General features: G+C 38.1%; 58 protein-coding genes (2 of these 58 only partly in view). 38 read left to right on the forward strand and 20 right to left on the reverse strand.

Annotation, left to right across the window (positions count from 1 at the left end; genetic code table 11):
* Together P1K33_RS13905 and P1K33_RS13910 are read right to left on the reverse strand one after the other, a co-directional pair.
* Nucleotides 1-237, reverse strand: partial view of an ArnT family glycosyltransferase gene (locus P1K33_RS13905; RefSeq protein WP_284653597.1) — the start only. The gene continues 1,023 nt to the left of window position 1, outside the view; only the first 237 of its 1,260 coding nucleotides appear in the window; the start codon lies at nt 235-237; the stop codon falls past the left edge of the window.
* 1 nt (nt 238) lies between these two features.
* Nucleotides 239-1,057: a 2OG-Fe(II) oxygenase gene (locus P1K33_RS13910; RefSeq protein ID WP_284653598.1), complete on the reverse strand. Its 819-nt coding sequence runs from the start codon at nt 1,055-1,057 to the stop codon at nt 239-241.
* 63 nt (nt 1,058-1,120) lie between these two features.
* Between P1K33_RS13910 and P1K33_RS13915 the strand changes: the two genes are divergently transcribed.
* Both P1K33_RS13915 and P1K33_RS13920 read left to right on the forward strand, forming a co-directional pair.
* The gene (locus P1K33_RS13915) at nt 1,121-2,017 is read left to right on the forward strand and encodes a glycosyltransferase family 2 protein (protein WP_284653599.1); all 897 of its coding nucleotides are present in this window, start codon (nt 1,121-1,123) and stop codon (nt 2,015-2,017) included.
* The gene (locus P1K33_RS13920; protein ID WP_284653600.1) at nt 2,017-2,943 is read left to right on the forward strand and encodes a glycosyltransferase family 2 protein; all 927 of its coding nucleotides are present in this window, start codon (nt 2,017-2,019) and stop codon (nt 2,941-2,943) included. The genes P1K33_RS13915 and P1K33_RS13920 overlap by 1 nt, the downstream gene beginning before the upstream one ends.
* Here the strand turns inward: P1K33_RS13920 and P1K33_RS13925 are convergent.
* Both P1K33_RS13925 and P1K33_RS13930 read right to left on the reverse strand, forming a co-directional pair.
* Nucleotides 2,929-3,357 (reverse strand): sugar 3,4-ketoisomerase, encoded by a 429-nt coding sequence (locus tag P1K33_RS13925; RefSeq protein ID WP_284653601.1) that lies wholly within the window; start codon nt 3,355-3,357, stop codon nt 2,929-2,931. The two genes, P1K33_RS13920 and P1K33_RS13925, sit on opposite strands and share 15 nt — an antisense overlap.
* Nucleotides 3,330-4,415 carry a glycosyltransferase gene (locus P1K33_RS13930; protein WP_284653602.1) on the reverse strand — a complete coding sequence of 362 codons (1,086 nt, stop codon included), beginning with the start codon at nt 4,413-4,415 and terminating at the stop codon, nt 3,330-3,332. Before P1K33_RS13930 ends, P1K33_RS13925 begins: the two co-directional genes overlap by 28 nt.
* A gap of 34 nt (nt 4,416-4,449) precedes the next feature.
* Between P1K33_RS13930 and P1K33_RS13935 the strand changes: the two genes are divergently transcribed.
* Nucleotides 4,450-5,616 carry a glycosyltransferase gene (locus tag P1K33_RS13935; RefSeq protein ID WP_284653603.1) on the forward strand — a complete coding sequence of 389 codons (1,167 nt, stop codon included), beginning with the start codon at nt 4,450-4,452 and terminating at the stop codon, nt 5,614-5,616.
* On the opposite strand, the gene P1K33_RS13940 is transcribed toward P1K33_RS13935, so the two are convergent.
* Genes P1K33_RS13940 through P1K33_RS13955 form a run of 4 tightly spaced genes read right to left on the reverse strand, consistent with a single transcriptional unit; the run spans nt 5,613 to nt 9,511 of the window.
* On the reverse strand, nt 5,613-6,881 hold the full coding sequence (locus P1K33_RS13940) for an O-antigen translocase (RefSeq protein WP_284653604.1): 1,269 nt from the start codon (nt 6,879-6,881) through the stop codon (nt 5,613-5,615). The two genes, P1K33_RS13935 and P1K33_RS13940, sit on opposite strands and share 4 nt — an antisense overlap.
* Nucleotide 6,882: 1 nt before the next feature.
* Entirely contained in the window at nt 6,883-7,440 is a 558-nt protein-coding gene (locus tag P1K33_RS13945; protein WP_284653605.1) for an acyltransferase, read from the reverse strand.
* On the reverse strand, nt 7,440-8,537 hold the full coding sequence (locus tag P1K33_RS13950; RefSeq protein WP_284653606.1) for a DegT/DnrJ/EryC1/StrS family aminotransferase: 1,098 nt from the start codon (nt 8,535-8,537) through the stop codon (nt 7,440-7,442). Before P1K33_RS13950 ends, P1K33_RS13945 begins: the two co-directional genes overlap by 1 nt.
* Nucleotides 8,534-9,511, reverse strand: a complete 978-nt coding sequence (locus P1K33_RS13955) for a GNAT family N-acetyltransferase (protein WP_284653607.1) — start codon at nt 9,509-9,511, stop codon at nt 8,534-8,536. The genes P1K33_RS13950 and P1K33_RS13955 overlap by 4 nt, the downstream gene beginning before the upstream one ends.
* A gap of 173 nt (nt 9,512-9,684) precedes the next feature.
* Here P1K33_RS13955 and P1K33_RS13960 point away from each other — a divergent pair, with 173 nt between their 5' ends.
* From P1K33_RS13960 to P1K33_RS14000, 9 genes are all read left to right on the forward strand, one after another.
* Nucleotides 9,685-11,418, forward strand: coding sequence for a T9SS type B sorting domain-containing protein (locus P1K33_RS13960; protein WP_284653608.1), 1,734 nt, complete (start codon nt 9,685-9,687; stop codon nt 11,416-11,418).
* A 51-nt stretch (nt 11,419-11,469) separates the two neighbouring features.
* Nucleotides 11,470-12,252: a TrmH family RNA methyltransferase gene (locus P1K33_RS13965; RefSeq protein ID WP_284653609.1), complete on the forward strand. Its 783-nt coding sequence runs from the start codon at nt 11,470-11,472 to the stop codon at nt 12,250-12,252.
* A 60-nt stretch (nt 12,253-12,312) separates the two neighbouring features.
* Nucleotides 12,313-13,881, forward strand: coding sequence for a serine hydrolase (locus P1K33_RS13970; RefSeq protein WP_284653610.1), 1,569 nt, complete (start codon nt 12,313-12,315; stop codon nt 13,879-13,881).
* 75 nt (nt 13,882-13,956) lie between these two features.
* Nucleotides 13,957-16,176, forward strand: a complete 2,220-nt coding sequence (locus P1K33_RS13975) for a RelA/SpoT family protein (protein ID WP_284653653.1) — start codon at nt 13,957-13,959, stop codon at nt 16,174-16,176.
* 9 nt (nt 16,177-16,185) lie between these two features.
* Complete coding sequence (locus P1K33_RS13980; RefSeq protein WP_284653611.1) at nt 16,186-16,644, forward strand: YdeI/OmpD-associated family protein; 459 nt, start codon at nt 16,186-16,188, stop codon at nt 16,642-16,644.
* A gap of 82 nt (nt 16,645-16,726) precedes the next feature.
* Nucleotides 16,727-17,179, forward strand: a complete 453-nt coding sequence (locus tag P1K33_RS13985; RefSeq protein ID WP_284653612.1) for a Fur family transcriptional regulator — start codon at nt 16,727-16,729, stop codon at nt 17,177-17,179.
* Between the two features lie 12 nt (nt 17,180-17,191).
* Nucleotides 17,192-17,797, forward strand: coding sequence for a hypothetical protein (locus P1K33_RS13990; protein ID WP_284653613.1), 606 nt, complete (start codon nt 17,192-17,194; stop codon nt 17,795-17,797).
* A gap of 36 nt (nt 17,798-17,833) precedes the next feature.
* Nucleotides 17,834-19,105, forward strand: a complete 1,272-nt coding sequence (locus P1K33_RS13995) for an adenylosuccinate synthase (protein ID WP_284653614.1) — start codon at nt 17,834-17,836, stop codon at nt 19,103-19,105.
* Nucleotides 19,106-19,226: 121 nt separating this feature from the next.
* On the forward strand, nt 19,227-19,826 hold the full coding sequence (locus tag P1K33_RS14000; protein WP_284653615.1) for a YIP1 family protein: 600 nt from the start codon (nt 19,227-19,229) through the stop codon (nt 19,824-19,826).
* 190 nt (nt 19,827-20,016) lie between these two features.
* Here the strand turns inward: P1K33_RS14000 and P1K33_RS14005 are convergent, their stop codons facing one another.
* Complete coding sequence (locus P1K33_RS14005; protein WP_284653616.1) at nt 20,017-21,204, reverse strand: PAS domain-containing sensor histidine kinase; 1,188 nt, start codon at nt 21,202-21,204, stop codon at nt 20,017-20,019.
* A 392-nt stretch (nt 21,205-21,596) separates the two neighbouring features.
* Between P1K33_RS14005 and P1K33_RS14010 the strand changes: the two genes are divergently transcribed.
* The 4 genes from P1K33_RS14010 (at nt 21,597) to P1K33_RS14025 (ending at nt 24,353) form a co-directional block, all read left to right on the forward strand.
* Nucleotides 21,597-22,580 carry a manganese catalase family protein gene (locus P1K33_RS14010; RefSeq protein ID WP_284653617.1) on the forward strand — a complete coding sequence of 328 codons (984 nt, stop codon included), beginning with the start codon at nt 21,597-21,599 and terminating at the stop codon, nt 22,578-22,580.
* Nucleotides 22,581-22,843: 263 nt separating this feature from the next.
* Complete coding sequence (locus P1K33_RS14015) at nt 22,844-23,209, forward strand: nuclear transport factor 2 family protein (protein ID WP_284653618.1); 366 nt, start codon at nt 22,844-22,846, stop codon at nt 23,207-23,209.
* Between the two features lie 19 nt (nt 23,210-23,228).
* Entirely contained in the window at nt 23,229-23,753 is a 525-nt protein-coding gene (locus P1K33_RS14020) for a DinB family protein (RefSeq protein ID WP_284653619.1), read from the forward strand.
* 72 nt (nt 23,754-23,825) lie between these two features.
* Nucleotides 23,826-24,353: a hypothetical protein gene (locus P1K33_RS14025; protein WP_284653620.1), complete on the forward strand. Its 528-nt coding sequence runs from the start codon at nt 23,826-23,828 to the stop codon at nt 24,351-24,353.
* Nucleotides 24,354-24,407: 54 nt separating this feature from the next.
* Here the strand turns inward: P1K33_RS14025 and P1K33_RS14030 are convergent, their stop codons facing one another.
* Nucleotides 24,408-26,288 (reverse strand): alpha-amylase family protein, encoded by a 1,881-nt coding sequence (locus P1K33_RS14030; protein ID WP_372508259.1) that lies wholly within the window; start codon nt 26,286-26,288, stop codon nt 24,408-24,410.
* A 235-nt stretch (nt 26,289-26,523) separates the two neighbouring features.
* On the opposite strand from P1K33_RS14030, the gene P1K33_RS14035 reads away from it, so the two are divergent.
* From P1K33_RS14035 to rlmH, 8 genes are all read left to right on the forward strand, one after another.
* Complete coding sequence (locus P1K33_RS14035) at nt 26,524-28,458, forward strand: tetratricopeptide repeat-containing sensor histidine kinase (RefSeq protein ID WP_284653621.1); 1,935 nt, start codon at nt 26,524-26,526, stop codon at nt 28,456-28,458.
* Complete coding sequence (locus P1K33_RS14040) at nt 28,459-29,220, forward strand: LytR/AlgR family response regulator transcription factor (protein WP_284653622.1); 762 nt, start codon at nt 28,459-28,461, stop codon at nt 29,218-29,220.
* 11 nt (nt 29,221-29,231) lie between these two features.
* The gene (locus P1K33_RS14045) at nt 29,232-31,727 is read left to right on the forward strand and encodes a T9SS type A sorting domain-containing protein (protein ID WP_284653623.1); all 2,496 of its coding nucleotides are present in this window, start codon (nt 29,232-29,234) and stop codon (nt 31,725-31,727) included.
* A gap of 151 nt (nt 31,728-31,878) precedes the next feature.
* Entirely contained in the window at nt 31,879-33,528 is a 1,650-nt protein-coding gene (locus P1K33_RS14050) for an OstA-like protein (RefSeq protein ID WP_284653624.1), read from the forward strand.
* 42 nt (nt 33,529-33,570) lie between these two features.
* Nucleotides 33,571-34,764: an aspartate aminotransferase family protein gene (locus P1K33_RS14055; RefSeq protein WP_284653655.1), complete on the forward strand. Its 1,194-nt coding sequence runs from the start codon at nt 33,571-33,573 to the stop codon at nt 34,762-34,764.
* A 138-nt stretch (nt 34,765-34,902) separates the two neighbouring features.
* Entirely contained in the window at nt 34,903-36,300 is a 1,398-nt protein-coding gene (locus P1K33_RS14060; RefSeq protein ID WP_284653625.1) for a tetratricopeptide repeat protein, read from the forward strand.
* Nucleotides 36,301-36,303: 3 nt separating this feature from the next.
* Nucleotides 36,304-37,044 carry a shikimate dehydrogenase family protein gene (locus P1K33_RS14065; protein ID WP_284653626.1) on the forward strand — a complete coding sequence of 247 codons (741 nt, stop codon included), beginning with the start codon at nt 36,304-36,306 and terminating at the stop codon, nt 37,042-37,044.
* A gap of 7 nt (nt 37,045-37,051) precedes the next feature.
* Nucleotides 37,052-37,525 carry a 23S rRNA (pseudouridine(1915)-N(3))-methyltransferase RlmH gene (gene rlmH, locus P1K33_RS14070; RefSeq protein ID WP_284653627.1) on the forward strand — a complete coding sequence of 158 codons (474 nt, stop codon included), beginning with the start codon at nt 37,052-37,054 and terminating at the stop codon, nt 37,523-37,525.
* Here rlmH and P1K33_RS14075 read toward each other — a convergent pair.
* Nucleotides 37,519-38,160 carry a hypothetical protein gene (locus P1K33_RS14075; protein WP_284653628.1) on the reverse strand — a complete coding sequence of 214 codons (642 nt, stop codon included), beginning with the start codon at nt 38,158-38,160 and terminating at the stop codon, nt 37,519-37,521. The two genes, rlmH and P1K33_RS14075, sit on opposite strands and share 7 nt — an antisense overlap.
* Nucleotides 38,161-38,169: 9 nt before the next feature.
* Complete coding sequence (gene folP, locus P1K33_RS14080; RefSeq protein WP_284653629.1) at nt 38,170-39,000, reverse strand: dihydropteroate synthase; 831 nt, start codon at nt 38,998-39,000, stop codon at nt 38,170-38,172.
* Between the two features lie 91 nt (nt 39,001-39,091).
* On the opposite strand from folP, the gene P1K33_RS14085 reads away from it, so the two are divergent.
* The 8 genes from P1K33_RS14085 (at nt 39,092) to P1K33_RS14120 (ending at nt 44,266) form a co-directional block, all read left to right on the forward strand.
* Nucleotides 39,092-39,637: a DUF1599 domain-containing protein gene (locus P1K33_RS14085; protein WP_284653630.1), complete on the forward strand. Its 546-nt coding sequence runs from the start codon at nt 39,092-39,094 to the stop codon at nt 39,635-39,637.
* A gap of 8 nt (nt 39,638-39,645) precedes the next feature.
* Nucleotides 39,646-40,734 (forward strand): MauE/DoxX family redox-associated membrane protein, encoded by a 1,089-nt coding sequence (locus P1K33_RS14090; RefSeq protein WP_284653631.1) that lies wholly within the window; start codon nt 39,646-39,648, stop codon nt 40,732-40,734.
* A 51-nt stretch (nt 40,735-40,785) separates the two neighbouring features.
* Nucleotides 40,786-41,112 (forward strand): hypothetical protein, encoded by a 327-nt coding sequence (locus P1K33_RS14095; RefSeq protein ID WP_284653632.1) that lies wholly within the window; start codon nt 40,786-40,788, stop codon nt 41,110-41,112.
* Nucleotides 41,113-41,166: 54 nt separating this feature from the next.
* Nucleotides 41,167-41,679, forward strand: a complete 513-nt coding sequence (locus P1K33_RS14100; RefSeq protein ID WP_284653633.1) for a TlpA family protein disulfide reductase — start codon at nt 41,167-41,169, stop codon at nt 41,677-41,679.
* On the forward strand, nt 41,679-42,431 hold the full coding sequence (tpiA, locus tag P1K33_RS14105) for a triose-phosphate isomerase (RefSeq protein WP_284653634.1): 753 nt from the start codon (nt 41,679-41,681) through the stop codon (nt 42,429-42,431). Before P1K33_RS14100 ends, tpiA begins: the two co-directional genes overlap by 1 nt.
* Nucleotides 42,432-42,585: 154 nt before the next feature.
* A complete protein-coding gene (locus tag P1K33_RS14110; RefSeq protein ID WP_284653635.1) occupies nt 42,586-43,056 on the forward strand; it encodes a hypothetical protein in 471 nt (156 codons plus the stop codon).
* A 64-nt stretch (nt 43,057-43,120) separates the two neighbouring features.
* Nucleotides 43,121-43,954, forward strand: coding sequence for a 50S ribosomal protein L11 methyltransferase (prmA, locus tag P1K33_RS14115; RefSeq protein WP_284653636.1), 834 nt, complete (start codon nt 43,121-43,123; stop codon nt 43,952-43,954).
* A 36-nt stretch (nt 43,955-43,990) separates the two neighbouring features.
* Entirely contained in the window at nt 43,991-44,266 is a 276-nt protein-coding gene (locus tag P1K33_RS14120) for an ATP-dependent Clp protease adaptor ClpS (RefSeq protein WP_284653637.1), read from the forward strand.
* An 8-nt stretch (nt 44,267-44,274) separates the two neighbouring features.
* On the opposite strand, the gene P1K33_RS14125 is transcribed toward P1K33_RS14120, so the two are convergent.
* Nucleotides 44,275-44,703 carry a hypothetical protein gene (locus P1K33_RS14125; protein WP_284653638.1) on the reverse strand — a complete coding sequence of 143 codons (429 nt, stop codon included), beginning with the start codon at nt 44,701-44,703 and terminating at the stop codon, nt 44,275-44,277.
* Nucleotides 44,704-44,805: 102 nt separating this feature from the next.
* Here P1K33_RS14125 and P1K33_RS14130 point away from each other — a divergent pair, with 102 nt between their 5' ends.
* Complete coding sequence (locus P1K33_RS14130; protein ID WP_284653639.1) at nt 44,806-45,204, forward strand: GNAT family N-acetyltransferase; 399 nt, start codon at nt 44,806-44,808, stop codon at nt 45,202-45,204.
* A gap of 6 nt (nt 45,205-45,210) precedes the next feature.
* Here P1K33_RS14130 and P1K33_RS14135 read toward each other — a convergent pair whose 3' ends face one another.
* The 5 genes from P1K33_RS14135 to P1K33_RS14155 all read right to left on the reverse strand — a co-directional run bounded on the left by P1K33_RS14135 (nt 45,211) and on the right by P1K33_RS14155 (nt 49,937).
* Entirely contained in the window at nt 45,211-45,864 is a 654-nt protein-coding gene (locus tag P1K33_RS14135; protein WP_284653640.1) for a hypothetical protein, read from the reverse strand.
* 206 nt (nt 45,865-46,070) lie between these two features.
* On the reverse strand, nt 46,071-47,249 hold the full coding sequence (locus tag P1K33_RS14140; protein WP_284653641.1) for an AIR synthase related protein: 1,179 nt from the start codon (nt 47,247-47,249) through the stop codon (nt 46,071-46,073).
* A 186-nt stretch (nt 47,250-47,435) separates the two neighbouring features.
* A complete protein-coding gene (locus tag P1K33_RS14145) occupies nt 47,436-48,206 on the reverse strand; it encodes an OmpA family protein (protein ID WP_284653642.1) in 771 nt (256 codons plus the stop codon).
* Nucleotides 48,206-49,048: an OmpA family protein gene (locus P1K33_RS14150; protein WP_284653643.1), complete on the reverse strand. Its 843-nt coding sequence runs from the start codon at nt 49,046-49,048 to the stop codon at nt 48,206-48,208. Before P1K33_RS14150 ends, P1K33_RS14145 begins: the two co-directional genes overlap by 1 nt.
* Nucleotide 49,049: 1 nt before the next feature.
* Complete coding sequence (locus P1K33_RS14155) at nt 49,050-49,937, reverse strand: OmpA family protein (protein WP_284653644.1); 888 nt, start codon at nt 49,935-49,937, stop codon at nt 49,050-49,052.
* A 112-nt stretch (nt 49,938-50,049) separates the two neighbouring features.
* On the opposite strand from P1K33_RS14155, the gene P1K33_RS14160 reads away from it, so the two are divergent.
* Genes P1K33_RS14160 through P1K33_RS14175 form a run of 4 tightly spaced genes read left to right on the forward strand, consistent with a single transcriptional unit; the run spans nt 50,050 to nt 53,127 of the window.
* Nucleotides 50,050-50,502: a T9SS type A sorting domain-containing protein gene (locus tag P1K33_RS14160; protein ID WP_284653645.1), complete on the forward strand. Its 453-nt coding sequence runs from the start codon at nt 50,050-50,052 to the stop codon at nt 50,500-50,502.
* Nucleotides 50,503-50,504: 2 nt separating this feature from the next.
* Entirely contained in the window at nt 50,505-51,590 is a 1,086-nt protein-coding gene (locus P1K33_RS14165; protein ID WP_284653646.1) for a DUF8740 domain-containing protein, read from the forward strand.
* Nucleotides 51,591-51,640: 50 nt separating this feature from the next.
* Nucleotides 51,641-52,093, forward strand: a complete 453-nt coding sequence (locus P1K33_RS14170; RefSeq protein ID WP_284653647.1) for a T9SS type A sorting domain-containing protein — start codon at nt 51,641-51,643, stop codon at nt 52,091-52,093.
* A 2-nt stretch (nt 52,094-52,095) separates the two neighbouring features.
* The gene (locus P1K33_RS14175; RefSeq protein ID WP_284653648.1) at nt 52,096-53,127 is read left to right on the forward strand and encodes a DUF8740 domain-containing protein; all 1,032 of its coding nucleotides are present in this window, start codon (nt 52,096-52,098) and stop codon (nt 53,125-53,127) included.
* A 47-nt stretch (nt 53,128-53,174) separates the two neighbouring features.
* On the opposite strand, the gene P1K33_RS14180 is transcribed toward P1K33_RS14175, so the two are convergent.
* Nucleotides 53,175-55,364, reverse strand: coding sequence for a glutamine synthetase III family protein (locus P1K33_RS14180; RefSeq protein WP_284653649.1), 2,190 nt, complete (start codon nt 55,362-55,364; stop codon nt 53,175-53,177).
* A gap of 208 nt (nt 55,365-55,572) precedes the next feature.
* On the opposite strand from P1K33_RS14180, the gene P1K33_RS14185 reads away from it, so the two are divergent.
* Nucleotides 55,573-56,514 carry a TerC family protein gene (locus P1K33_RS14185; RefSeq protein ID WP_284653650.1) on the forward strand — a complete coding sequence of 314 codons (942 nt, stop codon included), beginning with the start codon at nt 55,573-55,575 and terminating at the stop codon, nt 56,512-56,514.
* A gap of 76 nt (nt 56,515-56,590) precedes the next feature.
* On the opposite strand, the gene P1K33_RS14190 is transcribed toward P1K33_RS14185, so the two are convergent.
* Nucleotides 56,591-57,671: part of a T9SS type A sorting domain-containing protein coding region (locus tag P1K33_RS14190; protein ID WP_284653651.1), annotated on the reverse strand (this coding region is incomplete at its 5' end). The annotated region continues 541 nt past the right edge of the window; the window shows 1,081 of its 1,622 annotated nt.

A 57,671-nucleotide genomic window follows, 5' to 3' on the forward strand; every position in this document is an offset into this window, starting at 1 on the left:
ATCAGAACTTCCGAAAAGGTATGGAATACCCGTAATGAAAGCCATTACCATCGGCCGGTAATAATGTCCGGTAAATTTGTGATACATTTTTTGTGCCGACTCGAGGTAATTATCACAATCGGGATAAACCAATGTCTGTTTGCCCAACTGCAATAGGAAATTCAGGGTTTCCAGACAGCACAAACCCACCAAAATAATGAATAAATGATAACGATATTTCTTTAGGAAGGAACTCAAGTTAATTGTTTTTCTTGTATACATGCGGATTTTCCTTGATGCCTTTTTTGAACACTTTTCGCAATGTCATTCTCAAAAAAGTATCGGCTCTCAGAACTAAATCGGCCATTTTATTTTCCGGTCTGCCACGGAAAGAAGTCACGTGAAACCGGTCTGAATCCAACAATGGGGAATGGGCAAAATAATAATTGGAAACACAACGACGATAATCACTGTGAACCACAGGAGAAACGGAATGCAGCGAACCACAATGGGTTTCCATTATGGCCAATCGGTTGAATTTGCTGTGAATGGTAATCTGTTGCTGCTCTAATCCATTGGGCCAAAGCTCTAAATTGCCACCGTATGCTTCTTCCCAATTGGGCGTCACATAATACAACAAATTGAGCACACGCCACAGATTGCGGTCCTTATCATGCGAATTGTCTAAATGCGGATTAAGAAACTGCTTTTTTCCCATCATTGAAATACCGCCGGCATACAAATTTTCATCGGGAATCGGATGTTTAACATCGCAGATTTCACCTATGATTTCCACTACTCTTTTGTCCTGAAAAGCAAAAATGATTTCTTCAAGCAATGGATTATAAAGATCCATTTGAGCGGCAACATATTTATTTTCACGCAGGCTTTTCTTTAGCACCATCTGACTGGCTTCAGGGAAAACTTTAGCAATTTTCACGGCAATTTCCTCAGGCAATAAATCATCTACGATCAAATAACCAATGCCGGAATCTGAGTTTCGAAATTGAAACTTAAGCGCTTCTTTTTCACTCCTGAGCTTCTCAAAAATAAGATTTGCTAAATCAATTCGGTTCATAGTGTTAATATTGCCAAAAAATATATTTCTTTGTAAAGGTATTATTTAATTCTGTTTTTATAAATGATTTCAATCCTAATTCCGACGTACAATTACAACACTTTACCATTGGTAGAGGAATTGTACAATCAGATTGTTTCGGAAAACATTGACTTCGAGATCATTGTCCAGGATGATGCTTCTCCGATAAACGAAAATACGGAAATAAATTCTAAAATCAACCAACTGAAAAACTGCCGATTTGAGCGCAATGAAACCAATTTAGGCCGCGGTCAAAACCGAAATGCATTAGTGGCAAAAGCCCAATATGACTGGGTTTTACTGATGGATTGCGATATGTATCCCAAGAGCAAGAATTTTATCAAAATTTATTTAAGAAGCATCCGGAAGAATGACAAGGATGCCGTTTTTGGCGGTATCATTTATTTTGATGAAAAACCCAAGGATGATGAAGTATTGCGCTGGATTTTTGGCAAAAACAGAGAAGAAATTCCATTGAAAAAAAGATTGACCAGCCCATATCACTATACTTTGATTTCAAATATCCTCATTCGAAAAGAATGGTTGACGGCACATCCTTTTGACCCTGAAATTTACAATTATGGTTATGAAGACATTGTTTTTATTTTAGGCCTAAAAAGCAATCATATTCCCATTTCGCATATCGAAAATCCGGCCTTCCATCTCAATTTGGAGAAATCATCGGTTTTTCTGGAAAAATTCCACAGTTCATTGCAAAATCTCAAACAGGTTTTGGACAGAAAAATTATTGACCCGAATGATACTTCACTAACCAAGGTTTATGCAAAAGTGGAAAGATTAAAATTGTTGGGATTAGCCACTTTTTTATTCAAGCTTTTCAAAAAAACATTTACCAAAAACCTGCTTTCCAAAAATCCGTCAATTTTCATTTTTGACATTTATCGACTCGGTTATTTTTGTCAATTAAATTCACGCTGATGCCCTATTTTTCTATAGTCATACCAGTTTATAACAAAGGTAAATTTGTTGGCAAAACACTGAAAAGCGTTTTGGATCAAACCTATTCCGACTATGAAATCATCATTGTAAATGACGGTTCAACAGACCATAGTGAGTCTGTCATCCAAACTTTTCAGGACGACCGAATCCGATATTTCTCAAAGGAAAACGAAGGTGTTGCCATAGCCCGAAACTTTGGTATCGGGAAAGCCGAAAGCGAATTCATTTGTTTCCTGGACGCTGATGATTTTTGGCATCCCCATTTTTTGGAAACCATAAAATCTACCATCGGAAAATGCCCTGAGCAAAAGGTTTTTGCCAGTGCGATTGAAGTCGAAACCGGTAATAAAACATTTGCAGCCAACTATTCGATTGTCAAAAAATCGAATTTTGAAATTGTCGATTTCTTTGAGGCCAGCGAGAAAGAATGTGTGTTATGGACTTCCGGTGTGGCCATTCACAAAAGTGTTTTTGAAACCGTTGGCGATTTTGACACCAATATCAAAAAAGGAGAAGATACCGAATTGTGGATTCGCATTGGATTGCAATATCCGGTGGTATTTATCTGGAAAATTTCGGCCAGATATGTTTATGATGAAAGTGGTGTTTCACGTAATCTGAATTACTTTTTTGAACCTTATACATTTGAAAAATACGCAGTCAAAGAAAAGACAAACCCAAAGCTAAAACATTATTTGGACCTGAATCGCTTCTCGGGAGTAATCAAAAGCAAATTGAATGGTGATTTTAAAACGGCAAAATCACTTTACAAACAAATCGATCTGGATACTATTGGCTGGAAGAAAGTAATCCTGTTACAATTGCCAAGCATTGTTTTGAAATTTCTGGTTGGTTTCAAAAATTTCTCAGCCAAAATCGGTATCGGGAAATCAGTTTTTAGATAACAAAAAAGCATTATAATCTCTAATATAATCGGCTTCTTCAAAAACATCCGAAGCAATCACCAGGCAAACAGAACCTGAAGAAAAATTCTCCAGCTCACGCCAAATCCCATTCGGAATCAACAAACCTTCATTGGGCTTATTCAGTGTAACTGTCTTTTTCTGTTGGCCGTCTGTCAGCACAACATCAAAGCTTCCGCTCAAAGCCACTAAAAATTCCTGCTGCTCTTTATGTGAATGACCGCCGCGTTCTGCGCCACTTGGCACATCATACAAATAATACACGCGTTTCATCGCAAACGGAATCACATTGCCTTCAATTACGGAAAGGTTGCCTCGGGTATCATGAATTTTTGGGATATCCAGAATTTGTATGTCGGTTATACTGTTCATTTTGCGTTTAATAGTTCCTGCCATTGTTGGGCAACGGTTGTCAAAGATAAATGTTCTACACTTTTCTTCGCATTATTTTTACAGTTTTGGTACAAACTTTCGTTTTCAAAGAGTTTTTTGATGGCTTCTGCCAAGGCATTTTCATTGTGGTTTTCTACCAATAATCCGTTGGTTTCATTTTGTATGATCTCACTCGGGCCGGTTTTACAAGCAACCGAAATTACGGGAGTTCCGGCTGCAAGCGATTCAACCAATGACATCGGGAAACCTTCAAAATAGCTGGTTAAAATGGTACAATGTGCGTTTTGAACATAGGCTGTAATCTCTTTTTGAAAAGGCAATATATCTACGTGATCGTTCAATTCCAATCCATTGATTTTACCCAAAATAAAATCCTTATCGGTACCATCGCCAATGATCATCAGCCTTACTCCTTTTTCATAAACCTTAGAGATTGAAAACGCCTTCAACAGCAAAGTGAAATTTTTGATTTTTTCTTCCAATCGGCCAAAAAACAAAAGATATTGCTCCGGTAAATCATTAGGTTTATCTAACGTGGATTCGACAGTTATTATCGGATTATAGATGGTTTTTGTATTCCTAAAATCGTATTGCTCTTTTACCAAACTTTCAATTCCTTTGGAAACACAAACCAGCTTAGCGGCAGTTGCATATAAATAATTGGCCCAAAAGCGTGACTTGGGCAAATACATGTCCAGATTGGCACTGTGAATCATAAAGTACGTTTGGCGTTTGCCATAAATCCATTTGGTAAAAATCTCGCGCAACAACATCGGTCGGGAACGATTGTCAATGACAAGCTGTATCTCATTCTCCATTAAATATTGTGCAATGTATTTCCCTTTTTTGACCGCGCGGAAAATTCCTTTTTCATTGGCAAACATCTGACCTAAATTGACCAATTTCCCCTGATATTCATAATCTACAACATCCAAAATAATCAGGTGATGCACTTCATATCCCAAATCCTGCAACATAAAACTCAACAGGCCTGCAAAACGCTCAGCACCGCCAACACCAAGGGAAGCGGAAACTAAAGCTATTTTATTGTTGTTTTTCATTTCTTACTTATATTGCATCAAATATAGCAAGATAATGAAGATTTTACTCATTGGAGAATACAGTCGGTTGCACAATTCCTTAAAAGAAGGTTTGCAGCAATTGGAAAACGAAGTGACTATCTTGGGTTTCAAAGATGGTTTCAAGGATTTTCCAGTTGATTTTCCTTTGGTCAAAAAATGGGATTACGGCATTTTGAAAAAAATAAAAGTTGCGGTTTTACGGCTGACCGGTTTTGACATTTCTTCTTATCTGACATATAAACAGTTTCAGCAAAATAAACGACATTTCCAAGGGTTTGACGTAGTTCAGCTCATCAATGAAAACAGTTTTTTTTGTGATTACCGATATGAAAAAAAGATTTTAAGTTTTCTTTTTAAACACAATAAAAAAGTCTTTTTGCTGTCCTGTGGTGACGATTACGTTTATGTGGATTACAATTTCAATCATCCCGAAAACCCATCAATTGTACAGCCCTATCTGGCTAAAAAAATTGCCGATGCCGACTTTTCGAATGTCTTAAAGTTCAGGACAAAATCATTTGAAAAACTGCATCATTTCATTTATCAGAACATTCAGGGTGTGATTGCCACCGATATTGATTATCATATTCCGTTGCAAAATCATTCCACCCGAGGCGGAGCCGGACAGAGCAGAGCTAAATATTTAGGATTGATTCCGAGTCCGATTAACCTAAGCAGGTTTCCCAAAAGCGAATTAAAAATCGGTGACCGGATTGTGATTTTCCACGGTATTAACCGCGAAAGTTATTTCAAAAAAGGAAATGATTTTTTTGAAAAAGCACTCGAAATCATTAAGAAAAAATACGATGACAGGATTGATGTTTTTGTAACCGAAAATATCCCATATAACGACTATATCAACCGTTACAACCAAGCGCATATTGTTTTAGATCAACTCTATGGCCATGACCAGGGAAGCAACGCACTCGAAGCGATGGCCAAGGGCAAAGTGGTTTTTACCAATGCCAGCGAATCTTTTGAAAAACATTATCATCTGACTGAAAAAGCCGCCATCAATGCCAAACCCGATGTGGATGAGTTGGTAGCCCAATTGTCATTTCTGATTGAAAATCCGGATGAGATAAAGGCCATCGGAAAAAGAGCCAGGGCATTTGTGGAAAGTGAGCACGATTATATAAAAATCGCGGGGAAATATTCTGAAATTTGGAATCAATCCTAACGCTTGAGAAACAGCTTGCGGAACATCAATAAAACCAAAACAAAAGCAATAACATTGGCGTAAAAATAGGCTTTAACAACACCTTCTACTGCAGCCTCTTTCATCAGAAAAACAGCCAACAGGAAATAAGAAACATTAAAAATAATTTCAACCAGAAAGTAGCGTTTCATCATGGTTTTGACCAAAATCTGGAATCCAAAAGCCAAGGTCATTATTTTTATCAAATCGCCTGCCAATTGCCAAATCAACAAGTCATTGATACCCGAAAATTCTGGGGTAAACGCAATTCCTAAAATGAAGTTTCTGACCAGATAAATCACAACCAACATTAGGAAAAATAAAGGCACAAATACTTTAAAATAGGATTTCAGTTCGGTTTTAAATTCGCTTTCCGTGTGAATCGACGCCAGCTTAGGCATATAATACAACGACAATCCCGAGCTGAAAAACATCATATAAAAACTCGACAATCGATTGACCGCATCCCAAATTCCGGCTTCCTGAATCGAGTAATCCTGCACTATGTTGTTTCGGATAAACAGCAAAGTCATCGGCACCGCAAAAGCACTCAGTAGCGCCATCACAGAGAATTTCCTGATGACATCGACATATTTTTTACTGACTATTTTATGCAAATCAAACCGGAAAGAATTTTTGTCCTGACTGACAAAGGAAAACGTAACCATAACCATTAAGATTTCACCAACAGCAATGGAAAGCAATCCGCCAAAAATCTGTTCCTGCCAAATCATAAAAGCAGTCATCCCAAAGACCAGGACATTGGAAACGATTTGAATGATTACGATCTTTTTATATTTTTCCAACCCATTGTAAATTGCCATCCAAAAAGTATTGATGACCATTAAAGGCAACAGGAGGGCGAAGAAACGAATTGGTGTTGTGTGACTTTCAGTAAAAAAAAGAAAAGCGGAAATCGGTGTGGCAAAAGCCAAAATCAAAATGGCCAAGACCGTTGAAACACCCAAAAACAACCAGAAAAAAGTAGAATAAATAACAGAAAGTTCTTTTTTGTCTTCCTTGTTTTCGACAAAAAGTTTGACAATGGAATTACTGATGCCCAGCGTTGCAATCGACTTGCCCATAGTCGCAAAATTTCGGAAACTGCCCATCAAAGCCATTCCGGAAGTTCCCAGAAAAACCGAAATAATTTTAGCCGAAACAATACCCAATACAAAACTGACTGCTACCGAAATCGAATTCAGCGACAAGACTTTCAGAAGTGTATTATGTTTTAGTATTTTCAATTTATAAATTTCGAATTACTCTCGCGGGATTTCCGGCAGCTATGGCATTGTCAGGAATATTTCCCGTTACTATGGAGCCATTGCCAATCACAGTATTTTTGCCAATGACAGCACCTTTCAGGATAGTGACATTATCGCCTAAAAAAACATTTTCACCTATCAGAACCGCTTCAGATTTAGGTTGGCCTTCATTTCTTTTATCAGCATCCAAATGGTGACCGTCATTGTCAATCACCGCACAATTCACTCCTATCAAAACGTCATTTTGAATGGTAATTTTTGAAAAGGCAACCGCTGAAAAACCATTGTTTATGGAAACGTTATCACCAATCACAATTTCGCTGTCGGGATTTCTAGCTTCCAAATATGTGTAATGCGAGTAATAATTGGGTGAATCTGTCACGCCAATCTGAACATTCTTGCCAAATGAAATTTTCCCTTTTCCCTTTAATAACAAAGGATGAAACAATTTTGGTTTCCCCGAAACCTTGCTGCAATCAGAAATCCATTGGAATTTCCAAATCCGCAAAGTGACAAAAAAGAAATGTTTTATTCCCATTAGTACTGATTTAAAACTGTGATTATATGTGTTACTTCTTCTTCGGTCATCACAGGACTCAAAGGCAGACTCAACACTTCGCGATGGATCTTTTCGGTAATTGGAAACGAAAGGGAATTCCAATGTGCCAGTGCTTTTTGTTGGTGCGGCGGAACCGGATAATGAATCAGTGTTTCAATATTATTTTTCTTCAAATAATCCTGTAAATCCTGTCTGTTTTTTGTTCGAATGACAAACAAATGAAACACATGATCATCTGATTTATTCCAATATGGCAAAGTGATTTTGTCATTTTTGATTTCAGCCAAATAGCGTTTAACCATATTTTTTCGCAATTCGTTTCCCGCATCCAAATGAGGTAATTTCACATTCAGGAAAGCGGCTTGCAATTCGTCTAAACGAGAATTGACACCGATAAATTCGTTGTAGTATTTTTGTTCCGAACCATAATTCCGCAAAGCAAAAAGGATTTTGGCCAACGCTTCATCATTGGTTGTAATCGCACCGGCGTCACCCAGTGCACCCAGGTTTTTCCCGGGATAAAAGCTAAACGCTGCGGCATGAGACAAATTACCCGAATATCCTGCTGCTGACTTTGCGCCATGCGCTTGGGCTGAATCTTCAATTACCAACAAATTATGCTGTTTGGCTATCGCATTTATTTTATCCATTTCGGCCAATTGTCCGTATAAATGAACTGGTAAAATGGCTTTGGTTTTGGAGGTTATTTTTTCGGAAATTAAATCGGGATTGAGATTGTAGGTTTCCAATTTTGGTTCCACCAAAACCGGAACCAAATCGGCCTGCAATATGGCTAAAATACTGGCAATATAGGTATTTGCCGGAACGATGACCTCATCGCCTTTTTGCAATTTCCCAAGCTGGATATAGGCTTTGAAAATCAAGACCATGGCATCCAATCCGTTGCCGACACCGATGCAATATTTCGTGCCGCTATATTGGGCAAAATCACGTTCGAATGTTTTGACTTCATTGCCCAAAATAAACCAGCCTTTATCCAAGACCTGTTGCATTTTTTCCTGAAATGCGGCTTGATAAGGCAAATTGATTTTATGTAAGTCGAGGAATTTTATCATATCATAACGTTTTCTAACAGGGTATAATGGGCTGTTTCTATTTCGTAATAATCCTGAACCGTGGTTTTAGCATCAAAACTTTCTTTCCAGAACAAAATTCCTTCGCTGATTTTCTTCCCGTCATCTTCGTGTGATGGACCAAAATCAAAATAAATTTTATCCTTAAAAACATCCATAATCAGATGATTGTATAAAAAATCGAGGCTGCCCAATTCATTTTTGTCTTCATTTCCCGAAATGTATTGTGGATGTGCAACCGTGTCCGTAATAAAAATGGTGGTTCCAGCCACAATTTTATCTTGGTGATACACATTGAAATGGCGGATGTTTTTGGGGAATTTCTGTTGGAGTTTAATTATCTCTTCAACCGAATGCACCGGTTTGGCATTGCGCTTTCTGTCTAAGTTTGGAATCAGAATTTCGTTCCAAAAAAGCTCAAACTTCAATTCTTCCTTAATAGTTAAACCATTTTTTTCTCCGCGTCGGACATTTGCACTTCTTGATCTCGTGAAAGAAAATGGCTTCATAAGCTCAATAACCGATAAACAATCCCTTCTGATTAATTGGGCCTGAGTCAAAAATAAAGCATACTCAATTTCCTCAGAGAAAAAGGAATTATAGATGCCCGGTATTAATTTCAGCTGAAACCGGTCAAATTGATTTTGGTGAAGAAATTCAAGGACTGATTTAGTAATGGCAATGACTTCTCCCAATTTTATTTTGGCTTCAAAAACAAAACCGCCATAAGTCAATCCCTGATGAGAAAAAAGCTGATTGTCCTTGACATGAGCCGGAATTACAGCATACAATTTCTCTTCGTCAAAAACCATCAGGGAATAATCCTGAAACCTATCGGAATGGTATTCCATAAAATCGCGATGAAACAAAAAAGTAGCGTTTTTGGCACTGCTGATAAAAGCATTCCAAAGGGCAGCATCGTCCGAATGATAGCGTCTTACAGTATAGTTTTTCACGGGTTGGGTTTAGACTTTGGAAAATTAAACATTTATTTTTTAATAGCATTCACTATACAAAAAATAAGAAATCCAAAATATTTACTTATTTTTAGCCTACTAAATTCAATTTAGCCTTGAATTCTAAACGGAAATTGCTGTGTTTTATTGCCCTGTTACTCAACATTTACTGTATGAGCAGTCAGGATATTACCCTATACGAGCAGTTCAACGGAAAGTATGATTTTACCTTTTTCGGGAATACGATGAACACCCAGGAAAACAATACAATTTTTAGCCCGGTGACCGTTACTTCTTCATCGGCAACTATGAATTTAAACCCAACTGATGTCATTGAAAAAGCCTATTTATATTGGGCCGGAAGCGGCGATGGTGATTTTAATGTCACATTAAACACAACCACAATTACACCCGACAGAACCTTTACTTACAGTATACTGCTAAATGAATTTGTGTTCACCTATTTTAGTGCGTTTAAAGATGTTACAGCCTTAGTTCAAAGTACCGGAAATGGAACTTATACACTATCTGACCTTGACATTTCTGCTTTTGAAGAATTACATTTACAAAGAAGAACTAATTTTGCGGGTTGGGCCATTGTCATTGTCTATAAAAATGATGCCTTACCGTTGAATCAGATTAATGTTTATGACGGATTACAAGGTGTTCCTAATGAATTGTCCATCACGCTCGACAATTTGAATGTAATTGACAATCTTAATTCCAAAGTAGGTTTTCTGGCTTGGGAAGGAGATTCGCTTCTTTCTACAGAACAATTCAGGATTAATGGTGATTTGTTGAGCAATGCTCAGAATCCTTCGAGTAATGTTTTCAATGGAAGTAATTCCTTTACCGGAAGTACCACTTTATACAATATGGATTTGGATGTTTATGACATACAGGACCACATTGCTGTTGGTGACACCAGTGCTGAAATATCGCTTACTTCCACTCAGGATTTTGTAATGATTAATACCGTAGTTACCAAGCTGAACAGTCAAATTCCTGATGGAACAGTAATTATAGATTCGGTCAATAAACAATGTGATTCCAGAACAATTGTGGTGAATTATACCGTTTCTAATTTGAATTGTACCGGTCCGCTTCCCGAACAAACACCGGTTTCAATTTATATCAATGGCCAATTGATCGATGTGATTGAAACTTTAGTAGCCATTCCAGTTGACGGCTCTGTTAGTTTGCAGACTACGATTGTTTTACCTGACACCATTCCGGATAATTTCAATATCAATTTTGTTGTAGATGATAAAGGCGATGGCACGGGTGTAGTCAATGAATTAATTGAAACCAACAATTCCTTTACAGTTAGTGAAGCACTGGGCACTTCTCCTACTTTTAATCCGTTGGAAAATTTGCTTTCCTGCAACGAAGGATTTACCCAAGGGACTTTTAATTTTTCATCTTATGAAGCTTTGGTCAAAACAGACCCTGAAGACAGTGCTGCTTTTTACGAAACCTTAGAGGATGCCAACAATGGTATCAACCCCATTTTAGACACTTCAAATTATGTTGCGGTAACCACTCCCAAAGAAATTTTTATCCGATTGGACAATGCCAATTGCTATGCAACCACTTCTTTTATGCTGACTACCCGAAATTGTCCGCCCACAGTTTATAATTTTATTTCGGCTAACAATGACAACCGAAATGATCATTTTACCATCGCTGGTTTACAAAATATCTTCCTGAATTATAAAATAGAGATTTATAATCGTTGGGGTAAATTAGTTTGGACAGGAAGCCAGCAAACTGAAAAATGGGATGGTTATATCAAAGAAGGAATGGGAACAAAAAATGCTCCTGACGGCACTTACTTTTATTTATTATACTTAAACGACCCAGATTATCCCCAACCTCTGAGCGGTTATTTGTATTTAGTTCATTAATAAGAAAATCTTTGTAATTTTGTCCTGTTAATTTAGGATTACAACTCCATAATGAAACAAATCACAAGCGCTCAAAATCCTTTTATCAAATCTTTGGTTCTGTTACAGGAAAAAGCCAAAGCCAGAAAACAATCGGGGACTTTTTTAATTGAAGGGCTGCGCGAAATTGAATTGGCTATCAAAGGAAACTACGAATTGGAGACCATTCTTTTTCTTCCTGAACTAATTTCCGAAACACAAATCAAAAAATTCAAGGATTCAGAAGTAATCGAAATATCGAAAGAAGTTTATCAAAAGCTGGCTTATCGTGATACGACAGAAGGGATTTTGGCTGTAGCCAAAATCAAAGCCTTAGCGCTTTCTGATTTAAAACTTCCGAAAAACCCATTGATTGTGGTCATGGAAGCCATTGAAAAACCAGGCAATATCGGTGCTATGCTGCGCACTTGTGACGCCGCCAAGGTAGATGCCGTTATCATTGCCAATCCAAAAACCGATTTATACAATCCGAATATTGTCCGCTCGAGTGTTGGCTGTTTGTTTACCAATCAAATAGCATCCGCATCCACCGAAGAAGTAATTACGTATTTAGTAAAAAACAATATCCATTTTTACAGCGCAACGCTGCAAAATTCAACAGCATACCATACCCAAAACTATACCTTACCTACCGCATTGGTCGTTGGCACGGAAGCCACAGGACTATCTCAACTTTGGCGTGACAAAGCCACTCAAAACATCATTATCCCGATGCAGGGTGAAATCGACAGCATGAATGTTTCGGTTGCTACTGCGATATTGATTTTTGAAGCCAAAAGACAAAGAGGGTTTTAAAATAACCCGAGCGCGAAGTGCGAATTGTATGGAGCGTAGCGGAATAAAAATTTTAAATTTATGACACAAGCGTTAGGGAATGGATGCAGCAAATTGAGGTTATCGTTGCTGGTGGTATTGGTAAGCTTTACTATTAATGCCCAAATTACAGAAAAAGAAGTCGATGTTTTGGTTGAGAACACACTCAAAACCTTTAACGTTCCGGGGATTGCCGTAGGAATTGTCAAGGACGGAAAACTGGTTTTTGCCAAAGGTTATGGTGTAGCCAATATTAAAACCCAACAAAAAGTGGATGCCAATACTTTGTTTGGCATTGCCTCCAACAGTAAAGCTTTTACTGCTTCAGCATTGGCTATTCTGGTTGATGAAGGGAAAATAAATTGGGATGATAAGGTCAAAAAATACCTTCCCGAATTCAAAATGTACAATGACTATGTGACCAATGAATTCACTATTCGTGATTTATTAACCCACAAAAGCGGACTCGGATTAGGCGCCGGTGATTTGATGATTTGGCCCGATGGACATGACTTTACACCTAAAGATATTGTCAAAAACATCCAATATTTAAAACCGGTTTCGGGTTTCAGAACCAAATACGATTATGACAATTTACTGTATGTGATTGCCGGTGAAGTCATAGAGAAAGTCTCTGGAAAATCTTGGTGTGATTTTGTCGAAGAGCGCCTGATGAAACCCATCGGTATGAATAAAAGTGCGGCCTCATGGAAAAGATTAAAAGATACGACCAACACTATTGTTCCGCATGTTCCAACCAACGGAAAACTCGAAATTGTGCCAAGATATACCAATCATATTTTTGATGCCGCCGCCGGTTTATATGCTTCAGTAAATGATTTAAGCCAGTGGCTGATCGTGCAGATGAACAAAGGAAAATATGGCAACAATCAACAGCTTTTCAGTGAATCCCAATGGAGAGAAATGTGGACACCGCAAACCATCTTACCATTACCGAAGCCTTATCCCTATTCCTCCAATTTCAGGAACTATGGTTTGGGATGGCGATTGGAAGACATCAACGGGCATCTTCAGGTATCACACACCGGTGGTTTAGATGGTATCGTGACACAAACCATCATGATTCCCGATGTGCAACTGGGCATTATTGTTTTAACCAATCAGCAAAACGGAACCGCGTTTAATGTCATCTCAAATACCATCAAAGATAGTTATCTGGGCTTACCTAAATTTGATCATTTGGCTTATTTCGGTGAAGAAAGAAGACTAAAAGAGGACAATGCTGATATGGTAACCGAGGAAGTGTGGAAAAAAGTAACTCAGAACGGGGCAGCCAAAATCAAAATTGACACTAAAAAATATACCGGAACCTATAACGACAACTGGTTTGGAGAAGTAACCATTTTTGAAAAGAAAGGCAAATTGTATTTTGCTTCCAAGCGATCCAAACGATTGATTGGTGAGATTTTCTTTTACAAAGACCAGAATTTTGTGGTCAAATGGAACGTCAGAAGCTTTAATGCCGATTCGCATATTTTCTTTGATTTGGATGCCAACGGAAACGTCAATCACTTTACCATGAAAGCCATTTCGCCGCTGACAGATTTTAGTTATGACTTCCATGATTTGGATTTCAGCAGGCTAAATTAAAAGAGAAAAACGCTACCATAATGATTTGCACATCTCATTAGTTATTCCTAATTTTAAGGATTGAATGAACATGCTATGATTGAAATTGATTTAGAAGAAGAAAAAAAAGCTATTGCCCGAGAATACAAAGAATTACTTCGCATAAGTTACCAAACGCTAACAGACTCAGACAAGAAATTGATTCGTAAAGCCTTTGATGTGGCTGTTGATGCACACAAAGACCAACGCAGAAAATCAGGTGAAGCGTATATATTCCATCCTATTGGTGTGGCCAAAATAGTCGCTTCCGAAATTGGTTTGGGTGCTACAAGCATCGCTGCTGCCCTAATGCACGATGTGGTTGAAGATACCGACGTCACTTTGGAAGAAATCGAAAAAATGTTCAATCCGAAGATTGCGCATTTGGTAGAAGGTTTGACCAAAATTTCCCAGGTAAAAAAAGACATGAACATCTCAATGCAGGCGGAAAATTTCCGCAAAATGCTATTGACCCTGAACGATGATGTTCGCGTAATTTTAATCAAAATTGCCGACCGTTTGCACAACATGCAAACCATGGATTCGATGCCTGATTACAAACAGGTAAAAATTGCTTCGGAAACTTTATACATTTATGCGCCACTCGCCCATCGTTTGGGATTGTACAATATCAAAACCAAGCTTGAAGATTTAGGGTTGAAATATACCGAGCCCGATGTTTACGGCGATATTGTCAGCAAAATAAAAGAAACCAAGGAAGAACAAGATGCCTACATCAAAACCATTTCTGATGTCTTAAAAAAATCATTGGACGAAGAAGGTGTGGAATACACGATGAAAGGCCGACCAAAATCCATCTACTCCATCCGCAGAAAAATGGCAGCTCAGAATGTTACTTTTGACGAAGTATACGACAAGTTCGCCCTCCGCATTATATACAAATCCAATTTACATGACGAGAAATTTCTCGCCTGGAAAATCTATTCCATTGTTACCGATCATTATCGCCCGAGTCCGAGTCGTTTGCGCGACTGGATTTCGTCACCAAAATCAACCGGTTATGAAGCCTTGCACATTACCGTGATGGGACCAAAAGGTCGTTGGGTGGAAATTCAGGTACGAAGCGAACGCATGGATGAAATCGCCGAAAAAGGATACGCAGCGCATTACAAATACAAACAAGGCGCCACTGAAGAAAGCGGTTTGGACACCTGGCTCAACTTGTTGAAGGAAGCCTTGGAAAGTTCGGAAACCAATGCGGTCGACTTTGTGGAAGATTTCAAAATGAATCTGTATGCGAAGGAAATCTTCGTCTTTACGCCCAAAGGAGAAATCAAATCCTTACCCAAAGGTGCAACTTCGCTCGACTTTGCCTTTAGCATTCACTCCGAAATCGGAATCAAAACCCGCGGAACGCGTGTCAACGGAAAGTTAGTGCCACTGAACCACGAATTGAAAAGCGGTGACCAAATTGAAGTGATTACCTCTGTTCATCAGAAACCAACTATCAACTGGTTTGATTATGTGACGACTTCGAGAGCCAAAAATAAAATCAGGAACGTACTCAACGAAGACACCAAGAAAATTGCCGAAGACGGAAAAGAACTGTTGACCCGAAAAATGAAACATTTGAAGATTACTTTGAATGAACAGGTAGTCAATGAATTGGTGAATTTCTTCAGGCTCAAAACCAGTCTCGATTTGTTTTACCGTGCCGGAATCGGGTCGATTGAAAACCAACAACTAAAAGATTTCGCCGCACAGAAAAGCAACACTTTGATGAATTTCTTTAAGAATAAAATCAAGCGTTCGCCAAGTTCAATGCCGGAAGACATCAACAAACAAGAGCTGAGCAAAAATTTTGACATGCTTGTTTTTGGCACCGAACAGGACAAATTGGATTATAAATTGTCTTCTTGCTGTAACCCAATTCCGGGTGACGACGTATTCGGATTCATTACCATCAACGAAGGCATTAAAGTACACAAAAGAGATTGTCCCAATGCCATCACACTGCAGTCCAATTACGCTTACCGTATCATGCAGGCCAAATGGATTGACTCTTCCCAACAGGAATTCAAAGCCATTCTGAAAATTACCGGTATGGACAGTTTAGGTTTGACCAATGAATTGACCAAAGTAATTTCGAATAACATGCACGTTAACATTCAGAGTATTTCCCTCAGCGGTGAAGCCGGAATTTTTAACGGACAGGTTGCCGTAATTGTACAGAATAATAACATTTTGAAAAAACTCATCGACAATATCAAAAAGATTGATGGTGTAGATAAAGTAACACGGGTTTATACGAATTAGTTTTAGATAATGGATCAGCCTATCTTTGATGATTATTGCGTTTTGGAAAAACCGGAAACCAAAGGCAGCTGGACCTTTATCACGATGCCTGTCATGACGCATCTTCCGAAAAAAAAGAACAGCACGGTGCGCGTCCGCGGTTTTATTGACGACTACGAACTAAAGGATTTTCATATTTGGGCAATGAAAAAAGGCACCTTCCTTGCAGTAAAGGCCGAAATCAGGAAAGCCATCAAAAAAGAACAGGGCGATACCGTAAAATTAGTCTTATTCCTTGATGAACCACAGATGGTAATCCCGGAAGATTTCCTTGTTTGCCTTCGTGAAGAACCGAAGCTGCTGCAACGGTTCGAGGCTTATCCGGAAAAACTGAAAAAAGAAATCACTGACTGGATTTTCTCCGCCAAAACCGAAGACGAGAAAATCACCCGAATTGCCAAAACGATGGACAAACTCGAAAAACAGTGAAACCACTTAGTAACTCAGTAGCTTAACTACTTTACTACGCTAAAAACTTTGAAACCTTAAACAAAAAAATTACCTTTGTCCCATGACATTAATTGCATCCGATAATACTAAAAATCAAGAGATCGTAAAAAACGTTTTTACGATATATCTGGAAAACAAAGGACATCGCAAAACGCCTGAGCGTTACGCAATTCTTCAGGAAATTTACGATAGTGAAGAACATTTTGATATCGAGAATTTGTATATCAAGATGAAAAACAAAAACTATCGCGTATCTCGTGCGACTTTATATAACACCATTGAGCTTTTGCTGGATTGTGGTTTGGTTCGCAAACATCAATTTGGGCAAAACCAGGCACATTACGAGAAATCGTATTTCGATAAACAGCACGATCACATTATCATGACCGATACCGGTGAAGTGATAGAATTTTGTGACCCGAGAATACAAACCATCAAACAAACCATCGAAGAAATTTTTGGGATTAATATCCACAATCATTCTTTGTATTTCTATGCCAATAAAAAAGAATAGAAAATAGCCACTATGCAATTACACAAACGCCTTTTATTTTTATTCTTAATTATTTTATTTTTTTCCGCAAACTGCCATGCGCAGTTACTCCCTGATGAACCTATTAGATTTCACAAGGATTACAGCGAAAACGGATTGGTTTTCGGAAGCATAACATTTCCTGAAGCTAAAATGCAATTTGATGGATATGTGCTTTGGATAAAACGTTTGAAGGATGGAAAGTGGAAAAGCTTTGGTAAAATATACCTCCAACCACAGCCGTTCAAAACAAAGCATAATGGTGAAATTGACGAAGGTCGCACCTATCTTTTTGCATTCGAAAAACCACCCGGGCAATATGACATTCCAATGCTTAGGCTCGTCGCTCTGGGAGTTTTGTATGATGGAATGGATAACGATTTAACGGGATTTTCCATTCCTTTTGAAGTAAAAAAAGGAGAAATAACATACATTGGCAATATTAATATCAATGAATATGCAACAAAGAGTGAACCGATAATAACGCTTGAAGATAAGTTTATAAAGGATAAAAATTCCCTGAAGTATCTTCAAAAAATGGTAAACTGGGAAGCAGCTGTAAAATCTAAATTAGAACTCATCGTAACTGGTGGCCAATAAAACAACAACTACAACAATACAATTAAATACAACACAATGACTGTAGACTTACTACTCGGATTACAATGGGGCGACGAAGGAAAAGGAAAAATAGTTGACGTACTTACCTCAAAATACGACATTATTGCTCGTTTTCAGGGCGGACCAAACGCCGGACACACTTTAGAATTTGATGGCATCAAACACGTTTTGAGAACTATTCCATCCGGGATTTTTCACAGCAATAACATTAACATTATCGGGAACGGTGTCGTAATTGACCCGGTAGTTTTCAAAAGTGAAATCGATGGCCTGGCGAAATTCAACCTCGATTTAAAATCAAAACTCATCATTTCGCGCAAAGCGCATTTAATCTTGCCAACACACCGTTTGCTGGATGCAGCTTCTGAAGCGGCCAAAGGCAAAGCCAAAATTGGTTCGACCTTAAAAGGAATTGGCCCAACGTATATGGACAAAACCGGTCGTAACGGATTGCGTGTAGGCGATATCGAATTGGCTGATTTCAAGGAAAGATATAGAGCTTTGGCTGACAAACATGAAGCCATGATTGCTTTCTATGATGTAGCTATCCAATACAATTTACCGGAACTGGAAAAAGAATTCTTTGAAGCAATTCAGGATTTGCAAAAATTAAACTTTATCGACAGCGAAGAATATTTGGCACAAGCCCAAAAAGCAGGTAAATCTATTCTTTGTGAAGGCGCTCAGGGTTCGTTACTCGATGTGGACTTCGGGACGTATCCTTTTGTCACTTCTTCCAATACTACCGCTGCCGGAGCTTGTACCGGACTTGGTATTGCACCTAACAAAATCAAGGAAGTATATGGGATTTTCAAAGCTTACACCACGCGTGTAGGTTCGGGACCATTCCCTACGGAAGATTTTGGTGAAGATGGTGATGTGATGGCAAAAGTAGGAAACGAATTTGGCTCAGTAACCGGAAGAAAAAGACGTTGCGGCTGGTTGGATTTAGTAGCCTTGAAATATGCGATCCAAATCAACGGCGTAACCCAATTGATGATGATGAAAGGCGATGTGCTTTCGGGCTTTGATACCTTGAAAGTGGCTACCGCTTACAACTACAAAGGCGAAGTGATTCACCATTTGCCTTATAATATCGAAGAAGAAAACGTAACGCCAATTTACACCGAATTCAAAGGTTGGGCACAGGATTTAACCGGTTTGACTACTTTTGATAGCTTACCGGCAGAATTAAAAGCCTATATCGAATTCATAGAAAAAGAAGTCGAAGTACCAATCAAGATTGTTTCGGTTGGACCAGATAGGAAACAGACGATTACGAGATAATATAGAAACCCTTTCAGTGATGAGAGGGTTTTTTAATTTTAACAATTTCCTTTTTTGTGCTATTTTATATTACATTAGCTTCTGTGAAAATACAATTCAATATCAATCAAAAAATAAGTGCATGTTACAAAAATTGATTTTACATCCTCGGGATTTTTTTAGCGATTTTTCTTCAGTAAAAAATCAAAATCATATTATCATTTTATTGATGCTGGCTGGTATTGAACGCTCATTTGACCGAGCCATGGTTAAGAATCTTGGCGATAAATGGGAGCTTGGAAGCGTAATTTTATTTTCGGTAATTATGGGAGCCTTGCTTGGATGGCTGTCATTTTATATATATGCCGCTTTAGTGAGTTGGACCAGTGGCTGGATTAACAGTAAAATTTCGACTAAAAATGTTGTTGAAATTATAGCCTATGCTTCAGTTCCTTTGATTACTTCGCTCGTTGTGTTGTTATTCCAAATCATAATTTTTGAAAATCAAATGTTTCAGTCATCCATATTTATAGTCGATTATTCATTTGAGTATTTTGCTTTTTACATTTCATTGGCGTTACAAATCCTGCTTAGTGTTTACAGTCTTATCATGTTTATCATCGGATTGTCTGTGATTCAAAAAATTTCGATGGCAAAAGCGACATTAAATGTATTTCTGCCTTTGCTATTCTTTTTGACGATAGCTGCTGTCATAATCGGGATTGTTGAAGTTCTAAAATAGTGATTTAAAAAGGGCATCGAAGGCTATTTAAATATTTACAAGTTTATAGAACAGTAACTTTAAAACATAATAATTTAAAACCCGATGGCGCGGATTTGCAATCCGTGCTTTTCGTACCCCCAAAACCCCTCAAAAAACCAACTTTCCAGCATTTCCAAACTTTAAAACGAGCTTCGAGGCAAAACCAAGTTTATCTACTGTCATCAGTCTTGACTTCACCAAAAACATCCATTTTATCTGCAGGCTTATTGAGAGGTAAGGTAAAATAAAAGGAAGAGCCTTTTCCTTCGGTACTTTCCACCCATATGTGGCCTCCGTTTTTTTCGAGGAAACCTTTTACCAGTAACAGGCCGATACCCATTCCCTGCTTTTCTTCTACCGCCCTGGAGAGCGATTTTACCTGTGGGGTGAATAGTGTATCCTGTGTTTCTTTTGACATTCCGGTGCCGGTGTCCTTTATTTCCACAATCATCATTCCGTAACCTTTTTTAGCCGATAAAGTGATTTGTCCGCCTTTATGTGAATGTTTTATGGCATTGGAAACTATATTCTGGATAATGGAAATCAGCATTTTCTCATCGGCAAACACTTTATTGTGTTCTTCAATTTGATTGTGCAAATGTATCATGTTGATGGCCGCACTTTCTTTCAAGGATTTAAAAACCTTTTCAACATACTCTATCAGTTGGATTTCTGTCGGAGCAAAGGCCTCGGCTGCATATTTTATCCTGGCCCATTCTACCAAATAATCCAACATCTCCAGTTCATTTACGACCGCTTTCTGGAATTCCTGCAGCAACTCTTTGACAAAAGGAGTTTCCATGGTATCAATATTTAATTCCAAAAATTCAACACCTTGGATAATCGCTGCCAAGGGGCTTCTTAAATCATGAGACAAAATGGCCAGCACATTTTCTTTGTGTGCATTAAGTTCTTCGAGTTCTTTGGCATACTTCTTAACAGCATCTTCTGCTGCTTTTTTGGCCGTGATATCCCGCAATATTTTTACAAACCCTATGGTCTCGTTTTTGTTGTCCTTCAACGGAAATACTAAACCATCCGCATAAAATGTTGTTCCGTCTTTGCAGACATGCCATCTTACATCCTTAGATCGCCCCTTTTTTGAAGCTGTTTCAATTTCTTTTTTGGGTATGTCCTTTTCTTTATCTTCCTCTGTAAAAATGGTTTCAAAAGGCTTTCCTATAATATCATCTGTTTCATATTGAAATATTTGTGTAGCACCGGAATTCCAACTGTTAATATTTAACTTAGTATCCACTGTAAAAATGGAGTAATCCTGTAAACTGTCTATTACTTGGCTGTAAAATTCAGCACTCGGTACATATTGTTCTTTAAGTATTTTATCTGTTTTCTGCATTTCCCCTATTTTTTTTATAATAACCCGATTGGATTTATGCATAAAATCCACAAGGCAAATTTATAGCTATCAGCAGTTTAACTGTTGTATAACTATTTTTATATGTTGTAAAATTACTTTTAAGGTTAATTAGGAATTAGACTCAACCTGCATTCAAAAACAACTGCGAATACTGGTTTACATCGATGACTAAGTCTTGGAGCTATTTGACAATCAACCTGTGCTTTAACCAAAACTTTTATTTATTTTTCTATTAGACCGAAAGTAGGAATCATATAAATCTTGACCACAATTATATCACACTCCCCTTGATGAAACGCAATACTTTTGTGATATAACCATTGGGTGATAAACTTTTTACATGTTGCTCAAGCTCTAAAAAATATATAATTATGTTCCATCATGTAAAAGAATTACAGTTCAATGCCAGGGTTTCAAAACCCGACGTACGCTTCGCAAAATTACTCCTCGAGCAGTTTGGCGGACCCAATGGAGAACTCAAAGCAGCCATGCAATATTTTGTTCAGGCGTTTGGTTGCCGAAAAGCAAATCCGGCAGTCTATGATATGCTAATGGATATTGCCACCGAAGAATTTAGCCATCTTGAAATCGTAGGCGCCACAGTTCAAATGCTGCTCACAGGCGTCAACGGTGAATTAAAAAATGCTGCCGACGAATCTGATTTAACCTTAGTGTTGGATGGAAAAGCGGCAAAAGAAAACTACATACACGAAGCCATGATCAATCCGCAGTTCTTCTTAGTAAGCGGCGGTACGCCAACTCTAACCGATAGTGTAGGAAATCCTTGGAGTGCGACTTATATTATGGGAATGGGCGATTTAACAGCTGATCTTCGTTTGAATATTGGTGCCGAAACCAGTGCCAAAATGGTTTACGAAAACCTAATGAAATTTACCGATGATATATATGTCAAAGAATCTTTGCGCTATTTAATGACTCGAGAAGTGGCACACTTTCAGATGTTTCAAGCAGCGTTAGACAATATTCAACCCAATTTCCCGCCGGGTATTTTACAAAGTGATCCACGATACAGCAACAAATATTTCAACATGTCTAATGGCGAAGAACACTTCGGCCCTTGGAATGAAGGTAAAAGTCCGGAGATGAATGAAGAATGGAAATTTATACACAATCCGATTGAACATGTGCAACAAACCAATGGCTTACTTGATGAAAAAGCGGAAGGAACTGATAGAACAGAAAAAACCGTTCAAGAAAACAACAAAGCCTTGAGTGCAGAGCGCAAAGCAGAAATAGATAGAGCAACATTTCCTAAAAACGGTATTATGAGTTGGTCTGTTTATGAAGACCAAGCAGAAGCCAAATCAAAAGAGGGCAAAAAGGATAAATCATAATTAAGGAAAGTAAAAAATGGAAAAGACAAAATCAAACAAAGCACCTGTCCATTCCTCACAATGGACAAGATTGTTTGATGATAAATTGAAAGACATTTACCGGGCGGAATAAGCATACCCCTTTAAACAATTAACCTAACCCATTTTAAAAGAGGTTAGGTCTTTAGCAAAACCCTTTTCCCACAGAAAGGGTTTTGTTTTTTCTTTTCAGATACACTACTCTTTTGTATCTTAGTTGTTGCAATTCACTAAACCCAACCACAATGACTGAAACCGAAAAAACCCTTAGTGTAATAGAAAATTTCAACGCCGCCTTTAACCGTCACGATGCCGCCGAAGTGATGCGCTGGATGACCGAAGACTGTGTGTTTGAAAATACTGCGCCAATGCCCGATGGAACCCGTTTGGAAGGTGCAGCTGCAGTCCGTGAATACTGGAAGAAGTTTTTCATCAATAGTCCGGATGCCCATTTTGAGGCCGAAGAGATTTTCGCTACTGAAAACCGCTGTGTGGTGCGCTGGGTGTACCGCAAAATGAAAGACGGACAACCCTGGCATTTGCGAGGCGTAGATGTCTTTAAAGTAACCGATGGAAAAGTGGCGGAGAAACTCGCTTATGTCAAAGGATAAAAAAAATTAAAATCAATTTATGAACTTCAATCTAACCAATTCCATAGAAATCCTCGAACGCACACCGCAGGTTTTAAACTCACTTTTAAACGGCATCAGCCATGATTGGATACAAAACAATGAAGGAGAAAATACCTGGAGCCCATTCGATGTGATGGGACATTTGATTCACGGGGAAAAAACCGACTGGATTGTCCGCACCGAAATCATACTTTCCAATTCCGCTGCCAAGACTTTTGCGCCATTTGACCGCTTTGCCCAATTCGAAGAAAGCAAAGGGAAAACCATTTTGCAATTGCTGGAAGAGTTTGAACAGTTGCGCAAAGAGAATTTAGCAATCTTAAAATCTAAAAACATAAGCGCGGAAGATTTGCAGCAAGCCGGAATTCATCCGGTCTTTGGAACCGTGACGCTGCAGCATTTATTAGCCACTTGGGTAGCCCATGATTTAGGCCATATCGCTCAAATATGCCGGGTTATGGCAAAACAATATAAGATCGAAGTAGGTCCGTGGCGGGAATACCTTCCGATATTGGATAAATAGTATTATGAGAAACAATTTTTTCCTACATTCGCCAAAGCATTTCCCGAACTCTGTAACTTTTTAAAAAGACCTATGAACCTATTACTTTCAAGAAGAATTTTATTAACCTGTTTACTGTTTTGCTGTAGTTTTTCGTTTGCGCAAAAGAAAATTATCGTCAAATATTATGAAAACAATACCGAAGCTTCCATTGAAAATGTTCGGATTTTTTTTGTGACTAAGACAGATACCATAACGCCTAAAGTTGAGGACGGAAAAATCCGGATTTCAAGTAAAATAAAGGATAATTTTTCTGTGTTTGCCCAAATCAGTGGAAGAACAATGCTCGTTGGATCATACCGCCCGGCGACATTTAAGGAAAATGATGCCATTATTTTTGGTCGCATAACCGATTTTTCAACCATGAAACGATATTGGGAAACAAAAGAAGCATTTATTCTTGATAAGGAATATGTAATTGTAATTCCTAATTATGAAAATGTACTCGACGTCATCTATTGCTCCGTAAAAAAAGATGTGAACATCTCTCAACATTCTAATTTTACAAAATATGCTCCGTCATTCACCTTTGTACGTGATGTGATTAAAACAAAAGGCTAAACCCATAAAAGAAAAATAAGCAAAAACCCCTTTCAATCGAAAGGGGTTTTGTTTTTAATATTCCAATTTAAGAATCAGCGACTGGCTTGGTTTAACCGTTAGCTTTATCAAACCAACACCATTCTCAATCCGCATCATGTATTTTCCGCCATACAATTGTTCGGTCAAAGTATAATCGCCCGATTTAAGCATCCATTTCTTTAAGACTTCCATGGGCACCCTAAGTTGAATCGTACTCGAAGTTACCCAGGAGAAATTGGCCACCACAATTAGTTTCTCTTTGTCTGTATAACGAACATAAGAATACAATCCCGGTGCATATTGGGGTGTTTCATTTCTGTTAATCGTTTGTATTTCCTGAAACTTCCCGGTCAGCGCATCGCTTTTCAAAGTAAAGTTCAATAGGCGGGAATAAAAATCACGGAGTTCCTTTTCTTTCGGTGTTAATTTACCACCGTCAAACAAACCGCCATTCATCCAACGCTGGTGACTTGGAACGCCAACATAATCAAAAATACTGGTACGCGAACGTTTCCCAAAACCGGCATCTTCATTGCCTGCCTCGCCTACTTCCTGTCCGAAATAAATCATCGTTGGTGACGAACTTATCGTAGCCGAAACCACCATCAGTGGCTTTCCTTTTTCGGGCGTTCCCGCAAATTCGGGACTGGCCAAACGTTGTTCGTCGTGGTTGTCTAAAAAATGTAGCATATGGTGTTCGATATCGCCCATGCCTTCCTGAATTTCACTCAACGGATCCGGCATTGCATTACCCTGAATCACAGCTTTCAAATGATCATAAGTTTCCACTTTGTCATACAGGTAATCCATTTTTCCTTGCTTAATATAGTTTCGGTATTCTTTTGGATTGTAAACCTCAGCCATAAGAAAAGCATTCGGATTTTTCATTTTGATGGCAGAATTCATATAACTCCAAAACTCAACCGGTACCATTTCGGCCATATCATAACGGAAACCATCAACACCTTTTGCTATCCAATACAAGGCGATGTCATGGAATTTTTTCCAGGAGCTCGGAACGTTTTGACCTTTCCAAAACTGAAAATGGTCTTGGTAACTTTTATTTTCATAACCTGCCGGCAACTCTGGAAAATCTTTTGTCCCATCGGGTTTGATACCATAATTTACTTTTACCGTTTCATACCAATCGTTGATATCCGGTTTTGCTAAACGCGAACCATTACCGGTCCATTTCGCCGGAAACTCAGTAAACTTTCCATCACTCAATGGATTTATTTCGCCATTCAAAGGCTTATAATCGGGTGAAGTTGGCACTTCAAAAGGTGTATTTGGGATATAATAGAAATTATTATCGCGGGCATATTCAACTGAAGTATTGTCATCGGCACCAAAATCTTTTACGCCTTTCGGATTGGTCAATCCTTTATAATTACGCGCAATGTGATTCGGAACTATATCGATAATCACTTTAAGTCCATTGGCATGCGTGCGCTTAATCAAGGCTTCAAATTCCTGCAAACGTTTGGCCGGATCAACCGCCAAATCTGGGTTTACATTATAATAATCTTTTACCGCATAAGGAGAACCGGCTCTACCTTTTACTACATCGGGATCATCATTGGAAATGCCATATTTGGTATAATCCCTGATGACATCGTGATGCGGTACACCGGTATACCAGATATGGGTTACCCCTAATTTTTTAATTTCCTGCAACGCTTTATCCGTAAAATCATTAAACTTTCCAACGCCATTTTCTTCAATGGTTCCCCAAGGTTTATTGGTTGTATTTTTATTTCCGAACAATCGGGTAAAGACTTGGTACACCACAGCTTTTTTGGGCTGCTCAGCAACCTCAGCTTTTTTATTCATAGTAGAAAAAGTTGTTTTTTGGGCAAAAGTCATGTTTCCGGCACAGGCTATTGCAAATAGTATTAATAGTTTTGTTTTCATATCATTTCTCTTGGTCGGTTAAAGCGGCAAGACCAGTCACAAATATAAATAAATAGCTGAATTTAGAGAACGTAAAAGCCATTTCTTTTGGAAGATTTAACAGCCAGAATAGTTGCATTTTTGCGATAATAAACCAAAACGAGCTAATAATAAGCGAAAGCCTGTGAATAAAAACCCGATGTTTTTATAGCGAAAACTTGGGTTATATTTGTTTAAGAAATCAAACAAAAGCCACTTGAAAACAATTTTAAAATTAGCGTTACTCACCTGCAGTGTTCTTTTTGGGACCAAAAGCTATTCACAAAACACGACTATCGACAGCTTGAAAAGAGTGATTCGCATAACCAAAATTGACACTTCTAAAGTAAACATTTACAACCAACTGGCATTTGAATTCAAGGAAAGCTATCCTGATTCTTCTTTATATTATGCCTTAAAGGCAAAAGGATTGTCCCGAAAAATTGGTTACCACAGTGGGTTGGCCAATGGAACTGTAAACGAAGGCAATGTTTTTATCATATCGGGAGATTATAAAAATGCCAAAAAGAGTTTTGGCAACGCCAAAGATATTTTCGAAAAACTGCTTGAAGAAGAGGAAAACAACAAAACCTTTAAAAACGGTTTGGCCAGAAGCTATGCAAGTTTAGGCGTTATTTTTTCACAGGAAAGCAATTATTATGCGGCACTTGAAAACTATCAAAAAGCCCTGCATCTTTATTTAGAGATTGACCAAAAAGGCAGTGTTTCCAAAGCGTATAACAATATTGGCGTGGTTTATAAATCCCAGGGAAACAAAGCCAAAGCTTTGGAATACTTCCATAAAGCCTTAAAAATCCAGGAGGAAATCGGTGAGCTAACCGTTCCGGTGACGCTGACCAATATTGGGGTGATTTATTTTGAGCAAAACAATCTCGCGAAAGCACTGCAATACTATAAAAAAGCCGAAAAATTATTTAAGGAATCGGACAACCTTCGCGGTTATGCCCTACTGAACAATTATTTAGGTGATTATTACAAAAAGCAAAATGATACTTCGAAAGCGATAAGCTATTACAATCAGGCACTGACGATGTATGAATCGCTGCAGAATAAGTTTGGCGCTTCATTGGCTTTATACAATTTGGGCCAATTGTATTATGACCAAAACAACTATAATGAATCGATGAAATTTACCTCTAAATCATTGGCCTATGCAAAAGAAATAGGCGTTTTAGACCAGATATTCCATTCTGAAAAGTTACTCAGCGAATTGTATGACAAACTCAACAATCCGGCGGCGTCATTGGCACACTATAAGGAATATGTTGTAGCGCGTGACAGCATTACCAATCTGGAAAACAACAAAAAGTTTGTCCAGGCGGAAATGGATTTTGAATACAAAAAACGCGAAGCGCTTTTGGCAGAACAAAGCAAAAGACAAACACAGTTCCTGGTTTTCTCGATACTTGGCGTGATATTATTGATTGGATTGATTTTCTTAATCTACAATCGAGGTCAGGTTAAAAAACGTTTGACGTTACAGAAAGAAGTCGCCGAATACGAGCAAAAAGCATTGCATTTGCAGATGAATCCGCATTTTGTCTTCAATTGCCTGGGTTCTATTTCGAGTTTTATCGTGCAAAACGGAACCGATTCTGCTTTGAAATATTTGTCCAAATTCTCAAAGCTGATGCGATTGACATTGGAGTATTCCAAAGGTTCGCTGATTCCTATAGACAAAGAAATTGAAAGCCTGCAGAATTATCTGGAATTGGAGCAGCTTCGTTTCCACAACAAATTTGATTTTGACATCCAATCGAGTGACAAAGTGGAATTTAACATGGGATTGCCACCGCTGTTGATTCAACCTTTTGTTGAAAATGCTATATTGCACGGTTTAGTGCCCAAAGAAGACAAAGGGAAAATTGACGTGATGTTTGATGTTGAAAACGGTCAGTTGGTTTGCACCATTACCGATGATGGCATTGGGATTTCCCAATCGAAAAAGATGAAGGAAAACTCGATGCAGGCACACAAATCGATGGCATTGGAGATTACCAAAAAACGCCTGGAAATCATGGAAGCTACGATTTCAAAATCGGCACAAATTGACATTCAGGAGTTAGAAGAAAACAACGAAATCACAGGGACAAAAGTAATTTTACGATTGCCGATACAATATATACAATAGATGATTACAGCAGTACTAATAGACGACGACAAACATTTACGCACCGGACTCAAAGCGCTTTTGGAGCGATATACCAATGAGATTCACATCATCAGTGAGGCTGAAAGTGTAAAAACCGGCGTGGCTTTGCTGGAGAAGATACAACCGCAGGTGATTTTCCTCGACATCCATTTATCGGATGGAACCGGATTTGACATTTTGGAACAATTGGCCCAAACCAAAGGCAAAACCACCGCGCATATTGTTTTCATCACGGCGCACGAACAATATGCGGTGAAAGCATTTAAGTTTAGCGCATTGGATTTCCTGTTGAAGCCTGTTGATCCTGAAGAATTACAAAACACGATTGCCAAAATCAAAGATGCTGTTGGTAAAAGCAACTCGTTTGAGCATATTGATTTGTTGCTGGAAAACATTAGAAAAAAGGTGGACAATTTTAAGCGGATTGCACTTTCGACCAGCGATGGCATTCATCTTTTTGAAGTTTCGGATATCATTCGCTGCGAAGCCAAAGCCAATTATACTGAGTTTTTCATCAAGAATCACAAACCGGTTTTGATTTCGAAAACACTCAAGGAATATGAAGAATTATTGACCGAACACGGATTTGAACGCATTCATCAGTCGCATTTGATCAATCTTTCCTATCTGAAATCTTATATCAAATCGGATGGCGGTTATGTGATTATGGCCGATAATACCCGAATAAGCATCGCGCAAAGCAAAAAAGAACGATTACAAGAACTGATTAAGGCACTCTAAAAAACTGAATCATGAAAACTATTACCACTAAAAAAACCAACCCTATGAAAAAAATACTACTCCTAATGCTGTTTTTCTCCGGAATGGCCAATGCGCAAATCATTCCCTTTCCCGATGATAATTTCAGGGTAGCGATTATCAATTCACCTTTTGTTATGGACTTACTGGGGAATTTTACAACCGTGGATCAAAACATGAACGGGCAAATCGAATTCAGTGAAGCCGCAAACATCAGCATTTTGGTGGTTGACAACAGTAATGTCACTGATGTCACAGGTGTTCAGGCGTTTGTGAACCTGGAACAATTCACTTGTAACGGCAACCAAATTACTACGATTGACCTTACGGGAATGACAACCTTAACGTTTTTTGGTTGCAGCGACAATGCCACTTTAACCTCGCTAACCCTTTCCGGGTTGAATCAATTAGCCTCTCTCGAATTTACCAACACTCCAAATCTTAGTCATTTGGATGTTTCGGGTTGTAGTGCTTTACAGTATAATATTTTGGTTAGTCACAACAATTTGACTTACCTAAACGCCAGCAATTGCAGCACTTTGCAAAGCATTAATGTCACTTCAAACAGTTTGACTTATTTGAATGTTGACGGATGTACGGGTTTGAATAATTTATCGGTTTGGTATAGTCAATTGTCCATGCTTATTATTGCTAATATGCCAAATCTTAGCGTTTTGCAGGTCTATCAAAATCCTGTACTGAGTAATTTAGTGGTTTTGAATTGCCCAGTCTTAAATTTATTTGATTGTAGCAATAATAATATTTCTTCTATTGATGTTTCAGCTTTGACCAGCCTTACTGATTTGCGTTGCAGCTACAATCCGTTGACCTCAATATTGGTATCCAATTTGGTTAATCTTACCTCATTGATTGTTGGCGACACCCAAATTTCTTTTTTGGATGTATCCAATTTACATAACCTGACTTATTTGTGGTATCCCAACAATCCGCAGCTTCAAACGGTGTATCAAAAAAACGGTCAAAACGAAACCACAATTCTGGACAACAACCCGAATCTGGATTTTATCTGTGTCGATGATGGTCAGGTTACTGCAATTCAAACCGCTTTGACCAATGCCAATCTGACCAACGTTGTAGCCAATTCATATTGTTCTTTTGTTCCGGGAGGCAATTACAATACCATCACCGGAACCATCAGACTGGATTCAAACAGCAATGGCTGCGATGCTTCGGATGCAGTGAAGCCGAATATCAGAGTCAATATCAACGATGGTACCAATCAAGGCGCCACCTTTACCAATGCTGCCGGAGTGTATAAATTTTATACACAGGCCGGAAGTTTTGTTTTAACTCCTGTAGTAGAAAATCCGACCTGGTTTACTTTCGCTCCAACAACAGCAACAATTCCTTTTGCCAACAATAACAACAATACGACAACACAAAACTTCTGTATTACCGCCAACGGATCGCACCAGGATTTAGAAGTTGTGATTGAACCTATTACACCAGCGCGTCCGGGATTTGATGCAACCTATAGAATAGTGTACAGAAACAAAGGAAACACAACCGTTTCAGGTAATGTGAATTTTACTTTTAATGATGCCAAAATAGATTATGTATCTGCAACGACAGCGCCAAACACAGTTGCCTCAGGAAGTTTAACCTGGAATTATACTAATCTTCCGCCATTTGAAAACAGAAGCTTTGTCGTAACGCTAAACATCAATTCACCGGTTGAAACTCCGGCCGTGAATATCGGAGATGTCTTGAATTTTGGAGCAACCATAAATCCAACTGCTGCAGATGAAGTTTTGGCAGACAATACTTTTGCTTTTAACCAAACGGTTGTTGGCGCGTTTGACCCAAATAACATCGCTTGTATTGAAGGTGCCAATGTTTCCACTACGCAAATCGGAAACTATCTTCACTATGCGGTAAATTTTGAAAACACCGGAAACTTCGCCGCACAAAATGTGGTTGTAAAAGATGTGATTGACGCTTCAAAATATGACATCAATAGTCTTCAATTGCAAAATACATCTCATGCCTGTTACACCAGAGTAACCGCAAACACGGTAGAGTTTATTTTCCAGAACATCAATTTGGCTGCCGTTGCCGGAACGCCGCCTGTCGGAGGCCATGGCGATGTGCTGTTCAAAATCAAATCAAAAAACACTTTGGTAGCTGGTGATTTTGTAACCAAATCAGCCAAAATCTATTTCGATTACAATGCGCCGATTTCAACCAATAATGCCCAGACAACGTTCTCCAATTTGAGCAATGCCGTTCATCACCTGGACAATAGTGTGAAAATCTATCCGAATCCTTCGAGTTCAATCATCAACATCGAATGTAATTCTACCATAAACTCAATCGAATTGTATGACATACAGGGAAGGATACTGCAAACTGATTTGGCCGATTCCAACACAACCGTGTTTGATATATCGGGTCGACAAAACGGATTGTACTTCTTAAAAATCAATACCAATAATGGCAGCAAAGTGGAAAAATTAGTTAAAGAATAAGATTGGAAGTTAATTATGTGAAAGGGCGCAAATCTGAAAATGGTTTGCGCTTTTTTTTAGGTGCAAATCCATGAAAACCAACATTGATAAATAATTCTTAATAACCATAATCATTGGCACGTTTTTCATAAATTTGCTCAAAATTCAACCATTGAAAAAGTTACTTTTTTACATCGGACTCTGTTTGTTGGTGGCGAATATTGCTACAGCACAAAAAAAAACAACGCCAATAGACATCGAATACTCCGAATTTGCCGATAGAAATCAAGAAGAAATACCGGATGCGCTGTTGTTACGCGGTAACGTTAGAATCAGACACGAAGGTGTAGTTTTCACCTGCAATAAGGCTTATTTCTTCCAAAAGGAAAACTATATCAAAGCTTTTGGCGATGTTCAGATGGTTCAAGGCGACACGCTTTTCCTCAACAGCAAATATGCCGAATACAACGGACAAGTGAAACAAGCCTACGCTACCGGAAACGTAGTGATGCGTTCTCCCGAATCGACTTTGGTTACCGATACGATTAACTTTGACCGAAACACACAGGAAGCTTTTTACAATTCTTACGGGAAAATAACCAATAAGGAAAACACCCTAGTCAGCAAAGCAGGAAAGTATTATGCCAACGAAAAGAAATTTAAATTCTTAACGGCAGTAACGATTACCAATCCGAAATATACCATCAAGTCGAATCATTTGGATTACTACACCAATTCGGGTCACTCCTATTTATTCGGTCCATCAACGATTACCAGTAAGGAGAATTACATTTACACCGAAAAAGGTTTTTATGATACCAAAAAGAATCTGGCCTATTTCAAACGAAAATCTTATATCAAATACAAAGACCGACGCATCGAAGGCGACAGTTTGTATTATGACCGAAATCGGGAATTTGCTTCGGCAACAAACAATGTAAAGATTACTGATTCAATCAATAAAGGTTTGATTAAAGGCCATTATGCCGAAATCTACCGCAATCTGAAAACGCTGAAAGATTCAATAATGATCACCAAAAGAGCGGTGGCTATTACTTTGGTAGATAATGATTCGATGTATGTTCACGGCAAAAAAATGCTCATTACCGGAAAACCGGGCGAGCGCATTGTAAGAGCGTTTAACAATGTGCGTTTCTACAAAACCGATATGAGCGGCAAATGTGATTCTATCCATTCCGACCAGAAAACCGGTTTGACCAAACTAATCAAGAATCCTATTCTTTGGAACTACGAAAACCAAATGACCGGTGATGTAATGCATCTGATTGGCAACAACAAAACCGAAAAACTCGACTCGCTTAAAGTATTGAATAATGCCTTTATCATTTCCAAGGACACACTCGGCACAGGTTACAATCAGGTCAAGGGACAAAATCTCTATGGTAAATTTGCCGACAACAAACTCCGGGAAGTCGATATCATCAAAAACACCGAAGTCATTTATTATATGCGCAATGACCAACAGGAACTGATTGGCATCAACAAAAGCGTAAGCAGTAAAATCAATATGATTTTGGATAAAAACACGATTGAAACCATAACCAATTTCAACCAAATTGACGGCGATATTTATCCCGAAAAAGAACTGCCCGAAAATGCAAGGAAACTTCGCGGTTTCATTTGGCGTGGTGACGAACGCATAAAATCCAAGGATGATATTTTCCCTCCGGAAGAAAACGAACTGGATACCAAAATCCAGGAAGCCCGAAAAGCCGAAATGGCCAAAGAAGACAAACCTTTAGAACCGAGCAAGGAAACTTTGGAATATGACAAGAAGAACCCAAAGCCCATGGTGAAATAAAAGCCCGTTAGCAGAAGGCAGATGACAGACAGAAATACAACAATGAAAGAAGATTTCCTTAAATACCAAGCGCAAACCTCACCGTATCCATTGGGTATGGAAGTGTCACATGCGATTGGCTCCTATATATACGACACCAACAACAAAAAATACCTCGACTTTGTGGCCGGCGTTTCGGCTTGCAGTTTGGGTCACCAGCATCCACGCGTAAACCAGGCGATTATTGATCAACTGAATAAGTACTCACATGTCATGGTGTATGGCGAATATGCCCAACATCCGGCAGTGGCTTATTGCAAATTGTTGGTCGAGAATTTACCGCCAAGTCTGAACAAAGTATATTTGGTCAACTCCGGAACCGAAGCCTGTGAAGGTGCGTTAAAGCTTGTGCGCCGTGTTACCGGCAGAAGTCAGCTGATTTCTTGTCACAACGCATATCACGGCAACACGATGGGTTCGATGAGTGTTATGGGATTTGAAGAGCGAAAACAAATCTTCCGACCGTTGATTCCCGACGTAGATTTCATTACCTTTAATAACGAAGCCGATTTAGAAAAAATCACTACCAAAACCGCTGGGATTATTTTAGAAAGCATTCAAGGCGGCGCGGGTTTTATCGAACCCAAAAATGATTTCCTGGCCAAAGTCAAAAAGCGCTGCGAAGAAGTTGGCGCACTGATGATTATAGACGAAATCCAACCGGGTTTTGGCCGCACCGGAAAATTGTTTGGTTTTGAAAACTATAATGTCGTTCCCGACGTAGTTATCATAGGGAAAGGAATGGCCGGTGGTATGCCTGTCGGCGGATTCATTGCCAATGAAAAACACATGGATTTGTTGAGCCACGATCCCAAACTCGGACATATTACCACTTTTGGCGGACATCCTGTCATTGCGGCAGCTTGTTTGGCTACTTTAGAAGAAGTATTGGAAAAAGATTACGCCAAAGAATCTTTAGCAAAAGAAAAGATATTCCGCGAACTTTTGGTACATCCTTTGATAGAGGAAGTTAGAGGCCGAGGCTTAATGCTGGCGGCGATGACCAAAGACCCCGAAATTACCAATAAAGTGATTTTTAAATGCCAGGACAAAGGACTTATTTTATTCTGGCTGTTATTTGAAGGTTGTGCCATCCGAATTACTCCTCCGCTCACTGTCTCTGAAGAAGAAATCAGGGAAGGTTGCGCCATCATCATCGAAGCTATGAATGAAGTGGCGTCTGAAATTGGAAATTAAATATTTCAGTTTCAATTTGATAAGAAAATTCGAATCAAAAAATTGTTAATTAAATTGTTTACAACAATAAACTGGTCCGACTAAAAAAAGAATCGCGTTTCCATAATTTTATTAAGGATAATTTTAAAACCTACTAGTATGCACCTAGACCACGACGAAGAAGATTACAACTTATCCTTAGCGAAATTTGAATCAATGTTGAAAACCAACAAAGTCTTATTTTTCGATTCAGAGGAATTCGAGGAAATCATACTGCATTATCTCGATATAGGAAAAGCTACTCTGGCCAAAAAAGCCTTGAAGTTAGGATTGGAACAACACCCGAAATCTACCGGGTTAAAATTGGTTCAGGTAGAAATGCTGGTATACGATGACAAATTGGATCAGGCAGAAAAGTTATTAAACGAATTGTACGCCATTGAGCCAACCAACGAAGAAATTTTTATCCAAAAAGCCAATATATATTCTAAAAGAGACGATCACGAACAAGCCGTTGAGTTATTGCAGACAGCACTTCTATACACTGAAGACTATGCCGATGTGTATAACTTAATTGGAATGGAGTATCTTTTTATGGATAACCTTGAATTGGCCAAAGAAAACTTTATCAAATGTTTGGAAGAAGACTTCGAAGACCAATCAGCACTCTATAATGTAGTGTATTGCTTCGAATTTTTAGACCAAAACTTAGAAGCCATTGAATACCTAAAAACCTATATCGACCGAAATCCATACAGCGAAATTGCTTGGCATCAGTCAGGTCGTTTGTATTATGGCGTAAAAGATTATGAAAATGCAGTTCGTGCATTCGAATTTGCTACTTATATAGATGATGAATTCCTTGGTGCCTATCTTGAGAAAGGAAAATCATTGGAACGGTTAAAAAGATACGAAGATGCTATTGAAAGTTATAATCGTACCATTGAATTGGACGACCCAACTTCATATGCCTTATTGCGCATCGGAAAATGTTATGAAAAACTGGGCAACAAAGTAGAAGCCTTAAAATACTTTAACAAAACCGTACACGAAGATCCGCTTTTAGACAAAGGCTGGATTGCGATTACCGATTTTTATGTACGCCAGAAAAACTTCCAAAAAGCGTTATTCTATGTCAACAAAGCCTTGGCCATTGATGACCAAAATCGTTTATACTGGAAACGTTATGCGACCATCAACAAAGCGATGAGCATGTTTGAAGAAGCCGAATTTGGTTATAGAAAAGCTGTTGAACATGGCGACTACCAATTGGACACTTGGTTGTTCTGGGTAGACATGATGCAAAACATGGGCGAAATCAACAATGCCATTCTGACCTTAATCCAAGCCGCAGAATATTTCCCGGAAGAATGCGAAATCGAATACCGTTTGGCAGGTTTGCATTTGTCATTGCACGAAGAAGAAAAAGGAAACTTCCACTTAAATAATGGTTTGCGATTGAATGCTAAACACAACACTATTTTGGAAGAATTGTTTCCAATGGTTTGGGAAAGACAATCGGTACAGGATTATATGGCAAAACATATAAAAAAATAATAGATGTCGAGAAGACAGTATGGTCTAATCGGGAAAAACATTTCCTATTCGTTTTCCAAAAAGTATTTCACCGAAAAATTTGCTTTGGGCAATCTTGTCGATTGTTCCTATGAAAATTTCGACCTGCAATCCATTGAAGAATTCCCAACGCTTATTGCCGACAATCCCGATTTAAAAGGATTGAATATTACGATTCCCTACAAAGAAGCGGTTATTCCTTATTTGGGTAAATTGTCCAAAACTGCGGCACAAATCGGTGCTGTCAATGTCATTCGTTTTACCAAAAAAGGAAAACTCAAAGGTTACAATTCAGATTATTATGGCTTCATGAAATCTTTGGAACCACTACTCCAACCGCATCATAAAAAAGCATTGATCCTCGGAACCGGTGGCGCTGCCAAAGCCGTGGCTTTTGCACTCGACCAACTCGGAATCCTGTATACTTATGTTTCCCGTGAGGAAAAAGAAGGCATGATTGACTATGACCGAATCAACGTAACGACTTTCGACCATTATCATATTATCATCAATTGTACGCCACTAGGCACAAGTCCGGATACGAAAGCCTTTCCACCGATTTCGTATGACTTTTTTACCGAAAAGCACATTGCTTTCGATTTGATTTACAACCCTGAGGAAACCCAATTTTTGAAAAAAGCAAAGAAAAAAGGCGCAATAACTAAAAACGGTTATGAAATGCTGGTTTTACAAGCCGAGAAAGCCTGGAAGATCTGGAATAAATAAATTTGTTATGAACATCAAACTAATCGCCATTGGCAAAACCGATAACAAAGCGTTGCAAACGCTGATTGACGATTATACCAAACGTTTGTCTTTCTACATCAAATTTGATTTGGAGATTATTCCCGATATCAAAAACGTCAAAAACCTTTCAGAAGCACAGCAAAAAGAAAAAGAAGGCGAATTGATTTTGGCCAAATTGACACCAACAGACCAATTGATTTTATTGGATGAGAACGGCACAACATTCTCCAGCGTCAGTTTCTCAGATTATTTACAAAAGAAAATGAATTCGGGTGTTAAAACCTTAGTCTTTGTGATTGGCGGACCGTATGGTTTCAGTGCGGAAGTTTACAAAAAGGCACAAGGCAAAGTCTCGCTTTCTGAGATGACATTTTCGCATCAAATGGTTCGCTTGTTTTTTATCGAACAGTTATATAGAGGTTTTACGATTCTTCGCAACGAACCCTATCATCATCAGTAGATATATTCCCGGGTTCTGTTTACCGTAATTCCTTTTTTAATCTCCAGATTTTTGATAAAGAATTTGTACTCCAGATATTTCCCAAATGACATGCCTTTATCAAAGGAAAAGTAGATTTTGGTATGATTTGGCAGCTTATCAATGAACTCAACCAATTGATTTTTAGAAAAAACCAATTCATTCTGGTGAACCAAATCATTACGGTCTAAGTGAAAATGCACGACATTGAAATCGGGTTTTTCCAGTTTGTAATGAATTTTGGTAAACGGCATAAAGGCCGAAGCTTTCTTTACGGTATCGGTATAAGCAAAATACTTTTGAGAATTCACCTTGACATTTTTACTCGCTTCTTTAATAGTTTGCAATTTTTTGAGCTCCAAAATCACTTTTCGCAATGGCAAACGTTTATCAACATTAAATGTGTAAATCTCACTGTTATCCGAATGTACCCGGTTTATTTCAACTAAAGTATCCTTTGATTCTTCTCTTTCTTCAATTTTAAAGAAGAAATCAATCTGCGAATGTTCCTTAATGTCGGCTACAAGGGTTTCCTTGGCGACAGGCAATAGGAGTTCTTTCTTTTCGCCACACGAAATCATTAAGGCTGAAACTATAAATAAGGCAATCTTTTTCATTATCGTAATTTAGTTTTGGGGACTTAAATTATTATATAATTTTACACATTCTACAGCTTCCATTACATCGTGCACCCTTAAAATATTAGCGCCTTTTTGTAACGCAATCGCATTCAAAACCGTTGTGCCGTTTAGGGCAAACTCCGCCGAGGTGTCCAAGGTTTTATAAATCATGGATTTTCGGGAAATGCCAACCAATATTGGTAAATCCAATGCCTGAAACAACTCCAGATTATTCATCACTTCAAAATTCTGTTCCAAAGTTTTGGCAAAGCCAAATCCCGGATCGACAATCAAATCGTTGATACCCAAACTTCGTGCCTGAGCCACTTTTTCCGAAAAGTAAGATAACATTTCTCTGGTGATATTCTCATACTGCACCAAACTCTGCATGGTTTGCGGGTTGCCTTTCATGTGCATCATAACATAAGGCACTTGCAATTCGGCAACGGTTGGCATCATGTTGTCATCCAGATTTCCTGCCGCAATGTCATTGACCATGCAGGCGCCATTTTCAACAGCCGCTTTGGCCACGTTGGCACGAAAAGTATCTGCTGAGATTAGCGTATTTGGAAAATGTTGCAACACCGATTTTACCATTGGAATCAATCTTTCAATCTCTTCTGCTTCGGTAACAAATTCAGCACTAGGCTTGCTCGAATAAGCGCCAATATCAATAAAAGTGGCACCTTCGTTCAGCATTTTCTCGACTTGCAAAAGCATACTTTTCTCATCGGCATATTTTCCGCCGTCAAAAAAGGAATTCGGCGTGACATTCAAAATCCCCATGACTTTGGGAGAAGACAAATCGACAAGCGTTCCGAGGCAGTTAATGGTCATTTGCAATTTAAGTTAGTTCTAAGATTTAGTCCTTTGTACTTCAATCTTTATTCTTTACTTTTGGGAAAATTTGACACAAAGATACATCGAAATGAGTAATACTTCTCAAGAATATGACAAGGTTATCGCAATTTGCCGACAACTTTATATCAACAAAATGAAAGACTATGGTAGTGCCTGGAGAATCTTGAGATTGCCTTCCCTAACCGACCAAATATTCATTAAAGCGCAGCGCATCCGCAGTTTGCAGCAAAACGAGATCCGCAAAGTAGACGAAGACGAAACCGGAGAATTTATTGGAATCATCAACTATTCGATTATGGCTTTAATCCAATTGGATTTGGGCGTCGTAGAACAACCTGATTTGGATGTGGCCAAAGCCACCGAATTGTATGATGCCAAAGTGAGTTTGACCAAATCATTAATGGAAGCCAAAAACCATGATTATGGCGAAGCCTGGCGTGAAATGCGTGTGAGTTCGTTGACCGATTTGATTCTGCAGAAGTTACTTCGCGTAAAGCAAATAGAGGACAATCAAGGAAAAACCTTGGTTTCAGAGGGCATTGATGCCAATTATCAGGACATGATTAATTACTCGGTTTTCGCATTGATTTTGATGCAATTCGGACAAAAATAATTTACTACATGAACACATCTAAAAACAATATTGCCTGGGGAATCCGCATTGTAATTGCTTTTCTGTTTTTGCTTTCGGCGGTCGCCAAATTATATCCATCGCCTTACTTTGCCATTTCCACTTTTGAGGTAAAACAATTGTATCCAATGGGCTTTTCGGAAGGATTTGCGCCTTTCTTCTCCCGAATTTTAATCGGAATTGAGTTTGCCTTAGGCTTTCTGATATTGCAAAAGAACTTTTTGAGAAGCATTGTCATTCCGGCGACGATATTGTTATTGGCCGTTTTCACCACGCATTTGACCATCGTCACCATTCAGGATGGCGGTAATTCAGGAAACTGTGGTTGTTTTGGCAGTTTGCTACCGATGACGCCTATTGAAGCGATTATCAAAAACGTAGTGGCAATGGCTTTATTGGTTTGGCTGTTTATCATTATGCCAAAATCAAACGAAAAGAACGACAATTTCTGGATATTAAGTACGGTAACTTTAGCATCAATTTTGGCCTTATTTATGTTGGCACCAATCCAACCGATTGAAAATCCATTTACCGTTACTACTCCGGAAGAAACCACAACCGATACCATTCCGGAGACAACAATTGATACCACTAAAGCGGTAATTGTAAAAGACACCGTTGAAAAAGGCGCAGCCATAAAAGAAGTAGCCAAAGCGGAACCAACAGAACCTGAAAAACACAAATCGGGTTATGCGCAGTATTTTTCCAATATCGACAAAGGCAGAAAAACGCTTTGTTTCTTTGTTCCCGGCTGTGATCACTGTCGCGTTGCTGCCAAAGAATTGACCGAATTGAAAAAAACCACAAAGAATTTCCCAGATATTTCCATCATTTTCATGGATGAGGAAGCTGACTTGATTCCGGCATTTTTCAAAGAAGCCGGAGCGGAATATCCTTATAAAATCATAGGTGTAATCCAATTCTGGAAAGTGCTGGGCAACGGTAAAGACACGCCTGGCGTGAAATATTTGTGGAACGGAAATGAGTTTAAATACTATTGGGGAATCACTGATAACAAGTTTGACGTAGTCGATTTTCAGAAATTAATCAGCAAACCTTATGCAGAGTTGAAAAAATAAATTCAACTTATGTTTCTTTTTGTTATTTTTAGATGTTAAAAAATAGATTTCATGATTAAATATATAATGTCTAAGAGAACCCACGAAAGATGCCTCATCGGAATTGGTCTCTGTATTGTTGTTTTCATATTTGGCTACATCATCTTAAATCACATATCCACCATGGAAAATCCTCCCATGGGGAATACCATTTATATACTTGTTGGTAGTACTTTAACTTTTTTATCGATTTTAGGCATCGTATTGATTTTGAAATACATGTATGACACTAAAAAAAGAGAAGAAAGAAAAGAGCGCAAAAGAAAAAAACACAAATTGTTTTATCTGAATGACGGGCAGCGAAGAAGCAAATCTCAAGACACAAAAAAAGAATTATAAAAATTTTAGGAATTCAAAAAATACAGATTGCCTATCTTTATCAAAAAAAAGAAAATGAAAAAAATTGTATTGGGAATTACTACAATTCTAGCGGTTGTAGCAATCTACGCTTTCACCAATGGTCAAAAAACTGAATTTACCAAAAATAGTTTAAGCAAAAAATTAACGACGGTTGACAGTACCGAAGTTACTTTTGGGAAAATCTTAAAAAAACACAAAGGCAATGTTACTGTGATTGAAGTTTGGGCTTCATGGTGTGGTGATTGTATAAAAGCAATGCCAAAATTTAAAGAAACACAAGCCAACAATCCAAAAGTCGATTATGTTTTTATTTCGATGGACAAAGCTTATGACAAATGGAAAACCGGTATTGAAAAACACGAATTAAAAGGTGACCATTACTGGGTGAATGATCCTAAATTGATGAAAGGAGAATTCGGAAAATCTATAGATTTAGACTGGATTCCAAGGTATATCATCCTGGATAAAAACGGAAAAGTGATCACGTACAGAGCCATTGAAACTGATTTTGAACAAATAAACGCTACTTTAAAAACCTTACAATAATGAGACAAAAGATTGTTGCCGGCAATTGGAAAATGCATAAAAACGCCGAAGAAACAGAAGATTTATTAAACGAATTAATTGATAAATTGCCTAATGACATTGAAGCACAAATCATTGTAGCGCCAACTTTTGTTAACCTTGCCTCTGCTGTAGACCATTTGGAATTCACCAACATTGGTGTGGCAGCGCAAAATATGCATCAGCATGAAAGCGGTGCTTATACCGGAGAAATCTCAGCCGATATGTTGAAAAGCATCGGTGTAAACATTGTAATTCTCGGTCACTCGGAACGTCGCGCTTATTTCCATGAAACGGATGCGCTTTTGGCACAAAAAACAACCACAGCCTTAAAACACAATATGATGGTTATCTTTTGCTTTGGGGAAGAATTGAAAGACCGTCAGGACAAACAGCATTTCAATGTGGTAGAAAACCAATTGCGTGACGGTTTGTTCCATTTGGAAAATAAAGACTGGGAGCAAATCATTTTGGCCTACGAACCGGTTTGGGCGATTGGCACCGGAGAAACTGCTTCACCGGAACAAGCACAGGAAATGCACGAATTCATCAGGGAAACAATCCGAAAAAGATTTGGCAGCGATGTTGCTGAAGATGTCTCTATTTTATATGGCGGAAGCGTAAAACCCGAAAACGCCAAGGAAATTTTTTCAAAACCGGATGTTGATGGCGGATTGATTGGCGGTGCCGCTTTAAAAGCGACCGACTTTGCAGCCATAGCCAGCGCGATTTAAGCATTAAATAACATACTCAAGATTAAACCTTTCATTAATTTGAAAGGTTTTTTTTATGTTTTAAATTATTTATATGTATTTCATCGATTTTATTTGCTCTTTATCGATAGAAATACATACTTTTATCCCAGTCACAAATCAAATGAAGTCAACAATGAAAACCAAGTTTATTTTATTCTTCCTTTTTGCCTGCTTATCAAACCTACAAGCACAAACCGATACCCAAAAACGTTTCCAGTCAGAAACCAGAAAATATTATGTTTGGAATCCCGACTTTGAAAAATATGAATTGATAGAAACGGAATATGAACATTCTGTAATTGACATCCGGGAAATCGGGTCAAAAATGAATGGTTATATTATCATCAGCATGATTGACAATGGCCAAATCAGAATGCACCATGGTTCCATTTATAATTTTACCAAAGATGCTGAAACCGAAGGTTCATGGTCTATACAATCGAAATTCATGAGGGCCAAAATCACTTATAATCCAAAAGAGAATACGATGACATATCTTTATGATGGTGATAACAAACGTTACAAAAGACTGATCATTTTCACTGTAGCGCCGGATGAAATCCCGAATGCGACTTTGAAAACCTCTATGGTTAAAGCAGATTAAATTTCTTTTTGCAAAACACTTTTTAGTAACTCTTTCGATTGCTACCTTTGCAAAAAAATAAACAATGTCAAATATATATTTAGGGTACCATTTTTCGGTAGAACCCAAAGAGTTAGGTTCTGAAATTCTTATTGCAGAACTTGGAGAAAAGCCATTTGAAAGTTTCATTGAAACCGACAATGGTTTTAGTGCTTTTATCCAAAAAGACCTTTGGACCGAAGACATCCTAAATGATATCTACTTGTTGACTTCTCCTGAATTTACCATTTCCTATACGGTTGAAGAAATCGACCAGGTAAACTGGAATGAAGAATGGGAAAAGAATTTTGAGCCAATTGATGTCGAGGGAAAATGCCATGTTCGCGCACCATTCCATCCAAAAACGGAGGCTGAATTCGACATTGTTATCGAGCCAAAAATGAGCTTTGGAACCGGTCACCACGAAACTACTCACATGATGATTCAACATTTATTGGAAACCAATGTGGCAGGAATGAAAACATTAGACATGGGTTGTGGAACTGCCATTTTAGCCATTTTAGCCGAAATGAAAGGTGCCAAACCGATTGATGCCATTGATATTGACAATTGGTGTTATTTGAATTCAATTGAAAATGCCGAACGCAATAATTGTCACGAAATCACCGTTTATGAAGGTGATGCTGCGTTATTGAAAGGCAAAAAATATGACTTAATCATTGCCAACATCAACCGCAATATTCTGTTAAACGATATGCAGCAATATGTAGATTGCCTGAACAAAGACGGCATCCTGTTATTAAGCGGATTCTATACGGAAGACATTCCGTTTATTGATGCTTCCTGCACGGAAAAAGGGTTGACTTACATCAAAAAATTGGAGCGAAACAATTGGGTTTCACTGAAATATGTAAATTAGCCACTGAAATTTTACACGTTGTAAAACGAAATGAAAATGAGCACTATAGAAAAAGTACAAGAAGACGTTTTAGTCGAAGAACAAGTTGGAGTCAACAACGAAATCGTATTGTATAATGATGATGTCAATACGTTTGACCATGTTATTGATACATTGATTCGCGTTTGCCAACATACGGCGGAACAAGCGGAACAATGTGCAATTTTAGTTCATTACAAAGGAAAATGCACGGTGAAAACCGGTCATTATGATGAGCTAAAGCCACAATGTACTCAGTTGTTGGAAGCCGGTTTGAGTGCGGAAATTATCTGATTGAAAATTTAAGCCTTAAACTTCCAGTCAAACTCGTCGTTGTCTTTGATAATGGCTCCGATTTCTACACGAATGATTACCCCAAACTCTGCCTGCAGGATTAACCAATTGCTTTCGTTAAAATGATTTTCTGTGGAATCAAAATCTTCTTCTTCCCAGTTTTTAAAAGGCAATTCGTTTTTGATATCATTGACATTCTTGCCAATAACTGTTTTATTCAAAAGTGTTGCTTCTGTATTTGAAGTGATAATATAACCCAAACGGAAAGCTTCATCTTCATAGAACGTTAGGCGAAACTTTTGGTCATTATACAAATAAATCACATTACCGTCTTCGTCTTTGAATTGCTTGGAAGGCTTACCGTAAATGGCTTCTACATGGTTTTGTTTCATGCCAAAAAGCAGTTGGCCCACGCCGTTTTTAGGATTGATTATCATCGTTTTCTATTTGCAACAAATTTAGCGATTACTTATTTATTAAACTATTCCAAAAACTACTATTGGTTCAGTGCATTTTGTTATTTTTATAAGAAAAAAACAATGGAAATCATTTACACCTTTGACAGAATACCAACAGCTGAGCAAGTGATTGAACTGTATGACAATGCCGGACTTCCGAGACCGACTAATGACAAGGAAAGAATACAGAAAATGTATGAGAATTCAAATCTGATTGTAACCGCCTGGGACAATGAAAAACTCGTTGGGGTTTCGCGCTGCATTACCGATTGGGTTTGGAGTTGTTATCTGGCCGATTTGGCTGTCAGCCCGGACTACAAGAAATCGGGAATAGGAAAAAAACTCATTGAATTGACCAAGGATAAAGTTGGGGAGCAAACCATGATCTTATTACTTTCGGTTCCAACCGCTATGGAATATTACCCAAAAGTGGGCTTTATTAAAGAAGACCGGGGATTTACGATACTTAGAACCCGATAAATTTCGTTACCGTTTGCTTTCAAATATCACCATCATTTCCTTGGCTCTTTCAATTTGGCCAATGGCTTTCAGGGATTGTGCATAGCGATAATAGAAAAATTCATCTAAATCATTTGTCATGCAATGCAATTCGATGTACCATTTGGCAGCGGTTTCCAAATCGCCTTCAAAATACCGCCAATCGGCCACTTTTCTGAGCATATCCACAGACAAATAGCCTTTTTCTAAAACCCTTTCATAAGTTCTTAAGACATTTACTTTTACAAAAGTCTTTTTTTCCACCGGAATGACCACATCAACTTCCATTGGTTTGACCGCAGTTGAAGCAACGAGAGCATTTGAGAGTCCGGTATTCAGTCCGCGTGCTCTCACTCTTGCATATTTTGGCGTTACTTTTCTCGTATTATTTTCACCTAAATCGTTGGTGTTAATCAGGTCAACATTTGGAACATTATAGGTTGTGATGCTGCTCCCAAATCGCATGTTTATCCTTTCTTCGACATGGTAAGACACTATGGCAAGTTCTTTTTGTGAAATTCGATCGGAGATTAATTTCGAATTGACCGCTTTGGGATCAATCTGAAAACGTTCGTTATATTGGGCAAAACAGCCAAGAGAAAACGCGTTTACCACTATTAGAAGGAGTACATTTTTTTCCATATTAACTAGGTTTTAGAGAGTTAATAATGTTGCATTCCCATTATAAAGTTACGCATATTTTTGTTTCGTTATTCTCATTTTCTGTAATAATTTTTAATTCAAATTGAAATGAAATTATTGTGACATAATTGGCTTTCACAAATTGGTACAAATAAAAAACACGGAATAAAATTCCGTGCCATCTATTCTAAAGAATGTCTTATATCTTAATACTCAAACTTCCCAAACTCACTTTCAATGGTGAGTTTTTTGTTTGCTGAAGCTTCTACCCTGCCGACAATCTGGGCCGCAACACCAAAGGATTCCGAGATAGCAATAATGTCCAGAGCAATGGCTTGCGGAACGTATAATTCCATTCGGTGGCCACAGTTGAATACCTGGTACATTTCTTTCCAATCGGTTTTGGAGTTTTCCTGGATTAGTTTGAACAATGGTGGCACTGGAAATAAGTTGTCTTTAATGACATGAACGTCATCTACAAAATGCAAGACTTTGGTTTGCGCACCGCCGGAACAATGCACCATACCGTGAATTTCATTGGGTGTATATTGATCTAAAATTGATTTGATGATTGGAGCGTAAGTACGTGTTGGTGACAACACCAGTTTTCCGGCATCGATTGGGGAATTTTCGACTGCGTCAGTCAATTTTGTACTTCCGGAATAGACTAATTCGTTTGGCACAGCAGCATCAAAACTTTCCGGATATTTATGGGCTAAATACTTGGCAAAAACATCATGACGTGCCGATGTTAGGCCATTGCTTCCCATTCCGCCGTTATAGCTTTTTTCATATTTGGCCTGACCAAAAGAAGCCAAACCAACAATCACATCACCAGCCTGGATATTGGCATTATCGACAACATCGCTGCGTTTCATTCGCGCGGTAACCGTTGAATCGACAATGATGGTTCGCACCAAATCACCCACATCAGCGGTTTCACCACCGGTAGAATGAATGGTTACACCAAAAGATTTCAATTCGGCTATCAGTTCTTCGGTTCCATTGATAATAGCCGAAATCACTTCGGCCGGAATCAGGTTTTTGTTTCTCCCGATTGTGGAAGAAAGCAAAATGTTATCGGTTGCGCCAACACACAACAAATCGTCGATATTCATAATCAAGGCGTCTTGTGCTATGCCTTTCCACACCGAGATATCTCCGGTTTCTTTCCAGTACATATACGCCAAAGACGATTTGGTTCCGGCACCATCAGCATGCATAATCAGACAATAATTGTCGTCATTGGTCAGGTAATCGGGAACGATTTTGCAGAAAGCTTTTGGGAATAATCCTTTATCGATGTTTTTGATGGCGTTGTGCACATCTTCTTTGGAAGCCGAAACTCCGCGTAGATTGTAGCGTTGACTGTTATCAGAGCTCATTTTACAGTGTTGTGTTGTTGTGGCGCAAAGATAGTCAAAGATTGCAGAAAGCAGAAAACAGAAAGCAGATTTTTGATTTAAAACAATCGTCAGTTCGAGTTCGCTTGAAAAGCGAGTATCGAGAACATTTGCATGGAGCTTCTCGATACAATTTTGCTTTGCAAAATCACGCGAAGTGACGCAATATTAATTCTCAAGTATAAGAATCTCTACACGACGGTTTTCATCTTCTTCGGTTTGGTTTTGTTCCGGGATTTTATGAATTGGTCTCGACACTCCGTAGCCTTTGAACTTCATTCGCTTTCTGTCGATTTTATTCCGCAACAGATAATTGTAAACTGCCCGGGCGCGAGCCGTGGAAATATTGTTGAAGTCATTAACCATTTGGCAACAAATATGGCCTTGTATTTCAATTTTAAGATTGGGATTATCTTGCATCGCACAGAGTAATTCATACAAAGAAGCTTCTGACTTAGGTACGATACGCGCCGAATTGTTGAAGAAATAAATATTGGGCAATATGACTGTCTCACCGACTTTAGTGTTCTTTATTTTTTTAGAAAATTCACTTTCGATGGGCTTGGCTGCAATTTCGGAATAGAAAATAGTCACTCTTCTGTTCTCCGCCTGGATTTTGGATTGCTTGAAATCTTTACCATAAGCCACTTTATCAAGATTTCGGCTAAATTTCAAACCACTTCTCTCCAAAAGTTCACGCACACTTTCAATGCGTCTTTCGGCTAAGTGTTTGTTGTAATCTTTGGTATCAATGCTGTCACAGAAACCCAAGAGTTTGGTGATTTCTATTTCCTTGTTCTTGGCAATCCATTCATTAAGCAATAGTATAGAGCTTTGATTTGGAAAGTCTTTATTGAAATCGAAAAAAACTTCAAATTGTTTTTGTCCCAAACAGTTTAGGGAAACTAAAAAAAGTAAGATGACAATTTTAGCTTTCATTATTTATCTACAATTAAAATTTCCACACGGCGATTGGCTTTTCGTTCTGCTTCGTTTCTTTCCGGCACTTTATAAATTGGATCATTACTGCCAAAACCTTTATAAGACAATCGATACAACTCAATTTCATTATTGGCCAAATACTTAAAAATAACCATCGCTCTTCTGTATGATAATTTAGTATCCATTCCGTTTGGGTTACAACAAATATGGCCGTGGATAGCTATTCTCAGCTTTGGATTATCATACATAACCTGGAGCAATTCTTCCAAAAGCGGCATGGATTCTTCCTCTATTTTTTCTGAATTGAACCGGAAATTGATGTTGTTGATTTTTACCAAATCTCCTTTTTTGGCTTTCTTAAATTTAGTTGCCAATTCATCTGTTTCTTTTTCAATCAATGCTTGAGTGTCAAAAGGAGAAATTGCCGCCTCTTCTTTGGTTACTATGGCTTGCTCATCTTTTGTCTTTTCTTCTTTCTGCGTATAAAAAAAGGCTACTTTTCTATTCTCTTCCTGCTTTTTGGAATATTTAAAGTCTTTGCCAAAAGGTTTTAACTCTACCTTATCGCTAATCTTGATTGTGTCTTTTTTAAGTAAGGCCAAAACCGAATTTATTCTTCGCATCGCCAAATCCTTGTTGTATTGGCTATCATCAACACTATCACAAAAGCCCAAAACTTTGATTACTTCAGCGGTTTTATTTTCTGTTATCCATTGATTTAATTTAGTCAACGAAGCTTGATTTGGAACAGCGGCATTAAAATCAAAAAACACTTCATACTGCTTTTGAGAAAATCCGAAAAAAGGCAATAACAGTAAAACAAAACAAATTTTTCTCATGCTAATTATTGACAATTAAAATTTCCACACGGCGATTGGCAGCACGCTCTGCTTCATTCTTTTCGGGCAACGGATAAATCGGCTGTGTGCTTCCAAAACCTTTATAGGACAAACGCGCCGGATAAATCTGATTGGAAACCAAAAAATTATAAATCGCCTTGGCTCTTTGGGTTGACAAATCCAGTCTGTCATTTGGCATGCAACACAAGTGGCCCTGAATTTCTATTTTCAACTGTGGATTATGTTGCAAAACCAACAGTAGCTCATACATTTTTCCACGGGATTCGGGAACAACGGCAAAAGTATTAATGATAAAATTCAGGTTTTCAATTTTGAGCTTTTCACCGGTTTTGGCTTCGCCAATGCGCTTCATAAAAGCCCTGTCGAGCTTGAATTCTGAAGTAGTTCCGTTTGGATTTTCAAAGATTAATTTTTCGGGGTAATCAATTTCCGCTTTAGGCGTTTCTGTGAGCAGTTCCGGTTTAATTCCCAAGATTTCGTTCTCGCGCGGGATGTCTTTTTCGAGAATGTAATAGAGGGTTACTTTGCGGTTTTCGGCTTTGTTTTGGGACTGATTGAACTTTTCACCAAAACTGATGGTTTTAAAATCTTCCCTGATTTTGATTTGGTCCTTTACAATCTCAAAAACAAAATTGACTCTTTTCTGAGCCAAAGTATCATTAAAACCGGTGGTTCCGTCTTCATCGGTAAAGCCATGAATGGCTACAATTTTGTTGTTGTTATTGGATAAAACCCATTGATTGAGTTTGTTCTGTTCCTTTTTAGTCAATTCAAATTTGTTACTCTCAAAATACAAACTGAACTGTTCCTGTGCAAAAAGATTTGCAGTAATGAATAAAAGAAGGACAATAATAATTTTGCGTAACATCGGTTGGCTTTATTTATATATAACGAAAGTTACGTAAAAATAGTATTGTTGCTAGAAAAATAACCCATTATCAATAATAATATTTCATACATTTGTAAATAAACCCTTAATTATGAAGTCATTATTAACTCTCATCTTACTATTGATTAGTTTTTCCGCGAGTTCACAATCGGTTATACAATCGATTAATTCAGGAAGCATCATTACGAATTCTTCTTCTGTTTCTGTTGGCGAAATTGTGGTTGTTCCACAAAATCAAAACCAATCCAGTACCGGAATCATTGGTCTTTTGGCTCAAACCCAACAAGCCCTTGAAGTGCCTCAGTTGGAGCTTGGTGGAAAAATTACAGTTTTCCCAAATCCTACGTCTGCGACAGTTTACTTTAAGACAGAGACAAATCTTTTGAATGAGGAAGTTTCGATATACAATTTATCGGGGCAATTGATTTCAAAAAAGCAAATTACCGCTAACAATGCTTTGGATTTAACAGAGTTGCAAGCCGGTGTTTATTTAATCAGATTCAACAATAAAAAGATCAATTCCTTTAAAATAATCAAGCGATAATTATGAAAAAACTATTACTATTTGCAATTCTTTTTATTTCCTTTATGAACTTTGCCCAAACACCTCAGGGCATTTCTTATCAGGCAATTGCCTTGAACAGCTCCGGGAATCCGGTGGCAAATTCAAATGTAAATGTAAGGCTATCCATTTTAAACAATTCTGCCTCCGGAACCGTTATATATTCGGAAACCCAATTGAAAACGACAACTGCCCAAGGCCTATTTAATCTGACTATTGGTCAGGGAACGCCAATTTCCGGGACATTTGCGACGATAAATTGGGAAACCAATGCTAAATTTTTAAAAGTAGAAATAGACATTACCGGTGGAACTACTTTTGCTTTGGTTGGGACAACCCAATTGCTTTCAGTGCCCTATGCTTTGTATGCTGAGACGGCGCAAAGCGTTGAAGCTGCGAATATCGTTGGATACAATGATTCGGAAGCCCGAATTCCCGGATTTGTAACATCTGACACTGCCTATGCCTTTTTGTATGGCAATAATGCGCCTAATCAATGGAGTTCTCATGCTATATCAGGAGAACCCTTAAAAATAGTCGGCAGTGATTTCAATATAGGTGTATTGACCACAACCCATGCTTATGTTGCGTTAACAAACCCATATACTTTTGATGATGAGTGGTATAGTATTGCTTTGACAGGCACCCCGATAAAAATAGTTTCCTCTGGTGGAATGGTTGGCGTTCTTACTACCACAAATGCTTACGCCCTTGCATACAATGTAAACGCGAACAATGTCCTTACCTTTAATTGGTTTACCCAGCCTATAGTAGGCATTCCAAAAGATATTTACCCATTATTCAGAGGATTTGGTGTTATTACCTCTACTAATGCCTATGGCTTTGGAAAAACGATTTCGAATTCAAGTCCGGCCTCAACATGCAGTTGGTATTCTTCAGCACCATTATCAGGTAGTTTTATTCAGACAAGGGTAAATGAAGAATTTTTTTCTATTTTTACTACAACCACAGGCTATACTTTTGGGCCTGTTTCGAATAATGATGGAATACCATCTTTTAGTTGGTCATCCGCCAACATGAGTGGAACTTATTTTGATTCTGCTAAATAGCAAACAGGGGAACTAGTAAAAAATATCCATTTATAAATAAAATATTGACAATGAAACAATTATTATTACTCACTTTACTCATGATTAGTTTTTCCGGAAACTCACAATCGGTTATACAATCGATTAATTCAGGAAGCATTATCAGCAATTCCTCGTCTGTCTCAATCGGTGAAATTGTGGTCGTCCCACAGAATCAAAATCAATCCAGTACAGGAATCATTGGTCTTCTGGCACAAACACAACAAACCCTTGAAGTACCTCAGTTGGAACTTGGTGGAAAAATTACCGTTTTCCCGAATCCTACGACTGCGACAGTTTACTTTAAAACCGAAACCAATCTTTTGAATGAGAAAGTTTCAATATACAATTTATCGGGGCAATTAGTTTCCAAAAAACAAATTACCGCTAACAATGCTTTGGATTTATCCGAATTACAAGCTGGTGTTTATTTAATCCGATTCAACAATAAAAAAATCAATTCCTTTAAAATAATCAAACGATAATCATGAAAAAACTAATACTATTATCAGCGCTTTTTATCTCCTTTTTGACTTTTGCGCAAGTGCCACAAGGCATTTCATATCAAGCCATAGCTTTGAATGGTTCAGGAGCTCCGGTGGTAAGTTCAAACGTAAGAGTAAGACTTTCTGTTCTTGACGTTTCAGCTACAGGAACTGTTTTATATTCTGAAACCCAGCTAAAAACAACAAATCCCCAAGGGTTGTTCAATTTGGTTATTGGCCAGGGAACAGTAGTTTCGGGAGTTTTTGCCAGTATCAATTGGGCTACCAATTCCAAATTCTTAAAAGTTGAAATGGATGTGACCGGAGGAACGACTTATGTTTTGGTTGGGACAACCCAATTGCTTTCGGTGCCTTATGCATTAATGGCTGGAGGAATAACAGGTTCAGGAGCTAATGAAAGCATTGAGAATAATAAATTTTCAAATTATGCGTTTGCAGACTCTTCCGCTGGTAAAGTATATGCCTTTAATCAAAGTACTGGTGCTTGGGTTATGCAGAATGGTTATGCCGATACTGGTACACTGCAAGGTTCGGGAGGCAATTTTTGTTTTTCGGATTCATCCGCTGGCAAAGTTTATGTTTTCAACCAAAATACAAGCAGCTGGGTATTCCAAAATGGATATGCAGATAATGGGTTAACTTATTCTAATGGAAATTTTGCCTTTACGGATTCTTCGGCTGGTAAAGTATATGCCTTTAATAAAACAACCGGGACATGGATTCTGCAAAATGGGTATGCCGACAGTATGGCGGGCTCAAAGGGCAATTTTGCCTTTGTCGATTCATCGGCCGGAAAAGTTTATGCGTTTAACAAGAACACCGGAACCTGGGTTATGCAAAACGGATATGCTGACGGCGAAATACGAGGTGAAAATGGGAGTTTTATTTTTACGGACTCATCTGCCGGAAAAACCTATGTATTCAACAAAAATACCGGAACTTGGGTCGTGCAAAATGGTTATGCCGACGGAGGTTCGAATGGATTGATTATTTCCGGTTCTAACGATCATTAAAAAAACCCGCTCAATGAGCGGGTTTTTCTTTAACTAATTAAACCGAATTATCTTGTAAATAATAATTCTCTGTATTTGGTTAGTGTCCAGATTTCGTCATCCACTAAAAGCTCCAGTTTATCACAGTGCTCGCGGATTACTTCGAAATAAGGTTTCACTTTATCACAGTAGGTTTCTGCCATTTTTTGGGCATCAGTCAGGGCATTTGCCTTTTTACGCGCTTCTGTCATCGCTTCTACATTAGAGTTAATGCCTTCAATATGTGAAGAGATTTCTTTGATTAAGAAGATTTGTTCTTTGGCAATTTTCTCAAAGTCCTTACCAAAGATTTCTTTTAATCCGCGTACGTTTTCAATTAAGGTATTTTGGTAACGAATCGCTGTTGGAATCACGTGATTACGGGCGATATCACCTAAAACCCTTCCTTCGATTTGAATTTTCTTAGTATATTCTTCCAATTCAATCTCGTAACGCGCTTCCACTTCAACGTGGTTCATTACGTTTAAGTCGTGGAATAAATCCAATGCTTTTTTGGATACTTTAGCTTTCAAAGCAGCCGGCGTTGTTTTGTGATTGCTCAAACCGCGTTTTTTTGCTTCTTTTTCCCAGGCATCGCTGTAACCATCACCTTCGAAAAGGATATTTTTGGTTCCTTTGATATATTCTCTCAAGACATTGAAAATCGCTTCGTCTTTCTTTAAATCTTTTTTCTCGATTAAAGCGTCCACTTCTTTTTTGAATTCTTTCAATTGTTTGGCCACGATAGAGTTCAAAGTGGTCATCGCATTGGCACAGTTGGCAGAAGAACCAACCGCACGGAATTCAAATTTGTTTCCGGTGAAAGCAAACGGAGAAGTTCTGTTTCTGTCGGTATTGTCCAACATTACATCCGGAATTTTACCCACTACATTTAATTTCAAATCAGTTTTTTCTTCCGGAGATAATTTCCCTTTAGAAACACCTTCCAATTCAGCTAAAACTTTAGTCAATTGTTCTCCAATAAATACAGAGATAATTGCCGGTGGCGCTTCATTTGCCCCTAATCTATGATCGTTACTTGCGGTTGCAATCGCTGCACGAAGTAATTCTTCATATTCATTAACGGCTTTGATTGTATTGATAAAGAAAGACAAGAATTGTAAGTTGCTCATTGGTGTTTTACTCGGAGACAACAAGTTTACTCCTGTATCGGTAGCCAATGACCAGTTATTGTGTTTTCCTGAACCGTTTACACCTTTAAATGGTTTTTCATGGAACAATACTTTGAAATCGTGACGTTCCCCTACTTTTGACATCACATCCATCAATAATGAATTGTGATCCACCGCTAAGTTGGTTTCTTCAAAGATTGGCGCCAACTCAAATTGGTTTGGTGCCACCTCGTTATGACGTGTTTTTACCGGAATGCCCAATAACATACATTCTTCTTCCAATTCTCTCATATAATTCAAAGCACGAGAAGGAATCGATCCAAAATAATGGTCATCTAACTGTTGTCCTTTAGCAGAAGTATGTCCAAGTAAAGTTCTACCAGTCATCACTAAATCGGGACGGGAATTGGCCAAAGAGGAATCTACTAAGAAATACTCTTGTTCCCAACCTAAGGTAGCAGTTACTTTTTTAACGTTTTTATCAAAATATTTACATACTTCAGTGGCTGCTTCGTCAACTGCATTTAGCGCACGCAAAAGTGGTGTTTTATAATCTAAGGCTTCACCGGTATAAGAGATGAAAACTGTTGGAATACACAAAGTCGTTCCGAAGATAAATGCCGGAGATGTTGGATCCCAAGCGGTATAACCACGAGCCTCAAATGTATTTCTGATTCCACCATTCGGGAAAGAAGAAGCATCCGGTTCTTGTTGCACTAATTGGCCACCTCCAAATTTCTCAACAGGATCAGAACCATCATATGATGTTTCGAAAAAGGCATCATGTTTTTCAGCAGTAGTTCCGGTTAGGGGTTGGAACCAGTGAGTATAATGAGTAACACCTTTGGCAACTGCCCATTCTTTCATCCCCATTGCGATATAATCGGCAAGCTTTCTGTCAATTTTAGTTCCGTGCTGCACTGCATCTTTCACTCCTTTATAAGCATCTGAAGTTAAATATTGCTTCATTGCTTTATCATTAAACACATTGGCTCCGAAAATGGCTGATTTTCTATCAGCTTCTTCAAATTTTACAGGCTTTCTACCTGATGCATCTTTTAATGCTTGAAAACGTAAAGTTGACATAAAATTGATTTTTTAAAAGTTATACCCTAATAATTTGATGCAAATATAGCAATATTTTTATTTTAAAATAAATATACCCTATTTTTTTAGGGGTCAATTTGATTATTTATCAAAAAATAATTGTTTAAAACTTTTGTTGCAGAATAGTTAATATATGTCAGCAGAAAATTCAAACAACTATATTTGTAGCAACTAAATAAAATACATCATGATAGTTTGGATTGTTTTTCTGGCCTTAATTTTTCTATTTCTTGCTCTTGACCTGGGCGTATTCAACAAAAACCCTCATATCATCTCGCCAAAAGAAGCTGGAATGTGGACTGGAATTTGGGTTTCACTTTCGTTTATCTTTAGTATAGTCGTTGGTTGGATATACAAAAACGGACTTGTTGCAAATCCGACAGATATTGCACCAACTGTGGCTTCGATGAAATTCATCACCGGTTATCTTATTGAACTATCCTTAAGTGTGGACAATATTTTTGTGATTGCGGTTATTTTTGCTTCCTTCAAGATTCCGTCAAAATACCAACATCGAGTTTTGTTTTGGGGCATATTAGGCGCCATTGTATTTAGAGGGTTGATGATTTTCTTTGGTGTTATTTTGATTAACAAGTTCAGTTGGATGACTTATCTTTTTGGTGCATTCTTGATTTTCACTGCGGCCAAAATGCTATTTAAAGGAGAAGAGCATGAATTTAATCCAAAGAAATCTTTTGTTTACAGAAACTTACGCAAATTGATGCCGATTACTCATCATTTGGATAATGAACGTTTTTTTGTAAAAAGAAAACACATCACAGCAGCTACACCTCTTTTTGTGGCGCTAATCGTGATTGAAGTAATGGATATGCTTTTTGCCTTAGATAGTGTTCCAGCTATATTAGCTATTACATCAGATCCTTTTTTAGTATTCAGCTCTAATATTTTTGCGATTCTTGGATTGCGCTCTATGTATTTCTTTTTAGCAAATATGTTAGAGAAGTTTAGTTATTTAGAATATAGTTTGATTGCTATCCTGACTTTTGTTGGTATCAAAATGCTTATTGTTCATCATTATAAATTCCCTGAATGGGTTTCACTAGGATTTATAGCTCTTTCTTTATTAGCCGGTATTATAATTTCAATAAGAAAAAGTGATTCAGAATAGTCAATTTCATATTCTCATAAATAAAAAAAGCCTCTTCATTATGAAGAGGCTTTTTATTGATTAATTTATTTTAAGGTTATCTTTTAACTACTTTAAGAGTTCTAACATCTTCTCCTTGAGTAACAACAATGTTGTAAACTCCTGAAGGATATTTATCTCCTATTTTCACTTCTGATGACTCTCTAGGACTTAATTCACGAGTTTCAATTACTCTTCCTACCATATCATAAACTGCTACGGTCACTTTACTATCGTTTGAAGTTGTCAAACTCAAGTTGAAGTTGTCAGTATATGGATTCGGATAAACTTTAACGCTCATGCTTCCAGACATATCATCTGATTCAGTTTTAGATGTGATATAAGAAACTAAATCTCCTGTGAAAGGAACTTCAGGCATAACAGTTCCAACATACACTCTACACTCATCAAATCCTCTATTGATTGCATCAACAGCTTGATTTACCTGAGCAGGTGTTACGTTTCCGATGCTTTGTCCACCTAAAGCTCTATTCGCTAAGACTAACAAGTTACCAACTGTTGCTCCACCGTTAGCATTCAAATAATTGATTACAGGCTGAGGAATATTGAACATTGCTTCAGTTCCCGGAACCGGAGTATCCGATCCACAAACACCAGTGTCTGCAGTTACAAAATTAGGTTCTAATTCAAAGTCTCCTAATTCTGAATTCAATTGGGTATTGAAGAATAAAGCCATTGTTTGACTTAACAATACATTATTGATTCTACCTTTTTGTGGACCACTTCCTTTAAGCGGATCATTATCACTATAAGTTGAAGGCACTGAATATGTAGCAAATCCAATTAATGCTCTTGGAGTCCCTCCACCTGGCATCATTTTGAAAATGTTGTTACTAGTTATATCAGCTAATGTCAATTTGAAATAGTTCCCAGTAGCTGTACTACCAAAATCATATTCTCCTCCAGCTAATGTAATCGCATTAATCATAATGGCTTTAGCATTAGTTAAGCTACCTTCCGGTGTACAAGCTGAACCTTTAATGTTACCATAGTAACCTTGGGTATAAGTACAGTAAGCACACTCATTGATAAAGAATCTTGCTGTACATGAAACAGTTTGACAATTATCAGTAACTGTAAACGTAACTACTAATGGCTGACCAGGTTCTGGCATTTGA

The organism is Flavobacterium terrisoli, assembly GCF_030167905.1.
Classification (GTDB): domain Bacteria; phylum Bacteroidota; class Bacteroidia; order Flavobacteriales; family Flavobacteriaceae; genus Flavobacterium; species Flavobacterium terrisoli.

Bases quoted from the DNA above. Each gene is read 5' to 3' on its own strand.
- tpiA (WP_284653634.1), top strand. From the start codon at position 41,679: ATGAGACAAAAGATTGTTGCCGGCAATTGGAAAATGCATAAAAACGCC.
- P1K33_RS14170 (WP_284653647.1), top strand. From the start codon at position 51,641: ATGAAACAATTATTATTACTCACTTTACTCATGATTAGTTTTTCCGGA.
- P1K33_RS13930 (WP_284653602.1), bottom strand. From the start codon at position 4,415: ATGAAAAACAACAATAAAATAGCTTTAGTTTCCGCTTCCCTTGGTGTT.
- P1K33_RS14075 (WP_284653628.1), bottom strand. From the start codon at position 38,160: ATGAAAAAGATTGCCTTATTTATAGTTTCAGCCTTAATGATTTCGTGT.
- P1K33_RS14000 (WP_284653615.1), top strand. From the start codon at position 19,227: ATGTTACAAAAATTGATTTTACATCCTCGGGATTTTTTTAGCGATTTT.
- P1K33_RS14005 (WP_284653616.1), bottom strand. From the start codon at position 21,204: ATGCAGAAAACAGATAAAATACTTAAAGAACAATATGTACCGAGTGCT.
- P1K33_RS14145 (WP_284653642.1), bottom strand. From the start codon at position 48,206: ATGAAAGCTAAAATTGTCATCTTACTTTTTTTAGTTTCCCTAAACTGT.
- P1K33_RS13990 (WP_284653613.1), top strand. From the start codon at position 17,192: ATGCAATTACACAAACGCCTTTTATTTTTATTCTTAATTATTTTATTT.
- P1K33_RS14140 (WP_284653641.1), bottom strand. From the start codon at position 47,249: ATGAGCTCTGATAACAGTCAACGCTACAATCTACGCGGAGTTTCGGCT.
- P1K33_RS14095 (WP_284653632.1), top strand. From the start codon at position 40,786: ATGATTAAATATATAATGTCTAAGAGAACCCACGAAAGATGCCTCATC.
- P1K33_RS14160 (WP_284653645.1), top strand. From the start codon at position 50,050: ATGAAGTCATTATTAACTCTCATCTTACTATTGATTAGTTTTTCCGCG.
- P1K33_RS14065 (WP_284653626.1), top strand. From the start codon at position 36,304: ATGTCGAGAAGACAGTATGGTCTAATCGGGAAAAACATTTCCTATTCG.
- P1K33_RS14010 (WP_284653617.1), top strand. From the start codon at position 21,597: ATGTTCCATCATGTAAAAGAATTACAGTTCAATGCCAGGGTTTCAAAA.
- P1K33_RS14020 (WP_284653619.1), top strand. From the start codon at position 23,229: ATGAACTTCAATCTAACCAATTCCATAGAAATCCTCGAACGCACACCG.
- P1K33_RS13995 (WP_284653614.1), top strand. From the start codon at position 17,834: ATGACTGTAGACTTACTACTCGGATTACAATGGGGCGACGAAGGAAAA.
- P1K33_RS14175 (WP_284653648.1), top strand. From the start codon at position 52,096: ATGAAAAAACTAATACTATTATCAGCGCTTTTTATCTCCTTTTTGACT.
- P1K33_RS13975 (WP_284653653.1), top strand. From the start codon at position 13,957: ATGATTGAAATTGATTTAGAAGAAGAAAAAAAAGCTATTGCCCGAGAA.
- P1K33_RS14085 (WP_284653630.1), top strand. From the start codon at position 39,092: ATGAGTAATACTTCTCAAGAATATGACAAGGTTATCGCAATTTGCCGA.
- rlmH (WP_284653627.1), top strand. From the start codon at position 37,052: ATGAACATCAAACTAATCGCCATTGGCAAAACCGATAACAAAGCGTTG.
- P1K33_RS14150 (WP_284653643.1), bottom strand. From the start codon at position 49,048: ATGAGAAAAATTTGTTTTGTTTTACTGTTATTGCCTTTTTTCGGATTT.
- P1K33_RS14130 (WP_284653639.1), top strand. From the start codon at position 44,806: ATGGAAATCATTTACACCTTTGACAGAATACCAACAGCTGAGCAAGTG.
- P1K33_RS14185 (WP_284653650.1), top strand. From the start codon at position 55,573: ATGATAGTTTGGATTGTTTTTCTGGCCTTAATTTTTCTATTTCTTGCT.
- P1K33_RS14045 (WP_284653623.1), top strand. From the start codon at position 29,232: ATGAAAACTATTACCACTAAAAAAACCAACCCTATGAAAAAAATACTA.
- P1K33_RS14025 (WP_284653620.1), top strand. From the start codon at position 23,826: ATGAACCTATTACTTTCAAGAAGAATTTTATTAACCTGTTTACTGTTT.
- P1K33_RS14030 (WP_372508259.1), bottom strand. From the start codon at position 26,288: ATGAAAACAAAACTATTAATACTATTTGCAATAGCCTGTGCCGGAAAC.
- P1K33_RS14180 (WP_284653649.1), bottom strand. From the start codon at position 55,364: ATGTCAACTTTACGTTTTCAAGCATTAAAAGATGCATCAGGTAGAAAG.
- P1K33_RS14055 (WP_284653655.1), top strand. From the start codon at position 33,571: ATGAAAGAAGATTTCCTTAAATACCAAGCGCAAACCTCACCGTATCCA.
- P1K33_RS13920 (WP_284653600.1), top strand. From the start codon at position 2,017: ATGCCCTATTTTTCTATAGTCATACCAGTTTATAACAAAGGTAAATTT.
- P1K33_RS14040 (WP_284653622.1), top strand. From the start codon at position 28,459: ATGATTACAGCAGTACTAATAGACGACGACAAACATTTACGCACCGGA.
- P1K33_RS13945 (WP_284653605.1), bottom strand. From the start codon at position 7,440: ATGGGAATAAAACATTTCTTTTTTGTCACTTTGCGGATTTGGAAATTC.
- P1K33_RS13950 (WP_284653606.1), bottom strand. From the start codon at position 8,537: ATGATAAAATTCCTCGACTTACATAAAATCAATTTGCCTTATCAAGCC.
- P1K33_RS14120 (WP_284653637.1), top strand. From the start codon at position 43,991: ATGAGCACTATAGAAAAAGTACAAGAAGACGTTTTAGTCGAAGAACAA.
- P1K33_RS13980 (WP_284653611.1), top strand. From the start codon at position 16,186: ATGGATCAGCCTATCTTTGATGATTATTGCGTTTTGGAAAAACCGGAA.
- folP (WP_284653629.1), bottom strand. From the start codon at position 39,000: ATGACCATTAACTGCCTCGGAACGCTTGTCGATTTGTCTTCTCCCAAA.
- P1K33_RS14110 (WP_284653635.1), top strand. From the start codon at position 42,586: ATGAAAACCAAGTTTATTTTATTCTTCCTTTTTGCCTGCTTATCAAAC.
- prmA (WP_284653636.1), top strand. From the start codon at position 43,121: ATGTCAAATATATATTTAGGGTACCATTTTTCGGTAGAACCCAAAGAG.
- P1K33_RS14125 (WP_284653638.1), bottom strand. From the start codon at position 44,703: ATGATAATCAATCCTAAAAACGGCGTGGGCCAACTGCTTTTTGGCATG.
- P1K33_RS13965 (WP_284653609.1), top strand. From the start codon at position 11,470: ATGAAACAAATCACAAGCGCTCAAAATCCTTTTATCAAATCTTTGGTT.
- P1K33_RS14100 (WP_284653633.1), top strand. From the start codon at position 41,167: ATGAAAAAAATTGTATTGGGAATTACTACAATTCTAGCGGTTGTAGCA.
- P1K33_RS13925 (WP_284653601.1), bottom strand. From the start codon at position 3,357: ATGGCAGGAACTATTAAACGCAAAATGAACAGTATAACCGACATACAA.
- P1K33_RS14155 (WP_284653644.1), bottom strand. From the start codon at position 49,937: ATGTTACGCAAAATTATTATTGTCCTTCTTTTATTCATTACTGCAAAT.
- P1K33_RS14060 (WP_284653625.1), top strand. From the start codon at position 34,903: ATGCACCTAGACCACGACGAAGAAGATTACAACTTATCCTTAGCGAAA.
- P1K33_RS14165 (WP_284653646.1), top strand. From the start codon at position 50,505: ATGAAAAAACTATTACTATTTGCAATTCTTTTTATTTCCTTTATGAAC.
- P1K33_RS14015 (WP_284653618.1), top strand. From the start codon at position 22,844: ATGACTGAAACCGAAAAAACCCTTAGTGTAATAGAAAATTTCAACGCC.
- P1K33_RS13960 (WP_284653608.1), top strand. From the start codon at position 9,685: ATGAGCAGTCAGGATATTACCCTATACGAGCAGTTCAACGGAAAGTAT.
- P1K33_RS13985 (WP_284653612.1), top strand. From the start codon at position 16,727: ATGACATTAATTGCATCCGATAATACTAAAAATCAAGAGATCGTAAAA.
- P1K33_RS13915 (WP_284653599.1), top strand. From the start codon at position 1,121: ATGATTTCAATCCTAATTCCGACGTACAATTACAACACTTTACCATTG.
- P1K33_RS14135 (WP_284653640.1), bottom strand. From the start codon at position 45,864: ATGGAAAAAAATGTACTCCTTCTAATAGTGGTAAACGCGTTTTCTCTT.
- P1K33_RS14090 (WP_284653631.1), top strand. From the start codon at position 39,646: ATGAACACATCTAAAAACAATATTGCCTGGGGAATCCGCATTGTAATT.
- P1K33_RS13910 (WP_284653598.1), bottom strand. From the start codon at position 1,057: ATGAACCGAATTGATTTAGCAAATCTTATTTTTGAGAAGCTCAGGAGT.
- P1K33_RS13935 (WP_284653603.1), top strand. From the start codon at position 4,450: ATGAAGATTTTACTCATTGGAGAATACAGTCGGTTGCACAATTCCTTA.
- P1K33_RS13970 (WP_284653610.1), top strand. From the start codon at position 12,313: ATGACACAAGCGTTAGGGAATGGATGCAGCAAATTGAGGTTATCGTTG.